The organism is Salinimicrobium flavum (genome assembly GCF_042684505.1).
In the GTDB taxonomy this organism is placed as follows: Bacteria; Bacteroidota; Bacteroidia; order Flavobacteriales; family Flavobacteriaceae; genus Salinimicrobium; species Salinimicrobium flavum.
In genome coordinates, this window is the sequence record NZ_JBHULT010000011.1 from 1 (window position 1) to 57,454 (window position 57,454).

The window sequence follows — 57,454 nt, forward strand, 5'->3', positions numbered from 1 at the left end:
GGTAGTTCCAAACGCACCTCCGTTGAAGCTGTAAGTCATTCCGTCTACAGCAGTGATGCTGAAAGATCCGGTAGCTACAGTACAAGTTGGCTGAGTTACTTCCCCAGCTAGTGCTGGAGCATCATGAGTTGCAGGCTGAGCATTGATAGTTACAGAAAGCGCTTCAGATACACATCCGTCAGTATTTCTTGCAGTTACAGTATAAGTATCGGCAGCAAGACCAGACCAGGAAGTGGTAGTTCCAAACTCACCACCATCAAAGCTGTATTCCATTCCGTTTACAGGAGTGATGCTGAAAGATCCGGTTGCAACGTCGCATGTTGGTTGAGTAACTTCCCCGGCTAGTGCTGGAGCAGCTGGAGTTTCAGGCTGCGCGTTGATAGTTACCGTAAGTGATTCAGAAACACATCCGTCAGCGTTTCTTGCAACTACAGTATAAGTATCGGCAGCAAGCTCAGACCAGGAAGTAGTAGTTCCAAAAGCACCTCCGTCAAAACTGTATTCCATTCCGGCTACAGCAGTAATGCTGAAAGATCCGGTTGCTACATCACATGTTGGTTGAGTAACACTTCCGTCTACTACAGGAGCAGCTGGAGTTTCAGGCTGAGCATTGATAGTTACAGAAAGTTCTGAAGAAACACATCCGTCAGCATTTTTAGCAACTACAGTATAAGTATCGGCAGCAAGATCAGACCAGGAAGTGGTAGTTCCAAACGCACCTCCGTTGAAGCTGTAAGTCATTCCGTCTACAGCAGTAATGCTGAAAGATCCGGTTGCTAACTCACATGTTGGCTGAGAAACTTCCCCGGCTACTACAGGAGCAGCAGGCGTTTCTGGTTGGTCGTTGATTGTTACAGAAAGTTCTGAAGAAACACATCCGTCAGCATTTTTAGCAACTACAGTATAAGTATTGGCAGCAAGCTCAGACCAGGAAGTAGTAGTTCCAAAAGCACCTCCGTCAAAACTGTATTCCATTCCGGCTACAGCAGTGATGCTGAAAGATCCGGTAGCTACATCACATGTTGGCTGGGTAACACTTCCGTCTACTACAGGAGTAGCAGGAGTTTGCAGTTCTCCAATTTCAACTGATAAACTTTTTTCACACCCAAAAGCATCAGTAACAGTCACTTCATATGTTCCTGCACTTAGACCGGAAAGATCTTCCTGGTTTGAAGAAAAGGTATCAGGTCCGATCCAGGAGAAACTGTATTCTGCAGTTCCTCCAGAGATGTTGAGGTCAATACTACCATTATTTTCTTCATTACAACCAACATCATATTTATCAGCCGATAATTCAATTTCTGCCGGATTATCAATATTAACAACGTAAGAGCTAGTAGTGCCTTGGGCATCAATTACCTCCAAAGTAGTAGAGAAATTTGCTGCAGAAGTAGTATTATATGTAGGGTTGTCAACATTGGAATCAACTATTCCATCACTGGTAAAATCCCAGTTAAGAGTAAAGGGGGCTTTTCCTCCATTCGTAGTTGAATCATATATAACGGTGGTAGTACCGTCAGAACGACAAATTGAATAATCAAATTGAACAGCTAAAGGAGCGGCAATAAAAGTATCGGTTCCAAATTCACACTGAGATTTTCCATAAGAAGAACAGTCATAGCTATTTTCGGAAATCTTAGAGTCGTAGGAAGGTTTCCAAACTACCAGGATATTTTCAAGTCTTAATTCTGTTCCACATATCCAGGTTATAGGACCGTGTATCTGACTGGTTTGAGAACCCTGGTTTGCTGGTTTTACTTCTCCAATATAAACATTTAAAGCCTGACTTTCACCTTCAATTACCAAATCGCCAAATACACGAGTTTGATATATCGGGCTGTTTGCGTTAGAGGTATAATTTAAATAAACAAAAGCTGTTTGCTCAACTCCAGAAGTACAACTTTTTTCGTCTATAACATTTCCATCCACATCTACAAGTGTAAGATATACATCATCTAAAGTGAAATTGTTCGATGGGCAGTTCCAGCGGGTCGTCCCATTTTGGTCCATACAGGTTCTTAAATCGGGAGTTTGCGCATTGATTCCTATTGCAAAAAATAAGGCTGCAATAAATGAGAGAGTAGTTTTCCAAATCATAGTCGTCATGTTTGAATTATTGACCTGGCAGAATTTTTCATAGTAGATAAAACTCCTTAAGGTTATATTCTGATAAATCTTCTGTTGTTTAGGTTAAGTTCCTTTTATCCGTAAGGGAGGATTAACGGAAATACATTATTTTTTTCTTACATGTTCCAGGGACTGATTTGGGGGAAATCTTCTGGATTATAAAAAAGCTTTTTAAACTTTCTTTGGTAAATCTAAGTGCATCTTTTTGTTAAAAAAAGGAATTTCATTTCTTTTAGATGTACTGTGGGGTTTTACGGACAAACGACACAGAAACAGTTTATTATAGGCCATATTTCGAGAACATTTTTTCTGTTCTGGATTTCAGAAGACGAATTTTCCGAATGGAAATTTATACGAAATAACTTACTTTCTCTTAATCAAATTTTAACCCTTTTCTGATGCCGTAGCGGCTGTTACTTATGGATTTTCTAATGAAAAAAATAAATTGGTTTTCCTACAATTTAGGGGAGATATAGAATTCTTTTTTTTCGGTCATTTGGGGTAAAACCCGTAAATTGGCTTTATGAAAAACAAGCTTCACGACTATAGGAAATTGTACCAAAAGCATCAGTTGCTGGAGGAAGAAATTCCATCAGATCCTTTTGAACTTTTTCATTACTGGATCAAAGAAACCGAAACAAATAAAGAGGTTGAGGAGATCAATACCATGACCCTCTCAACAATTGGTCTGGATGGTTATCCCAAATCCAGGGTCCTGCTTCTAAAAGAATATGACCGTGAAGGATTTGTATTCTATACCAATTATCTTTCTGAAAAAGGAAAATCCCTTAGCGCAAATCCAAAAGTCTGTTTGTCATTTTTCTGGCCTACTTCTGAGCGGCAGGTTATCGTGAAGGGGATAGCCCGAAAGACTTCCGAAGAAGAAGCTGAGGAATATTTCAGGTCCCGGCCTCGAGGGAGTCAGCTGGGAGCATGGGCTTCTGCCCAGAGTTCAGTGATTCCTTCCCGCGAGTTTCTTAAGAAGAGACTGGAACAGCTGGAAGCAGAGTATGAAGGGAAAGAGATACCCAAGCCGCCCTATTGGGGAGGTTATAAAGTATTCCCCTCAGAATTTGAATTCTGGCAAGGCAGGCCTAATCGTCTCCATGACCGCATCTACTTTAGTAAGGAAAATGAACTTTGGAAAATAGACCGACTGGCACCATAATCTTAAACAACTGAATTATGAAACAACTTGTTCTGGTAAGACATGGGAAATCTTCCTGGGAAAAAGATCTTCCCGACGAGGAGCGCCCCTTGAAAAAAAGAGCTTATAAAGACGCCCGCCTGGTGACAAAGGCTTTCCAAAACTTCAGTGATGTGCCTTGGAAAATCTGGAGCAGTTATGCTAACCGTGCTCTTACCACTGCCCGTTTGTTTCAGAAAGAACTGGAAGTGGCCGAGGATGATTTCTTTATTAAAGATACACTTTATACTTTTAGTGCAGGTGACCTTTTGAGGACTATCAACTCGTGTGACGACTCTATAGACCATCTAATGGTCTTCGGGCATAATCCAGCTATGACCGGAGTGGTCAATTCTTTAGGTGACCGCAGCTTCGATAACATTCCCACCACCGGGTTAAGCCTTATACAATTTGAAACCGATTCCTGGACAAACCTCAAAGACGGAAAAACAATCTTATATTTATTTCCGAAGAATTTAAGGTGATCTATGGAGAATAATAAATATATAAACCGGGAGTTAAGCTGGTTACAATTTAATGCACGGGTATTGCAGGAAGCAGCAGATAAGACGGTGCCCCTTATTGAGCGTCTTAGGTTCCTGGGAATATTTTCAAATAATCTGGATGAATTCTTTAAAGTAAGGTATGCCACCATCAAACGTATTGACCTGGCCGGGAAAGGTGGAAAAAGTGTTTTAGGCGGAATAAAAGCCAATAGGCTGCTGGAGGAGATCACCCAGATCGTGATCGACCAGCAAAGTGAAAGCCTCAACATCCTGGACTCCATTCAGAATAAATTAAAGGATTATAATATTTTTATTATAAATGAGAAGCAGGTTTCCAAATCACAGCAATCCTTCCTGAAGAACTTCTTTTTTCAAAAGGTGAGCCCGGCCCTGGTAACCATCATTCTCAACGACCTGCCTGAAATTCCCCGTTTAAAGGACAGCGCTGCTTATCTCGCTGTGAAAATGGTCATGAAGGAGCCTGCTGCAAAAAAGACCAACGGAAATTCCCCGGTGGTAAGCAGGCAGTTGAAAGAAAAAAAATATGTGCTTATTGAGATCCCCAGGAGTATTGAGCGTTTTGTAGTGCTTCCTAAAGAGGGGGAGAAACAATTCGTGATCCTGCTGGATGATCTTATAAGGTATCATCTCCATTCCATATTCAACATTTTTGAATATGAGAGCATCACGGCCCATATGATCAAAATAACCAGAGATGCTGAATTGGATATTGACAGTGACCTTAGTAAGTCTTTTATAGAAAAGATTTCAGCCAGCGTGAAAGATCGTATAGAAGGGGAACCGGTGAGGTTTGTCTACGACATGAACATAGAGCAGGACACCCTGCAATACCTCATGAGCAAAATGGGAATTGATGCCACAGACAGTATTATTCCCGGGGGTCGTTATCATAACAGAAGGGATTACATGAACTTCCCCAGCCTGGGAAGTGAAGAGTTGCAATACAGACCTTATGAACCTTTAGCCATGCCGGGATTAGTGCTGCAGGGGAGCTTGTTCAAGGGAATAGCCGAAAAGGATTATCTTTTGCACACTCCTTATCAAACCTTTTCCTATACTATCAAATTCTTAAGGGAAGCTGCGCTTGATCCAGCTGTGAAGAGTATCAAGATCACCATTTATCGCCTGGCCAAGATCTCACACATCGCGAGTTCTTTGATCAACGCAGTAAAGAACGGAAAGAAGGTCACCGTGCAGATCGAACTGAGGGCAAGGTTTGATGAGGTAGCCAATATTAAGTACGCCGAGCAGATGCAGCAGGAAGGGGTGAACCTTATTTTTGGGGTTAAAGGACTCAAAGTACATTCCAAAGCTTGTGTGGTGGAACGAATGGAACAAGGCAAGATCAGGAGGTACGGTTTTATTAGTACCGGTAATTTTAATGAATCTACTGCAAGGGTCTATACAGACCTGACACTTTTCACCAGTCACCAGGATATCCTGAAAGAAGTGAATAAGGTTTTCGATTTTTTTGAGGTGAATTACAAGGTGAGCAGGTATAAGCATTTGATTGTCTCCCCGCATTATACCCGTAGTTCACTGATGAAACTTATCAATACCGAAATTGAAAATGCCGGTGCCGGTAAACCTGCAGGGATCCGCCTTAAGCTCAACAGTCTTTCAGATTACCATTTGATCGATAAGCTTTACGAAGCCAGCAGGGCTGGAGTAAAGATGCGATTGATAGTAAGGGGTATCTGTTGCCTTATTCCGGGGGTGAAAGACATGAGCGAGAATATTGAGGTAATAAGTATTGTAGATAAATATCTGGAACATCCCCGGATCTGCATTTTTGAAAATGACAAAAAACCCAGGGTTTTTATTTCTTCGGCAGACTGGATGACCCGAAACCTGGATTACCGTGTGGAGATCACTTGTCCCATTTACGACCATTCCATACAACAGGAGTTGATCGACACCTTTGAGATCTGCTGGAGTGATAATGTCAAAGCCAGGATCTTATCGGCAAAACAGGACAACGCCTACCGTAAGAATAATAAAGCGCCTCTGCGTTCACAGTTTGCCCTCTATGACTATTATTTAAAGAAACTTGAAAAGGAAAAATGATCGTTCAGAAGAAATATGCCGCAATAGATATTGGATCAAATGCCGTGAGGTTGCTCATCTCTACCGTAACCGAGCAGGAGGGAAGGGATCCCCTCTTTAAGAAGACTTCCCTGGTGAGGGTACCCATAAGACTGGGAGCAGATGTATTTATCTCCAAAAATATTTCTGCTGAAAACACCGAACGCATGATCGATACCATGCAGGCCTTTAAGCTGTTGATGAGAGCTCATAAAATTGAAAAATATAAAGCTTGTGCCACCTCGGCCATGCGGGAATCTGAAAATGGGGAAGAGGTCGCCCGAAAGATAGAAGAGGAAACCGGGATCGACATCAACATTATTGACGGAAATGATGAAGCGGCTATTATTGCTGCCACAGACCTGCATGCCCTAATTCAGACAGATAAAACATACCTATACGTAGATGTTGGGGGAGGTAGTACGGAATTTACCCTTTACTCCAATGGAAAAACAGTTGCTTCCCGATCGTTTAAACTGGGAACTGTAAGACTTCTGAATGACATGGTAACTGAGACTGTTTGGAAGGAAGTAGAGGAGTGGATCAAGCAAACTACAAAAGAATATACAAAGATTGACCTGATAGGATCTGGGGGGAACATCAACAATATATTCAAAAGTAGCGGAAAGGCAAACGGGAAACCCCTTAGTTTCCTTTACCTGAGTTCCTATTATCAATTACTGCAGTCTTTCACCTATGAAGAAAGGATCACCCAGCTCAACCTGAACCAGGACAGGGCAGATGTGATCGTGCCGGCAGCTAAAATATACCTCTCAGCGATGAAGTGGACGAGGGCGAGACGTATCTATGTTCCTAAAATAGGTTTATCAGATGGGATAATTAAATCGCTTTACCAGGAAACGCTCAACGCGTCTACCCATGCATAGTTTCAGATTTTCCCAGGTCTTTCATAATCTCAGCTTCAAAATTTAGCAGGTCCTGCCACTTTTGGTCCACCTGCTTCCTGTCTCCGTATTGCCGGGCAAAATTGAGAAACATGGTATAGTGATTAGCTTCACTCACCATTAAACTGCGATAAAAATCTGCGAGTTCCCGGTCCTCAAGCTCTTCAGAAAGTAATCTGAACCGCTCGCAACTTCGGGCTTCGATAAGGGCTGCATACAAAAGACGATGAACCAGATTGGTAACCCGGCTTCCTCCTTTAGGAAAGAAGGTCATCAATTTTACCACATATTCATCTTTTCTATCCCTTCCAAGGGTTAATCCACGGGCCAGGATCCTGTCGTGAACCATTTTAAAATGGCTCATTTCTTCCTTGGCAAGGGCCGTCATGGCTGTAACCAGATCAGAATACTCCGGATGGGTGACTATGAGGGAAATAGCCGTAGAGGCTGCTTTTTGCTCACAGTAAGCATGATCTGTAAGGATCTCCTCAATATTCTTTTCGACAATATTGACCCAGCGTGGGTCTGTAGGTAATTTTAATCCTAGCATAATTTAAACATCCAGGTCAAAAGTGGAACGTAGCTTCTCTAAAAGAGGATTTTTCTCTTTAAGTTTTTCAAATTTTTCGATAGGAGTGAAGGCGAATTTCTTCTCGGCCTTTTCGTTAACCGTGATCTTTAACTGGAGATGGGTGTTCTGTAGCTTTTCCTTTAAAAAGCCCATCAAATAATACTGTACCCTTTCCAGTTCGAGTTTCATCGTATCATTGGGAAGTTCCATACAGATATCTTTTCCCTTAAGGACAGGAATATCTGTCTGTAAAATGGAAGCCAGTATTTTTTCCCCTTTCTCGTTCTGTTCCTGGGTGTATTCTTTCCAGGCTTCCCGCATTTCCTCTTCAGTGAACTCGGTATTCTTTTCTATGACCTCTTCCTCCTTTGCTTCCCGCTTTTGTGCTTCCAGTTCTTTTTTCTTCTGAATGCTCTTCAGGGAGAGTCCGGAGACTTTTCTTTCAGGCTTTTCGGTTTCAGCAGGTGGGGTCACTTGTTCTTCTTCTGCGGAAGCTGAACCGCTTACCTGAACTTCCTGTTGCTGATCCAATTCTGCGGGTTCATTTGCAGGAGAAGATTGCAGGTCATTCTGAGATTCTTCGTTGACAGGATTCTGTGGGTCACAGGTGCCTTCAGCCGGAGTAGGTAATTGTGCCTCTTTTGGAGGGGCAGAATCCCCCTGCGAATATTCATTTTTGGAGATCACTTCTTTCTCCTTAGGCGTCAATTTATAGGCGGGAGTGGGAACCGGTGGCTGGGTAAAATGAGAAGCCGGAATTATGAACGAGCTATCGTTTTTTTTTTCACCGCTAAAGGTGAGAGAAGCCAGTTGCATAAGGCACAGTTCGACCAGTAAACGCTGGTTTCGGCTGCTCTTGTATTTTAGATCACATTCATTGGCCAGCTCGATCCCCTTCAACAGGAATTGGGCCGGTGCTTTTTGAGCCTGTTTAAAATAGAGAGCTTTGGTGTTCTCTCCCACTTCAAGCAGATTGATGGTCTTGGGATTCTGACAAACCAGCAGATCCCTGAAATGTGATGCCAAACCGGCAATAAAATGATGGCCGTCAAAACCATGGGAAAGGATCTCATTGTACTGTACCAGCAGTTGTGGTATATCGTTCTCAAGGATAAGATCTGTGGTGGTAATATAAGTGTCGTAATCCAGTACGTTCAGGTTCTCTGTCACTGCCTGGCGGGTAAGTTCTTTTCCGCTGAAACTAACCACCCTGTCATAAATGGAAAGGGCGTCCCTCATGGCACCATCTGCCTTTTGGGCGATAATGTGCAGGGCATCGTCTTCCGCAGCTACTCCTTCCTGTTCGGCGATATAACCCAGGTAATCCTTCGCGTCCTTTACCGTGATCCTTTTAAAGTCAAAGATCTGACAACGGGAAAGTATAGTGGGAATTATCTTGTGTTTTTCTGTAGTTGCCAAAATGAAGATGGCGTGCCTTGGTGGCTCCTCCAGGGTCTTCAGGAAAGCATTGAAAGCCGCCTGAGATAACATGTGCACCTCATCTATTATGTACACCTTGTAAGTGCCTACCTGAGGCGGGATGCGTACCTGGTCGATAAGGTTCCTTATGTCATCCACCGAGTTATTGGAAGCGGCATCCAGTTCAAAGATATTAAAGGCAAAATCTTCATTTGGATCCTGGTTGTCATCCTGGTTGATCTTCTTGGCGAGGATACGGGCGCAGGTGGTTTTGCCCACTCCCCGGGGACCCGTAAACAAAAGGGCCTGCGCAAGGTGATCATGTTCAATGGCATTGAGTAAGGTATTGGTAATAGCTTGCTGCCCTACCACATCCTTAAAGGATTGGGGACGGTACTTTCTTGCCGATACTACAAAATGTTCCATTGATAATATTTAGAAGACAAATATAAAAATACAAAACCGAAAGCCGGGTTTATCCCTGTCTTTTTATCCACAATTGGCTGTTCAAAGGTGGCATAATTTTTATTCCAATAAAGATAGGAAATGAGGAGCTTAGGTTATTACCTTTGTAGTAAGCAGACCGCCTTATCGCTCCGACTTTGTCGGGGAGGAAAGTCCGGACACCACAGGGCAGCGTAGTGGGTAACACCCACCGGCCCCGTCCCGAAAGGGATCGGGGTCAGGACCAGTGCAACAGAAAGGATGTACAGGTAATGCTGTAGTGAAATCAGGTAAACTCTATGCGGTGCAATGCCATGTATACCGGCTCTTAAGGATTGCCCGTCCGTTGCCGGAGGGTAGGCAGCTAAAGGTCTTTGGCAACAAAGATCTCAGATAAATGATAAGGGCTTCAGTTCCGGTTAATTCGGGATTGGGGTACAGAATCCGGCTTACAGGTCTGCTTTTTTTATTTTCCCAGCCTTTTTTTTGCCCATTCCATTGCGTCTTCAAGTTCCAGAAAGACCTCATAGGGAACTTTCGAAAAATTTTTCTCAAAATGGGCCATGTTCAGGGAGGAGGCTTTTTGGCTTACTACGGCTATGCCTTTAAGAAATTTTGCCTGCTCCAGCTTAAAGTAAATGGTAGGGTTCACATTGTAGTTGTACTCCCTTTTGGAGATATAAACAAATTCCTTTTTCCCGTAATGGTTGGTGCAAACTTCCACCAGTTCTGCCACCTGCGGCACGTCAAAAACAATATCTTCTTTTAGCCGTGAGATCACATAGTCTTCAAAAAACTGCAGAGTGGTGAAATCAAGATCAACAATGTTTGAAGGATTAGCCATCAATGGTCTTATTCAAAAAAGCTGAATACTGAATTTCCATATTTACGGGCTACCGTAAAATGCTCCAGGGATGAGAGGTCCATTTTTTTTGAATGTTCAATAATAAGAGTTCCATTCTCATTCAGAAGGTTCCTGGAAAACGTGGTTTCTACAATTGAGCTTAGAGCCTCCAAATCGAAATTGTAAGGTGGATCGGCAAAAATAATATCAGCGGTTTCCCCGGTGGCCGTTAGGTATTTGAAAACATCGCTTTTTACTGTTCTCACCGGCATGTCCAGTTCTTCAGTGATCCTGTTGATGAATTTTACACATTCAAAATGAGCGTCAACAGCAATGATCTCTCTGGCTCCCCTCGAGGCAAATTCATAGGTTATGTTTCCCGTACCGCTAAAAAGATCTATGACCTTCAATGCTGAAAAATGATAGTTATTGTTCAAAATATTGAACAAGGCTTCTTTGGCAAAATCTGTGGTAGGACGTACCGGAAGTTTTTTAGGGGCTGTGATCTTCTTTCCTTTATGGGTTCCTGAAACTATCCTCATGATAATGCTTTAAATAAGGTGAAATGCATATATCCTTTGGGAGGTTCCTCCTTGAACGGAAAGCTATAGCCGAAGCTGGTTTCCAGAAACGAGATATTCCTTATATAAGTATAAGCCATTTGATAATAATCTGAATTGGCGGTGATCTTTCCCAGCAGGATAAGTTTAAATTCAGAAGGGTCCAGTTCCAGCTGTTCTGCAGTAAACAGAAGGTAATAGATAAAATCTTCACTGGTGTGGCACTTGAAAGAATTCGCCAGAAGCAGTTTCCCGTTTCGAATCACCACCAGGTCATAACCACGCGTATAGCAGTTGAGATAGACCCTGGGAACCCCTTCCTGCTTCCTGTTCTGTTCAAGAAAATGTTCTACCAGGACACTCTGGCAATGGCGGTATTCAAATTCCCCGTATTGCTCGAAGAAGAAATTATTGATATTGGTGAAAGGGATGAAGACGTTGACGATACCGGCATCCTCAAGATGATCCTCAGTAATGTAGTCAGTCTCAAGGATCCGGGTATTGAACTTCAAATAATCTGATGCATTTTCTTCAGAGAAAAGACTTTTAGGAACAAGGCTGTAAAGTTCATTCGAATAAAGAACGAGCACCTCCGGTTTTTCATTTTTAAGAAATTCCTCCTGCTCATATAATTTTTCTATTTGCTGAAGGACTTCAAGCGGATTCAATTTCCTGGTGAAGTTTACCTCTTTAAAAAAAAGGATCTTTTTTTCCTTTTTGGAAAGGGCACAAAAAGAAAGTCCATTCAGGCTAACCAGAATGGACAACTTTATATTTGGTATATTTTTTTCCTTATTCGGCGTCACCATACCTAAGAGGCCAATTTCCGCTGGTATTGACTTCTTCCATTGAACCAACCGAAATGTACGGTCCGGGTACTTCATCAACGCCTACTATTTCTTTTTCCTGATTTATAAGATCTTTGTCCTGACCTTTTAAAACAATATCCTTGGCAATCCTGGCTTCAAAAACAGGGATTCTTGTTTCATTTTTTGCAACAGTACCTGCCTGCAATTCAAATTTAGCATCTACTCCTTTAATAGGAACGATCATCATTCTCTTGTAGCGGTCTGAACCTCCAAAAAGTGAATCTTTGACTGATCTTTTTCCGAGGGTATCGATTACCACAATTTCCTTTAACTGGTCAACGCCAAACGTTTTCCTGTACTCCTCATCCATAACTGTAGTATCACGTCTTTGTGTAAGTGTGAACTGTGCAGTGTCCAGAAAACGTACCAGTTTATCCCAGTCACCTTCAAACCTGCCGGTTACCGTGCGGTGTGCCATTTCAGCCTGCCTGATATCTTTAAGATTCTCAATTACTTTGGCATATCTTGCCTCTTTAAGTTTATTGAATTTAATAGGTTCGTAGATCGAATTAAATACCAGGTATCCCAGGAAAAAAATCACGATCCAAAGAACTAACTGAATGACAAGTTTCATGCGTTGCAGCTTTAAGTTTAATAAGTGTTCCCCGCAAATCTACAATTTTTTTTTATTCGCAAAAGTTTCTTCCGAAAAAAACCTTAGTATCTTTGAGCTTTGAGGAAATACTGCTTATGGAGATAATGAATGTTTCGGCTTTTTACAACCTGTTACTGGAAGACCTGAAATTTGAGGCGAAGCTTAAACAGGATATTGTACTTCAACAATTATCCTCATTTATAATAGAAGAGAAAAAAGATTCTGTTTTTCTTCTGAAGGGTTACGCCGGGACAGGTAAGACGACCATCATCAGCTCCCTGGTAAAGAATCTCTGGAAAGTAAAAAAGAGCGGTGTCTTAATGGCACCTACAGGAAGGGCCGCCAAGGTCATCTCCAACTATTCGGGAAGGGAAGCGTTTACCATTCATAAGAAGATTTACTTTCCGAAGAAAAAGTCTGGTGCAGGAGTGAGTTTTGTTCTTCAGCCTAACAAACACCGAAATTGTATTTTTATAGTAGATGAGGCATCTATGATCCCAGATGTGAATAATGATGCCAAAATGTTTGAGAATGGATCTTTGCTTGACGATCTCATGCAGTATGTTTACTCGGGCCATAAATGCCAGCTTATCCTCATTGGCGATACTGCGCAGCTACCCCCGGTGAAACTGGATGTTAGCCCGGCCCTGGAAGCACAAACATTACAGAATACCTATCTTAAAGAGGTAATACATATCGAGCTTGACGAGGTAGTGCGGCAAAGCGAGGAAAGCGATATCCTGCTAAATGCTACACTTATTAGGGAAGCGCTTCGGGAAGAATTCTATGAATCCTTCAAATTTAAGCTTACACAAAAGAAAGATGTTATAAGACTGGTGGACGGGTACGAGATTATGGAAGCTATTGAGAATTCCTACCGGGAGCTGGGGCATGAGGATACCACCATTATTGTAAGATCAAATAAAAGGGCAAACCTATACAACCAGCAAATACGTTCCCGAATCCTTTTTCAGGAGGAAGAGATCTCTGCGGGGGATTATCTAATGGTGGTTAAGAACAATTATTTCTGGGTTAAGCCCACCAGCGAGGCCGGTTTCATTGCTAACGGTGATATCATTAAGGTACTTGAAATTTTCGCGATCAAAGAGTTGTATGGCTTCCGTTTCGCCGAAATAAAAGCCCAAATGGTTGATTATCCCAATATGCAGCCCATTGAAACGGTAGTGCTGTTAGATACCCTTGAAAGCAACAACCCTTCGCTCACTTATGATGAATCCAATAAACTCTACCAGGAAGTGATGAAGGATTATGAGGATGAACGTACCAAATATAAAAAGTTCCTTAAGGTGAAGAACAATAAGTTTTTCAATGCCTTACAAATTAAATTCTCATATGCCATGACCTGCCATAAATCACAGGGAGGTCAATGGAATACCGTTTTTGTAGAACAACCTTACCTGCCCAATGGGATCGATAAGGATTACCTTCGCTGGCTTTATACCGCAGTAACCCGGGCAAAGGAAAAACTTTATCTTATAGGGTTCAAAGATGATTTTTTTGCTGAATAAAATTAATTTCCCCGAATTTCTAAAAAAACAGCCATGGCAACACAAAGACCTCTTCGAATAATAGCTATGATCCCTGCCAGGTATGCGGCCACCCGTTTTCCCGGAAAGCTGATGCAGGACCTGCACGGCAAGACCGTCATTAGAAGGACCTATGAAGCTGCCAAAAAAACTGAACTTTTTGACGAGGTGTACGTCGTGACCGATAGCGAGATTATTTTCAACGAAATTGTGGGTAATGGGGGGAATGCCATCAGGAGTAAAAAGGAGCATGAGTGTGGTAGTGACCGTATAGCTGAAGCTGTGGAGGATATGGACGTTGATATCGTAGTGAATGTCCAGGGGGATGAACCTCTTATAGATACTGAAAGCCTGCAGAAATTACTGGAGGTCTTTTATGAGAAAGATGCAGAGATGATCGACCTTGCTTCGTTGAAAACTTCGTTGATCAATAAAAAAGATATTGAGAATCCTAATAATGTCAAGGTGATCACTGATAAAGATAATCTTGCACTTTACTTTTCAAGGTCTCCCATTCCCTTTCCCCGCGATGAAACCACCGGGGTCACATGGTTTAAACATATTGGGATTTATGCTTTCCGGAAGCAGGCTTTACTAGATTTTTACCGCCTGCCTATGCTTGTGCTGGAGGCTACCGAAAAGATCGAATGCCTCAGGTATCTGGAATACGGCAAAAACATCAAAATGGTAGAGACCACAGTAAAAGGCGTGGGGATAGACACTCCTGAAGATCTGGAAGAGGCGAGAAAACTGCTGGAGGAGTAGACGGGAAATTCTCTATATTTGGGAAAACGAACTAAACTAACACCATGAAAAAAATTTATTTAATCTTATTTGCCGCACTTTTCACCTTTTCAGTTTCAGGTCAGGTGCAGGCACCGCAACCCAGTCCTGCAGCCAAGATCGAGCAGAAAGTTGGACTAACTGATGTTACCGTGAATTATTCCCGCCCGGGGATGAGAGGTCGTACCATTTTCGGGGAACTCGTTCCCTTCAATGAAAAATGGAGAACGGGAGCTAATATGAATACCACCATATCCTTTAGTCATGATGTGACCATTGAAGGGAAAGACCTTCCAAAAGGAACTTACGCCATCTTCACCGTTCCGCAGGAAAAGGAATGGAAAGTGATCTTTTACAAAGACAGTAACAATTGGGGAGTCCCGCAGGAATGGGATGAGAGTAAGGTAGCCCTTGAGGCGACAGCAAAAGTACAGGAGATGCCCATGGAAATGGAATCCTTTACCATTCTTATCGACGATTTAAAGAACGATTCTGCAGACCTTAATTTTATTTGGGACAATACCCTCGCCAGCCTTGAGTTCAAGGTTCCTACAGATTCGCTGACTATGGCCAGCATAGAAAAAGTAATGAACGGTCCAACCGCAGGAGATTATGTTGCTGCAGCTACTTATTTCCACGATGAAAAAAAGGATCTTCAGAAAGCTTATGAATGGATCAATAAAGCGGTAGAAATGCAGGAACCGGCTCCATACTGGGTGTTGCGCAGAAAATCGCTTATTGAAGCCGATCTTGGTAAAAAAGAGGAGGCCATTGCAACCGCTAAAAAATCACTTGCCGCGGCAGAAAAGGCAGGGAATCAGGATTATATCAAAATGAATAAGGATTCCCTGAAAGAATGGGGTGCCAAGCAATAATTATTCTGTTAAGAATTAATAAAAAGAGCGGCTCCGGCCGCTTTTTTTATTATCCCTTGATCAGGGGTTGACAGTGTTATTTCCACTTGTATTGAACCATGACTGTAACATGAAAGCGAGGGTAATTACCAGAAGGCATCCGGTAACATTTAGCCATAAATAGGGCATAATTTCCATAAAATAAATTGTGATAATCATGGCCTGCGTAATAAGGGCTGCAATGAACACCGCGTTGCCTTTAACATATTTGAAGAAAAATGCCAGCAGAAAAATGCCCAGTACATTACCATAGAATATAGAGCCAATGATGTTCACCAGCTGTATAAGATTGTCAAAGAGCTCAGCAAAACTTGCAACCATGATGGCAATGATCCCCCAGCCCAGAGTGAACCATTTGGAGGCTTTCACGAAATGTTTTTCTGATCTCGCACCTACCAGATTTCTTTTATAAAGATCGATAACCGTTGTTGATGCCAGGGCATTAAGCTCAGATGCCGTCGAAGACATGGCCGCTGAAAGGATTACCGCCAGTAAAAGACCTATCAGACCCCTTGGCAGGTTATTCAGGATAAAATGTATAAATACATAATCCTTGTCATTGGTCTCTACGGTTGAATTGGCCCTTGAGATAAGGTCTGCAGCTTCAGCCCTTGTCTGTACTTCAGCCTCATTGAGTTGCAGCATTTCTTCTCTGAAAAGATCCCGTTGCTGAGATGAAAAATCTTCTGCCCCGGCATAGAAAAGGGTTTTTTGCTGTTTTTCATCCTGGATCTGTTCCAGTTCCTTTTCTAGTTCCCGGTATTCGGGAGCGAGCTGGGAGGCATGAACCGCACTGGTCGCCGCAGGATTGAAATTAAGAGGGGAATTATTAAATTGATAGAACACGAAAACCATCACCCCCACCAGCAGGATAAAGAACTGCATTGGTACTTTTAAGAGTCCGTTGAAGATCAATCCCAGCTGACTTTGCTGAACAGATTTTCCTGAAAGATACCGTTGTACCTGGCTCTGGTCTGTTCCAAAATAGGATAGGGCCAGAAAGGTCCCTCCAATTATGCCGCTCCAAAAAGTGTATCTGTTGTCAAAATCCAGGGAGAAATCCAGAATGTCCAGTTTTCCGCTGCTTCCGGCGACCTCCAGGGCCTTGGTAAAAGTGATCTCTTCCGGCAGGTATTGAATGATAAGTAGGAAAGCAGTGATCATTCCGAAGAATATTACCGCCATTTGCTGCTTTTGAGTGACATTAACTGCCTTTGTTCCTCCTGACACGGTATAAATGATCACTAAAACCCCAATAAGGATGTTCAGGGTAGTGAGATCCCACCCAAGGACGGCGGAGAGAATAATGGCCGGGGCAAAAATCGTAATTCCAGCAGCGAGACCACGCTGGGTTAGGAAGAGTAGTGCTGTCAGGGTGCGGGTCTTGAGGTCAAAACGCGACTCCAGGTATTCATAGGCCGTATAAACTTCCAGCCGGTAGTAAATAGGTATAAAGACCATGCAAATAATGACCATGGCAATAGGCAATCCAAAGTAGAACTGTACGAAGCCCATTCCGCTGTGGAATGCCTGGCCGGGGGTGGACAGGAAGGTAATGGCACTGGCCTGAGTGGCCATGACAGAAAGGCCCACCGTCCACCATTTTGCCTCATTCCCACCGCGAATATAATCCTGAACATTTTTACTGCCCCGGGTCTTATAGGCCCCGTAAGTAACTATAAAAACAAGGGTGCCAATAAGTACGATCCAGTCCAGTAACAGCATATCAGGAAAAAAAGGTCATTAACAGGTAAAACAATACGATATATACCGCATTCGCAACAAGTACTATGGTATACGCCTTTTTCCAATGATATTTCTTTGGAGGTTTCATTATTGCGGTTTATTGCTTGAAGTAGTTGTGGTGGCTTCCGGTTTCCCCAGGGAGATCATATTGGCGAACAGTCTGAAAGCACCGGGAACGCCTTCAGGGAATTCCCTGAAGAAACTCAGGCCCGTATAAATATAATATCCTTTTCCATAAGGTGCCACTAACAGGCTGCCGTCTTTGGGAGTTTCCGCCGGGTCGTTCATGGAAAGCAAAGGAGTGAATTGCGGTGCCCATTTATCTGGAAAATAGAGGCCGCGTTCCTGCACCCATCCCTCAAAATCTGCTGCGGTTATTTTATTCGGAAAATTTAAAACCGGATGATCTTTTGCCAAAAATCTTACTTCGGCATTTTCATCTGTAACCCGGTCTCGGGAAAGCTGAAGCGGGTAGGGGGCCAGGTCATTGGTTACAAGTCCGCGGCTGGTGTTATACTGTACGATAAGGTTTCCTCCATCTTTCACATATTTCATCAGTTCAGATTGTTTATGCTGCAGCTCATTGACAACATTGTAAGCCCTTATTCCCATAACAACAGCGTCATACTGTTTAAGGTTTGCTGCGGAAATATCCTGCGGAAGGATCTTTATTACCGTATAACCTATTTGTTCCAGTGCCTGCGGTACAAGATCACCGGCACCTTCGATATAACCGATGAGTTTTCCACTTTTCCTGATGTCAAGTTTTACCAGCTTGGTTTCTGCCTGAAGCAGAACTGTTTGCAACGGAATATGGTCGTAATCCAGCTGATACACTTCCCTGGAATATTTTTTTCCGTCAACAGTTGCTTCGGGATTAAAAATGCTTTGATCCTGAGCTTCGGGGGCGGTTACAGAAAATAAAAAGGTATTTTGTTCCCCTTTTGAGAGTGGACCGAATTCATGTTTTTCCGGAGAAAATTTCCAGTGTTTAAGATCCGGAGGGGTAAGTGTTCCTACTACTGAATCCCGCATGGCGGTTACAGTGACAGGAAGGGTTTTTGGTGCATGATTGGCAAAAATGAGCACATCATCTGGAACAGAGACTGATACCGGCGGAACGATCTCGAACGGGCGATAAGTTTCCCCCTTTACGGGATCATTCCGTTTAAAGACGATCTCCCGGCTGAAGGTTAACTCTTCGCCTTCTATAGTCACTGTGAAAATTGCCTTGAATTCCCTCGGGGTTTCTGGAAGCCCGATGAGATTGGGATCGTCTACTTTATACATTCCCAGGCTCCCTTTTTCCTTTAACCAGTAGGGACTGGTATAGGGAGTATCTTCAGGCACCAACAGGGGCACAGCTTCCTTCCAGGATTCATTATCTTTAAGTTCTTGCTGTGGTTCAATAATACTGCCCGTGGGCTCCATTTTTATCTTAAGCACTTCAACTTTTAAAGGGCTGCGGTTGATGGCTTCGAGTTCCAGTTCAATAACCTCCCCCGGAGTGGAAAGGGGGGTATTGGCTACTGCTTCCAGGTAAAGCCCTGCACTTGCAGCGATGACCTTTTTGATCTCTGCTGTTTTTATCTTTTTCCAGTGTTCATCATCCAGGTCCTGAATGAGCTTATAGGCTTCTATCAAAGCCGGGATACTCGCTGAAGGCTCCTGGAAATCATAATTTTTCTCTACACTTTCAAGGATCTTTCCAATCTCTTCCCCGCCTTTGACCCTGCTCCAGGAAGTATTGATACCATGAAAAAGGTCATTGTTGTTGGCAGGATGATCTCCTGCAATTAGTTCCAGATATTCAAGGGCTTTACCCCTGGAACCGGTACTTCCGAAGCCCTGGGATTGGTGCTGACTCCTGCTTAAGGAGGCAATTTCAGTATTAGACATCCCAATCAGCGGATAATAGACCCCGGTGTCGAATTGCAGGAAATGTGATTTATCTGCGGCCTCAAAAGCTTCATTTGATTCATAAAACCAGGGAGACGTGTTAAAGAGAAGTTTTTTCGGCTGCCAGGTTCCTTCTTCAGAGGCAGATTCACTGAAGGAAGATGCTTTTCCTGCCAGCTCAAATCCCCTGGCGCTCAAAATTGCTGAGGAAGTATGATGACCATGAGTTTCCCCGGCAGATTCGATCTTGAAACGGTTGATAATGACATCGGGTCTGAAGGTCCTGATTGTACGTACTACATCCTTCAGGATTTCCTCTTCTTGCCAAATGCTAAGGGTTTCCCCGGGATGTTTGGAATACCCAAAGTCATTGGCACGGGTAAAGTATTGTTCCCCCCCGTCAATTCTTCTTGCCGCCAGCAGCTCCTGGGTGCGAATAAGCCCCAGTAGCTCCCTTAGTTCAGGGCCTATAAGATTTTGCCCACCGTCACCCCGGGTGAGGGAGAGATAGGCAGTACGGGCATTAAGTTCTTTGCTTAAATAGGATATCAGGCGGGTGTTTTCGTCATCGGGATGTGCGGCTACGTACAGTACAGAGCCCAGAAAATTCAGTTTTTGGATCTCCTTAAAGATTTCAGAAGAGTTTAGTTTTTCAGGCTGTTGTGCCCGGAGTGCTGATATACTAAGAATAAAAAGAAAGAAAAATATCTTTCGCATGGATCTGTTCTTTGAAACTTTTCAAATATAAAAAGATTCCGCTCTAAGGTCGCTCTTTTATATTTATTTGTTACAACGCGTCCTTGCCTTCATCTGCGTGGTACTCTTTTTCAACTAACGATACGGCCTTTTGAAGAAGAAGGTTGTTGGGGTAGGTGATCAATTCCCCATCCAAAGTCCTTAAATGCAAATGAAAAGCCTTAATGTCTTCAATGATGGCTTCTATAGGTAGATCTTTATCATGGATCTTTATCCTGCTACCAATTTTATAGGGAAAAGAAAAGAACAGAATGATACCGGCGGTGATGTTGCTGAGAATGGACCAGATTGCGAACATAGCTACTCCAATTATCGCAAAGATCGAGGAAAAGATCAGTGAAAGTTCCTGGGCATTATAACCCCAGGTAATGGAGAGCAGGAAAATGGCCAGAATAATGACCAGGATGTTGATATATTTGAACATCAGGCGGGTGCGGGTGATGTGAATTTCACTCTGCCGGCCAACCCGTTGGGCTGCTTTTTTTAAAATGAACTGAAAGATCCATAATACCAGGATAATTACAACGGTGTAAATAATTGACTGCTGGTTCGTATAAAAGTATTCTGTCATTCCCTGAAATGTTTTCGTAAAGATATTTAAAATGTAACTGTTCTTTCAATTTCCTTCAGAGGAGAAAGTAATTAGGCTGTGATCTCACTAAGGGTTTGATAGACCAGATGTGTGGGAAGACCTACTACATTGAAGTAGCTGCCTTCTATACGGTCAACCCCAATTAAACCTATCCACTCCTGGATCCCATAGGCTCCTGCTTTATCAAATGGCCTGAAGTTGTCAATGTAATATTGTATCTCATCCTCTTCCAACCGGCTGAAGGTAACTTTGGTTACTGCGTGTACGGTACGGGAATTTTCAGAAGTTGTGAAACAAACAGAAGTTATGACCTCATGTGTCCTGCCGCTCAATTCTTTTATCATTTCTATGGCATGTGCAGGATCTGTGGGTTTTTCCAGGGCTTTTCCTTCATGCCACACAATGGTGTCACTGGTGATAAGGATATCACCTGTTTTCAGTTCTCCTTCAAATGCAGCAGCTTTTAACTCTGCCAGGTAATTGGTGATCTCTGTTCTTTGGAGATCTGGAGAGTATACTTCTTTAACGGGTTTCAGCCTTATCTCGAAATCAATACCCAGTTCAGTCAGGAACTGCTGTCTTCTCGGAGATCCTGAGGCAAGGATGATATGATGGTCTTTTAGTTTATCTCGTAACATAATTTATAGCAATATGTACCGGTACATGCCAACAGACAATAATCCTGCAGCCAGGATAATTTTAAGAATCAGGCTGAGGTGGTGGTACTGTTTTTTTGATTCAGCTGCCGTGATCTTCACAAGGAAGTAAAGCAGGGGGCCAAAAACAAAAAGAAGTATGAATAAAACAGCATACTGATTTTCGTACAGGTATTCATAAATGTAATAAAGAATCCCGGCAACAGGCAAAAGTGTAACCAGAAAAATGACCGAATTCGTCCGTTTCCTACCCAGAATGACCGGTAGAGTGCGATATCCGGCGTTATAATCCCCTTTTATATCCTCCTGGTCCTTAACCATTTCCCGAAGAAAATTCAAAAGAAATGCGAAGATAGCATAATCTACCAGGATCAGAAAAATCACTTTTTGAGTAGGAAGATTTTTCGGAGTTATTGCGGGAACCAGATCAAAGATACCCACCATCACAATGATCATGGCTACCATCACACTCACCACCAGATTACCTACCAGCACAGTTCCTTTGATCTGGGTAGCATAAAAATACAGGAAGGCAGAGGGAATGATGAAAAGCGCTGAGAAAGCAGGCTTTCCTATCAGATTTGACAGGTAAAATCCTATTCCAACCCCAACTATGTTGAGGCCAATAAACCAGTTGTAAGCTGTCTTTTCTGAAAGATGAGACCCAATAACAAGTTTATGCGGTTTATTGATGGAGTCAGCCTTGACATCATTAAGGTCGTTGATGATATTCCCTGCGGCGGCAAGGGCCACCATAGAGATCACCAGTAAGGTGAAATCCCAAACCCCCAGGGTTGTGTCGATTTGAAATGGTTCGAACAGGAAATATTTGACCAGAACCTGAGTAAGGATGATCATTATAAGATTAGGTACCCTGATAAGTCTTAAAAAAGGAATCGCGGACATATATCTCACGCCGAAACGAATTTTAGGCCAATGATCGAGGCGATAAGGGTAAATAAAAAGAAAAGTCTCCAAAAGTGTACGGGTTCTTTAAAAAGAAAGATCCCTATAAGCACGGTCCCAAAAGCACCAATACCTGTCCAAACGGCATAAGCGGTCCCTATTGGCAGGGTTTGGGTGACCTTGTACAATAACGTCATACTTATGGCAAGGCAAACAAAGAAACCCACCATCCATAGGAGGGCGGTATTACCCGAGGTTTCTTTAGCCTTGCCCAGGCAGGTGGCAAAACCCACCTCAAAAAGTCCCGCGATGATGAGGAGGAACCAGTTCATATTAGTCTTTCAACCATTTTCCCTGTACTTTCATAACCTGTTCTATGACATCGCGAACACAGCCTTTGCCACCTTTGCGGTGTGAAACATACCGGGAGATCTCTTTGATCTCTGCCACGGCATCCTGCGGGCAGCACGGCAATCCCACCTTTTGCATTACGTAATAATCGGGGATGTCATCTCCCATGTACAGCACATTTTCGGGATTAATATTATAAATGTCCAGAAATTCTTCCATTTGCTCCACCTTGTCATGGCAGCCCAGGTAAATATCGGTAACCCCCAGACCTTTTAACCTGTGACGCACTCCCTCATTATTACCTCCTGAGATCACACACACCGTAAGCCCCTGCTGCATCGCGTGTTTCATTGCGAAACCGTCCTTTATGTTCATGGTGCGCAACAGCTCCCCTTCAGTACTTATCTGGAGCGTGCCATCTGTCAGCACCCCATCTACATCAAATATGAATGTGGTGATCTGGGAAAGATATTCTTTATAGTTTTTTTCCATGGAAAGTTTGGATTGCAGAGGTTAAGAGTTGATATATCTGTTTGTTTTCAGAAGATACCAGCAAATCAAGATGTGCATCAATGGTAGATTGGTCTCCTCTAATTGCCGGTCCCGTTTGCATCTCGCGCGGGGAGGCTGTTTTGATCTTTTCTGCGGTCTCCTTTATCAAAGGCTGCAGGATCTCAAAAGGAATTTTATTGTCACGGCAGATCTTTTCTCCAATGCTGTACATATGGTTAACGAAATTACAGACAAATACGGCAGAAAGGTGCAGTTTTTTTCGTTGTTGGGAAGAGATCTCATAGGCTTTGCCCGAAATATCCCGTGCAAGAGATTTAAGGAGATCAAGATCCTCTTCATCATTTGCTTCCAGGCAAAAAGGGATCTCAGAATAATTTACCTCCTTTTCTTTCGAAAAGGTCTGCAAAGGATAAAAAACCCCTCTCCTGCGATTGGGTAACAGACCGTTAAGAGCTACCGCTCCAGAGGTATGGACTACCAGGCCTTGTTTTTTACTAAGTTTTTCAGATACCTGCGGAATGACATCATCCTTTAAGGCAAGCAGGTAAATATCTGCTTCCATTATTTCAGAAAAAGAGGTAGTTACCGGAGTTTCTTTTTTGAAAGGTTGCAGACTTCCCGAAGCGTGATTGTAGACCTGTATCACCTTTACTCTTTGTGAAGCTGAAAGAGCCTTGTAAAGATGGGTAGCAACATTTCCGGAGCCTAAAAGCACAAGATTGATCATGCCGCTAAATTACCAAAAAAAAATCAGCACAATTTCTGCAGCCCTTTGTTTCGGTAAATTTGATTCTTAAAAAAAATCTAAATCCCTAATTTTCCTTACTTTTGCAGCGTTAAAAAAAGCAACTCTTCATGCAAAATAAAATAGCATCAATCCTTTTCTCCACACGTTTAACGGCTGTTCTTTTCGTTGTTTTTGCCTTATCGCTGGGGTTAGGAACATTTATCGAAAATTACTACAGTACAGCAACCGCCAAAGTTTGGATCTATAATGCCCTCTGGTTTGAGGTGATCATGGCCTTTTTTGTGATCAATTTCATAGGAAATATCAAGAGGTATCAACTCTATAAAAAGGAAAAATGGTCCTCACTTTTATTGCATCTCTCTTTTATTCTTATCCTGGTGGGAGCCTTCGTGACCCGCTACATTAGTTATGAAGGGATGATGCCAATTAGAGAGGGAAAGACTGAAAATACTTTCCTATCAGAAAAGACATTCCTTACTACCTTTATTGACGGGGAGATCAATGGGGAACCCCGTAGACGGGTAGTGGAGGAGGAAATTCTCCTGGCTCCCGGGGCATCAAATGAATTCAGCTTCAATACAGATTATAACGGGCAGCCGGTAAAACTGGAGATCCTGGAATATATTCACGGAGCAGAGGAAGGTCTTATAGAAGATCCTGCAGGTGAAAATTACCTTAAGATTGTTGAATCGGGCGGAGGAGAACGGCATGATCATTTCCTTAAAGAAGGGGAGGTCGCCAGCATTCACAACATTCTTTTTGCTCTGAACAAACCAACGGAAGGGGCTATTAATATTCTTCATGAAGACGGGGAATATCAGATCTATTCGCCATATGAAGGGACTTACATGACCATGGCTGACCAGCAGCAGGGAGAGGTGATCAAGGACAGCACTCAAACCCTTAACCTACGGGCACTTTATAATATTGCGGGTATGCAGTTCGTGCTTCCCGAACCTGTTGTAAAAGGAAGATATGACGTGGTAGCTACTGCCGAAAAGCTGGAGGGGCAACAGGATGCAGCTGTGGTAAGAGTGACCACTGCCGGTGAATCTGAAACGATTAGACTTTTGGGTGGCCAGGGTAGGATCAATGATCCAAAGAAACTGAATCTGGGTGGGCTGGAATTCTATCTGCAATATGGTTCAAAAGAGTATGAGCTGCCATTCTCTATCAAGCTTAATGATTTCATAGCGGCAAAATATCCCGGAACAGAAAAGAGTTATTCTTCCTTTAAAAGTAAGGTGACGGTGATAGATGGAGAAAAAGAATTTGATTACGATATCTACATGAACCATGTTCTTGACCACAAAGGATTCCGGTTTTTTCAGGCTTCTTTTGATCCTGATGAAAAAGGGACTGTACTTTCTGTAAATCACGATTTTTGGGGAACATGGATCACTTATATTGGTTATACGCTTCTTTATATCGGGCTCATCTGGATCCTTTTTGCCAGAGGTTCAAGATTTGGAGATCTTAGAAAAATGCTGGATAAAGTGAAAAAGAAAAAGAGTAAACTTTCTATAGTACTGTTGCTGTTCATGACTACGGCAGGATTCGCACAGGAAGAAGAGCACCAGCACGAAAATTCAATGGTGATCCCAAAGGCGAGGATAGACTCAATTATAAAAGCGAATGTAGTTTCAGAAGAGCATGCTGCGAGTTTTGGACAACTGGTGGTTCAGGATGCCGGCGGAAGGATGAAACCTGTAAATACATATTCTTCCGAATTGCTTCGGAAGCTGAGCAAGAGCACCGAATATGAAGGTCTTACCTCAGACCAGGTGATTATCTCCATGACAGAGAATCCCACCATGTGGTATAACGTGCCGGTGATCAATGTGAAAAAAGACAATGACAGTATTAGGCATATTGCCGGAATTCCGGAGGACCAGAAATACCTCCCGTTAACCAGCTTCTTTGACACTGAGGGGAACTATAAATTGAGCCCTTACCTCGAGCAGGCCTACCAGGCAGCGATCCCTAACCAGTTCCAGAAAGATTTCATTGAAACTGACAGGCGGGTGAATTTGCTGTATAATGCTTTACAGGGTGAGATCTTGCGCATCTTCCCAATTCCCGGTCATGAGAACAATAAGTGGGTGTCCTATCCTGAAGCAGCCGAAGCAGGTTTTAAAGGAATGGATTCTGTCTACACCAGGCAGATATTGCCCATGTACTTCAGTGCTTTGCGCACCGCTAAAGAAACCGGGGATTATGAGCAGGCAAACCAACTGCTTGAAAGTATAAAAGGCTTTCAGCGTAAATTTGGTGCAGAGGTAATTCCTTCACAAAGTAAAATTGAGACAGAGATCCTTTATAATAAGTATGATATTTTCAGGAACCTTTTCTGGATGTATATGCTTGCGGGAGTGTTAATGCTTGTTTTTGTTCTCCTCCAGATATTCAAAGATAACAAGTTCATTCGAGGCCTTATCACGGTGAGTAAAGTGGCTATTGCCGTATTCTTTATTCTTCACACCGCAGGGCTCATTGCGCGGTGGTACTTATCGGGTCACGCACCCTGGAGCGATGCCTACGAGTCTATGATCTATGTGGCCTGGGCAACCATGTTATTCGGGCTTATCTTCGGAAGGAAAAGTGATCTGGCACTTGCTTCAACCGCATTTGTTACTTCCATGATCCTTATGATCTCTCACTGGAACTGGATGGATCCTTCTATTGCTACTCTAACCCCTGTTCTGGATTCCTATTGGTTAATGATCCACGTTTCCATCATTGTAGGTAGCTATGGGCCATTTACCCTGGGTATGATCCTTGGAGCGGTAGCATTGATCCTTATGATCATGACCACCAAAAAGAACAAAAAGAAGATGGACCTAACCATTGCAGAGATCACGATCATCACTGAAATGGCTCTTACAGTTGGGCTTGTAATGCTAACCATTGGGAACTTTCTTGGAGGACAGTGGGCAAATGAAAGCTGGGGTCGCTACTGGGGCTGGGATCCAAAAGAGACCTGGGCCCTGGTAAGTATTATGGTTTATGCTTTTGTGATCCACATGAGACTGGTACCTGGAATGCGTAGCCGATGGTTGTTCAATTTCATGGCGGTAATTTCTTTTGCCAGTATTATGATGACCTACTTTGGAGTAAACTTCTACCTGTCAGGTCTTCATTCCTATGCGAGCGGAGATAAAGTAATTACGCCGAACTTCGTATACTACTCCATAGCAGTGATTAGTTTGCTGGGGCTGGTATCCTATCTAAGGTTCAATAAGTACTACAAGAAAGGAAAACGAAACAGGTTAACCGTAAAGTTCCTGAAGAAAAAAGACAAAAGAAAGAAAGATGATATTTAAAAGTAAAAGATCCTGCCAATTGGCAGGATCTTTTTTTTATAAGTGTTTTAAAGAGGTAACCTCTTAGGGTAACAAACCTAAGGGAGCTTAATGTAAGTTATTAATCGGTTCCCATTTTCCCCTGCTGGTAATCTTCATAAGCCTGGTTGATCTCTTCCATGGTATTCATCACGAAAGGACCTCGTGCCACTACCGGCTCATTAAAGGGTTCAGCATGGCCAAAGAGGATCGTCGTATTTGCCAGTGCTTCTATTCGCAATTCCTCCCCGTCATTATTGAATTCCACTAAATGCAAGGCCTGGATGATCTCCCCGTTTATACTTATTTCTCCTTTTATGATGTAGCACAATATGTTGTGGGTAAGGGGGACAGATGTTTTAAAAACCCCTCCCGATTCAAAAAAGAGAAGGCTGAGGTGAATATTGGTGAGCGTTTCAAAAGCTCCTTTTGTATCATTCAGTTCTCCGGAGATCACTTGCGCGGTCACTTTTGTATCCTCCAAGGAAACCTGAGGAATTTCCTCTTTTCCGAGGCCCTTGTAAAAAGGCTTTGTCATCTTCAGGCGGGCAGGTAAATTGACCCACAGTTGCAGGATCTCCAGGGCACCTCCTTCTTTTTTGAATTCTTCCGAAGAAACTTCAGAATGTATGAGTCCGCTGCCGGCTGTCATCCACTGTACCCCGCCACTTTTTATCACACTGTCATTTCCGTCTGAATCCTTATGAGCTATATCGCCGTCCAGGATAAAGGTGACCGTTTCCATCCCGCGATGCGGGTGGGGACCAAACGGGAGCCCGTTATTGCCGGGGCTATATCTCTGTGGACCATGATGGTTTAAAAAGAGGAATGGATCTATCATTCTAAGGTCCCTTGTTGGCATAGGGGAGTAGGTGATAAGATCAGCGATAGGTCGGTACTCTGCTTTAAAAACATTCTTTACAGTCCTCATATTCGATAAATATTATCTGTTAAAGGAGGGAACTACCGGTCGTCTTTACTTCTCACATAGATCAATTTGTACTTCCCTCTTTGATTCTCGCGTGATTCTATCTCAAACTTGTCAATAGAGTTGATCATGGGGGTTAATTTTTGAAACCCGTAGTTACGGGAATCGAAATTAGGTTGCTTCTTCTGAAGTAAACTCCCCACATCTCCTAAAAATGCCCATCCATCGTCATCTGCAAGATCAGAAATGGTAGAAGCGATGAGTTTGACTACTTTTGGAGTGATCTTATCATAGTCACTCTTCTTGGTTTCTTTCTCTTTACTGGTTTCCTTGGTCTGATTCTTAAGGATCTCGATATATATAAACCTGTCACAGGCAACAATGAAAGGATCTGGCGTCTTCTTTTCTCCAATCCCTATCACATTCATACCGGCCTCCCTAAGGCGGGTTGCGAGCCTTGTAAAATCACTGTCGCTGGAAACCAGGCAAAAGCCGTCAACTTTACCGGAGTAAAGGATATCCATGGCATCAATGATCATGGCAGAATCTGTTGCATTCTTTCCCTGAGTGTATCCATATTGTTGGATTGGGGTCACTGCATTTTCCAGGAGAACATTTTTCCATTTGGCGAGATGTGGTTTAGTCCAGTCGCCGTATATGCGTTTTATGGTGGGGTTTCCGTATTTGGCGATCTCTTCCATCATTTCCTTCACATAGGCAGAAGGGATGTTATCGCCGTCAATTAAGACTGCTAATTTTATATCCATTTATTAATTTCTTGTATAATCTATAAAGATAGGCAATTGGTAAAGACCCCGAAAAAGGCCAGGGGAGATTATAATTTTTTTAAGAAAGGAATCTAGAACTTCTCAGAATGTTCGATGTCATCTGGTTCTATGTGAATAAGGATATCGGCAATATCCGGGATCTCTTCCAGGAGCTTATTCTTAAGATCATGGGAGATCTCATGGCCTTCGTTGACACTTATCTCTCCATTTACCACCACATGCAGGTCAACATGATAAGTCATCCCCGTTTTTCTTACAAAGCATTTTTCGGTTTCAATGACTCCCGGTACTCTATGGGATATCTCCCGTATTTCTTCAACCAGATCATCATAAAGGTGTTCATCCATTATCTCACCCAATGCAGGCCGCAGAATGAGGTAGGCGTTGTAAAGTATGAACCCTGAAGCGAAAAGTGCGGCCCAGTCATCTGCCGTCTCGTAACCTTTTCCCATAAAAAGGGCAATAGAGATACCAATGAAAGCCATAAAGGAAGTGATCGCATCGCTCCTGTGATGCCATGCATCGGCTTTTAAAGAGGAACTTTTAGTCTCATCGCTCCGTTTTGAAATAAACCGGTAAAAGATCTCTTTGGTTATGATTATTGCAGCCAGCACAATTAAGGTGTAGGGTTTGGGCACCTTGTGAGGGGTCTGAATATTTTCGATGCTCTCAATTACGATAACAGTAGCTGAAACTATTAAGAACCCCACAACAGCAAAAGTTACAAGGGGTTCAACCCTGCCGTGGCCGTATGGATGGTTCTCATCTGGAGGTTTAACCGAATATTTAAGGCCCAGCAAAACCAGGAGGGATGAAAAAACATCCGTGGTTGATTCTATAGCATCGGCGATCAAAGCGTAAGAATTTCCGAAGACTCCGGTCACACCTTTTATGATAGCCAGCAGGGCATTGCCTACAATACTTATGTAAGAAGCATTGACCGCCTTACGATGTTTCAGGTTTTCCATACGCGAACAAAGTAAAAGGCCGGTTGTAAGACCGGCCGGGATTTTAATTTATTCTTCTTCAGATNTCTTCAGCCGATAATTTTTTTGTTACCTGCGGAATGCGCTCAAATCCTGAGGAAAGTATTTCAATATCGCGGCTTTCCAGTTCCTTTTGTAAAGCTCCAAAAGATTCAAAAGGAGCATAGATCAAAATTCCATCTTCATCTTCAAAGATCTCTTCAGCGCCAAAATCAATGAGTTCCAGTTCAAGTTCTTCGGTATCCACTCCTTCAGAAGGGATTCTAAAATTACAGGTGTGGTCAAACATGAATTCTACAGAGCCTGAAGTGCCCAGATTTCCGTCACATTTATTGAAATATGATCTAATGTTAGCTACGGTCCTGTTGTTATTATCTGTGGCTGTTTCTACCAACACAGCGATCCCATGAGGGGCATATCCTTCGAAAAGTACAATTTTGTAATCCCCCTGACTTTTATCTGACGCACGTTTAATAGCCCGCTCAATGTTGTCTTTGGGCATATTTACGCTCTTGGCGTTTTGAATTACAGCCCTTAACCGGGAATTGGTGTCGGGATCTGGGCCACCCTCTTTGACGGCCATTACAATATCTTTTCCAATGCGGGTAAAAGCTTTGGCCATAGCAGACCACCGCTTCATTTTACGCGCTTTTCTAAATTCAAATGCTCTTCCCATGGGTTGGTTTAATTGTGGCGTAAAAATAGGAAAAACATCTATTTTCTAAAGCAGGAAAAAATATTATTCTCCCGCATCAATTATTCCTTCAATGGTTTTGGCAAGGCTGAAGTCTTTTTCGGTGACTCCGCCTGCGTCATGGGTTGATAACGATATTTGAAGCTCGTTGTAGACATTGCTCCAATCTGGATGGTGATCCTGGGCTTCGGCTTCGAAGGCAATACGAACCATCACAGAAAAGGCTTCTTTGAAATTTTCAAACTGAAAGGAAGTATGAATGGCATCATCTTTAAATTCCCAACCCTGCAGGTCTTCCAGTTTTTTATAGATCTCTTCTTCGTTCATTTTTTTCATAACAAAAATTTTGGTTGCTCTTTAAAGTTAATCAACCTGGGGAAGAGAATTTGGGCCAAAAAGTAATTTAGTAGAAGATTAACATCAGGAAACCAGAGAACCGCTAATTACGTCCTGTACCGAGAGCTGCAGGTTTTTAGGTAAGAGATTATCCTTTGGGAGCACCGCCAGAAATCGGTCAAAATTGGAGTCATAGACATTTTTAAGCAGCGGTTCCTTAAACCCTAATGTCTCACAGATCTCCCGAACCAGGTCATTATGATGCACCAGGTCATTGCTTCCAAGGTGAAATACTCCCTGTTTGTTCCGGTTGATGATGTAATGGATCTGCTGGGTTAGTTTGGTGTCTGTGGTGGCATTGACCACAACATTAGAAAAGACCTCGATCGCCGTTTTTTCCTGTAGCTGCTTTTTAATTTCCACAAGTCTGGGAGAATTGGCCCCAAACACCATAGGCAGCCGTACAATCACATATTTTTCATTGGGGAGCCGTAGCAAGGCATTCTCGATCTTGATCTTGAACCTGCCATATATACTCATTGATAAGGTCTTATCATACTCGTAAGAAGGATAATTGGAAAAGGCATCAAACACATTGGCTGAAGAAAGGAAGATCAATTTTGTGTTTTTGTTCCGCAGCAGGTAATCAATGATCTCGAAATGGGCAATTACCTGAGCATCAAAATTTCCGCGCAGGGCAGAAATAATGATGTTCGGGCGCAGGTTTTCCAACAGTATTGAAATGCTTTCATTTTCTACATCAAAAAGATGGAACTTTTGGTTCCGGTCATAGAAAGCATCTGCTGTGTGGTAAGTACCATGGGTGTCAAAATAGGGGTAAAGCTCTCTATACAAGGCATTGCCGATAAAGCCGCTTGCTCCTAAAATCAATATTTTCTTCAAAAAACTATCCTTTATAAAACGGTAATTTTACCACCGTCGCAGGAAGAGCTTTTTTACGTACCTGAATATTTATCTTACTTCCCGGGGCGGCAACATCTGTAGGAACATATCCCATCCCGATTCCTTTTTCAAGAGAAGGAGACATGGTTCCTGAAGTTACCACGCCAATAACCTTGCCATTGTCATCTACAATATCGTAACCCTGGCGGGGTATTCCGCGTTCATCCAGCTCAAAGCCAACCAGTTTTCGTTTAGGTCCGTTTTCTTTTTCAGCCTTGAGAGCTTCAGAGTTGATGAAGTCTTTGGTGAATTTAGTGATCCATCCCAATCCCGCTTCTATTGGAGAAGTTGTGTCATCTATATCATTTCCGTAGAGACAGTAACCCATTTCAAGTCTAAGGGTATCCCTGGCGGCAAGGCCTATGGGTTTAATGCCATAATCTGCTCCTGCTTCAAAAACCCTGTCCCAGATCTTTTGGGCATCTTCATTTTTGCAATAGATCTCGAATCCACCGCTGCCGGTATAACCGGTGGCAGAAATGATCACATTTTCCACACCTGCGAAAGGAGCTACTTCAAAAGTGTAGAACTTTATAGCCGAAAGATCCACATCTGTTAAAGGTTGCATGGCTTCTGCGGCTTTTGGGCCCTGTATAGCCAGTAAGGAGTACTCCTCTGAGAGGTCTCTCATGGTAGCATCCATGGTGTTGTGCTGGGAGATCCAGTTCCAGTCTTTTTCTATGTTGGATGCATTAACCACCAGCAGGTATTTCTCTTCATTGAACCTGTAGATGATAAGGTCATCCACAATTCCACCTTCATTATTTGGCATACAGCTGTACTGGGCCTTTCCGTCAACCAGTTTGGAAGCATCATTGGAACTCACCTTCTGGATCAATTCAAGCGCTTTGTCGCCGGTGATCAAAAATTCCCCCATGTGCGAAACATCAAAGACCCCTACGCTTTTTCGTACGGTCTCATGTTCTGCATTTACTCCTTCATAGGAGACAGGCATGTTGTATCCTGCAAAAGGAACTATTTTGGCATTAAGGTCTTTATGGGTAGATGTAAGAGCTGTATTTTTCATTTCAAAAATAAATTTGAGCAAATTTATTAATTTCATTAAGTATATAGTGATTTATGCTTAATATTTAAATACAAATTACCTGAGGTGAAACAGACCGAAAAGGAAATTCTATATTTGTAATTCAATAATAGGTTTACGCCACATGAAGATCTTCACGGCTCAACAATTAAAAGAAGCAGACGCCATAACCCTGGAGAAACAAGGTATTACTTCCAATGAATTAATGGAAAGGGCTGCAGGACTGGTTTTCGAGGAGATCCATACGCGGCTTCAAAATGCTGAGATCCCTGTAAAGATCTTCTGCGGGATCGGGAATAATGGCGGAGATGGTTTGGTGGTGGGCAGGTTACTGCTGGAAAAAGGTTATGATGTTACCATTTATGTGGTCAATTACAGTGATCAAAGGTCAAAGGATTTCCTGGTCAATTATGACCGGGTAAAGAACATGACCCGGCAATGGCCGATCCTTTTAAAGTCGGAGGAAGACTTTCCCGAAATTAACACCGGTGATTTCATAATTGACGCAATTTTTGGTGTTGGCTTGAATCGACCGCTGGTTGACTGGGTTGCTAATCTTGTGCGACTTATTAATAAATCTGGAGCCTTTGTCTTGGCAATAGATGTCCCTTCAGGGCTTATGGCAGATATGCCTGTAGAACAGCAGGATGCGATAATCAGGGCCAATTATACCTTAAGTTTTCAATCGGCTAAACTTTCTTTTTTCATGCCAGATACTGCTGCTTTCACAGGGGAACTGCAGATACTGGACATAGGTTTGGATAGGGATTACCTCAAGGATGAGCATGCCGTTGCGCAGACCATTGGAAAGCCGGAGGCCAGGGTGATTTACCGCCCCCGCAATAAATTTTCCCATAAAGGTACTTTTGGCCACGCTTTAATGGTTGGAGGAAGTTACGGAAAGATGGGTAGCATTTGCCTGGCTACTAATGCCGCCTTACGGGCAGGTGCGGGAATGGCTACTGCTTTTGTCCCTGCCTGCGGATATGATATTTTCCAAACCGCAGTGCCCGAAGCTATGGTGCTTACAGATGTTAATAATAAGATACTGTCACATATAGATTATGACATTGAACCCACCGCGATAGGGTTTGGAGTAGGAGTAGGAACCGGAGAAGAAACCGTAAAGGCCTTTGAAAACATGCTCAAAAAGAATTCAAAACCAATGGTGATCGATGCCGATGGTTTAAATATCTTATCAAAAAATAAAGATCTGCTAAAACTTCTGCCGGAGGGGAGTATATTGACCCCACATCCTAAAGAACTGGAACGCTTAATTGGCTCCTGGAAAAATGATTTTGAAAAACTGGAAAAAGCAAGGGATCTTGCAACCGAACATAAGATCATCCTGGTGATAAAAGGTGCTTATACTTTCACCGTGACTTCAGATGAAACCTACATAAATACTTCAGGAAACCCGGGAATGGCTACTGCAGGGAGTGGCGATGTACTTACCGGGATACTAACTGCCCTCATCTGCCAGGGATACCCCACTTTGACCGCTGCAGTTCTCGGAGTTTACCTTCATGGACGCGCCGGAGATCTTGCTGCTGAAAAGCTGAGTTACGAAGGGATGATAGCCGGCGATATCGCCGCCCATACCGGAGCAGCCATTCTGGACCTTTTTGAAGCTGAAATGAAACCAACTCAATAATATACATATTACCCATAAATGAGAGATTGTCACTATATAAGTTCTTCTGTACTGGACCTTGAAGAGATCCAGGAGATCCTTGAAAAGAAGAAAACACTTTCCTTAAGCGATGAAGCTGTCCTGAATATTGAAAAGGCCAGAAAGTACCTGGATGATAAAATGAAGGAGAACAAAAACCCCATTTATGGTATAAATACAGGTTTTGGGTCTCTTTGTAATGTAAAGATATCGACAGAAAACCTTACCAAATTACAGGAAAACCTCGTAATGTCCCATGCTTGCGGTACGGGGGAAAAGATATCCCTGCGCATCGTACGGTTGATGCTGTTGCTTAAGATACAATCCCTCAGTTACGGCCACTCCGGGGTTTCCCTTGAAACCGTGAACAGGCTAATTGATTTTTATAATGAAGATGTTCTCCCGGTAGTTTATGCCCAGGGGTCTTTAGGAGCTTCAGGAGATCTTGCGCCATTAGCACATCTTTCCCTTCCTTTAATAGGCAAGGGAGAGATGTACCATGAGGACAAGATTGTGCCTTCTGAAGATATTTTGAAAAAATTCAACTGGTCCCCAATAAAATTGCAGTCCAAAGAAGGTCTCGCCCTTTTAAACGGTACACAATTCATGAGCGCCCACGGTATAGATTCTTTACTTAAAGCATACAAACTTTCATTATGGGCCGATGTGATAGGAGCGTTGTCTGTAGATGCCTATGACTGCAATATGTCCCCTTTTGACGAAATAGTGCATTTGGTAAGGCCTCATCGCGGGCAGGTGAAGACTGCTGAGCGTATAAGGAAAATCCTTACCGGTAGTGAGATCGCTAAACAGAGCAAACAAAATGTCCAGGATCCTTACTCCTTCAGGTGTATTCCCCAGGTGCACGGAGCCACAAAAGATACTATTGGTTTTGTTCATAAGGTTTTTAAAACCGAGATAAATTCGGTCACAGATAACCCCAATATTTTTGTGGAAGCAGACAAGATCATTTCCGGAGGAAATTTTCACGGACAACCGCTTGCACTGGCACTTGATTATATGGCTATCGCCATGGCCGAGCTGGGGAATATTTCAGAAAGAAGGATCTATCAACTGGTTTCGGGGTTACGGGGTCCGGCATTCCTTGTAGATGCTCCGGGGTTAAACAGTGGTTTTATGATCCCGCAATATACGGCTGCCAGTATAGTAAGTCAGAACAAGCAGTTATCAACTCCTGCCAGTGTAGATTCGATCGTCTCTTCGAATGGGCAGGAAGATCATGTTAGTATGGGTGCCAACGCGGCCACCAAATTGACAAAAGTGCTTGAAAATGTTTCGACCGTCCTGGGGATTGAGCTCTTTAATGCTTCACAGGCCCTGTTTTACCGCAGTCCGCATAAGACCTCACCCATGCTTGAAAAGATGGTAAAAGAATTTAGAAAGGATGTTCCTCTTGTGAGAGAGGATGTGGTAATGGCTCCTTTTATTCAGAAATCAAAAGAATTTCTGGAAACTTACCAGCTTGAGGAGTCAACTTTTGATTGATCCATCACGGCTTCTTTGATCCAGGATTTTGCCTCTTCCAGGTCATTAAAGATCTGGAAAGGGTTTTTGTTGGTATAGAATTTCTGTTCCAGCTGCGCGGTTTTACGTGCCAATTCACTTGTGGAAACCACTGCTATGGCCTTTAACTGCGGATGCTCTGCAGATTCCCGATAGACCATGGGGTCTACAGCATAAGAGTTCACGCGGTTTGAAATATATCCAAAATCTTCATTGTTAAAGATCTCTCCGGCTAATTCGAGGACTTTGCGGTTCTTAGGAACGTCAAGAAGGACGCCTTCATTACATTCAGTTACAATTAATTTGTCGTAGATCCTTATCGTTGCGAAGTCCAGTTCTAATAGGTTGATCATGTGTTGTAAGGGAATAGGGCGTGAAAATAGAATAATTTGTTGGCATCACGAAAAGGTTTGAAATAAAATATCCCTCAAAAAATGACTTTTTGAAGGATATTTTATTTTTGACCGGAAAATAAGGCTATTTCAATCCCCCTACCATATCTCCAGGTCTTACCCACTCGTCAAAATCTTCGGCGGTAACATACCCCAAGTTTACTGCTTCCTCTTTTAAAGTGGTTCCGTTCTTATGAGCAGTATTGGCAATTTCTGCCGCTTTGTAATAACCAATTTTAGTATTTAGTGCTGTCACCAGCATCAAAGAATTGTTGAGTAATTCCTGTATCCTTGGATGGTTAGGTTCAATACCCGCAGCACAGTGCTCATCAAAAGATGCGCAAGCATCTCCCAGTAATTGAGCACTCTGGAGGATGTTTGCAGCCATAACCGGTTTGAAAACATTCAGTTCAAAGTGACCCTGCATGCCGCCTACATTAATAGTAACATCATTGCCTATCACCTGGGTGCATACCATAGTGAGTGCTTCCACCTGGGTTGGGTTCACTTTACCGGGCATAATAGATGATCCCGGTTCATTCGCAGGAATATTGATCTCCCCAATTCCGCTGCGAGGTCCAGATGCCAGCATTCTGATGTCATTTGCGATCTTATTTAAAGATACCGCCAATGTCTTTAGTGCTCCATGGGTTTCCACAAAAGCATCATGAGCGGCAAGAGCCTCAAATTTATTAGGAGCAGAGATGAAAGGCAGCTCCGTAAATTTAGCTATGAATTCTGCTACTCTTTTAGAGTATCCTTTTGGAGTATTTAATCCGGTACCTACCGCCGTTCCTCCCAAAGCCAGTTCAGAAAGGTGGGGCAGGGTATTTTCAAGTGCGATAAGCCCATGGTCCAGTTGGGAAACATAACCACTGAATTCCTGGCCAAGGGTGAGAGGAGTGGCATCCATAAAATGTGTACGTCCAATCTTTACCACATCCTTAAATTCTTCCGATTTTTTCTTCAAGGTGTTGCGGAGTTGCTTAACTCCGGGAATGGTCACTTCTACGATCTTTTTATAAACCGCAATGTGCATTCCTGTAGGAAAAGTATCATTTGAAGATTGTGACTTATTCACATCATCATTGGGAGCAAGTGTTTTTTCACCTTCGCCAATGGTCTTTCCTGAAAGTTGGTGGGCACGGTTGGCAATAACCTCATTTACATTCATGTTGCTTTGGGTACCGCTCCCTGTCTGCCATATCACCAACGGGAATTGATCATCATGTTTCCCCTGTAGGATCTCATCACAAACCCTGGCAATAAGGTCGCGTTTATCAACTGTTAATGCTCCGAGTTCACAGTTGGTGAAAGCTGCTGCTTTCTTTAAGTAAGCAAAGCCATAAATGATTTCCAGGGGCATACTACCGGGAGCACCAATTTTGAAGTTATTCCTGGAACGTTCGGTTTGGGCACCCCAAAGTTTATCTGCAGGGACCTTAACATCCCCCATAGTATCTTTTTCTATTCTGTAGTCCATAATGGTTAATGATTTGTACAAATTTACATTTTCGGAAAAATTAAATGATCATAAATCCCACAAATTTAACGGCAGAAAAAGCTTAATCAGTAATTTTTCACGAATAAAGCGGGTGTTTAAAAATAAAATAAAAACTATTGTAAATACTTCACAGAGTTTCTATCTTTGGCAAAGATTCAAAAATCACGAAAATCATGTTTGAATTTGATCAATATCTGGGGTTCTTAGCCTTCATCATTATATTACTTATCGGGTTTTGGGTAATGTTGTTCTTAACTGCCATTATTCCTTATTGGATAGGAGGAGCGGTCAAAGAAATGATGGATGAACGTAAGGAAAAGAAACGCCTGGAGAAAGAAAAAGCATAAAAAGGAGGACTTGAAAAAGTCCTTTTTTTGTGCCTTTTCATAACGGGAATAAACGAAAAAGCCGTCTTTAAGACGGCTTTTTCAAGCTAACCAACAAACACTACCAATTAAAATTCTCCTTCCCCATCCATTTCCTCGTTTCCGTTCTCCTGACCTCTTTTCTTTTCTCTTTCATTTCTCTTTTGGTTGAAACGGTAAGTAAATGATAAGGTGATGCTTCTTTGTCTCCACTGAAACTCGCTGTCTCTAATAAATCTTTCGGTCACTGTGTAAGAATCTCTTTTGCGGGAATTTAGCAAATCTCTAACATTAAGGGTTAGAGAAGCTTTTTCATCGAATAATTCCTTGCTAAGTGCCATGTCAAGCATAAACAAACCTTGCGTTTCGGTTTGTGCTCCTTCTGAAGCTCCCCTATAAAAAGCATTTGTCTGCCAGTCGATCTTGGCCGGAAGTGTAACTTTTGAACTGAACCTTCCATACCAACTTGTATTTTTCGCACTGTAATCAACTCCGTTATAGTCTCCTTCGGTGTCAAATTGATAGAAGTTTACGCTTCCGTTCAATCGAAGCCACTTTGCGGGATTGTACAATACTCCGGCTTCTGCTCCAATACGGGTATTGGTTGCTAAATTGATCGGGATGGTCCTGATGACCTGAGTGTTGTCTTGAGCTGTGGAAATTTGTTCAACCCGTTCGAAAGAATCTGTTTCATATTGATAATAAACAGAGGATGTAAGGGTGAGTTTCTTCCATCTCCTCAAATAGCCAAGATCAAAGGCATCTGAATAGGCAGGTAGCAGATTGGGATTACCCTGGAAAATATTGGTTCTGCTGGCTCTTGAGGGAAATGGGTTGATGAACCAGCCACGTGGCCTGTTGATCCTCCTGTTGTAACCAAGGGTAATATTTTCCTGTTCCCCCAGTTCGTAAATAAGGTTTACGGTAGGGAACAAGCCAAGGTAATTATTGTCGAAATCTGTGTCAATAGGTATTTTAAATTCCTCCTGTAATTCTTCTTCGGTAAGATCTGAATCTATCTTGCCCTTCAACTGCGTGTTTTCAAGTCTTAATCCCAGTAGGAAGGAGAAGTCACCAAATTTATTTCCATATTGGGAATAAAGGGAATTCACATTTTCGGTATACGTGAAAATGTTAGATAGTGGATTTGTTTCAAGCTTGCCAGTAGACTCATTTTCAAGCAGGAGTTGATAGTCTGTGACTTCTTCTTCAAAATTGCCTCGATATCCTGCTTCAAACTGTGCATTTTCTCCAATAGGTCTTACATAATCTGCCTGGATAAGAAATTCGTTTTGGGATTCTTCCGTGAATGTTTGTTCCCGGGGGTAAAAAGGATCTTTATTGGTGTTATTTGAAACTACGACCTCATTAATATTCCCAATTTGTGTTTCCTCGTCTCTCTCATATTGAATATCGGCTGTCAATTGATGTCCGCTTTTGTTGAATTTATTGATGTAATTCAACGCAAACTGGTAACTGTTGTCATCTTCTATCTCGTTTTCTTTCCGAAGTGTTTCCAGTAATCCATCTTCCATATATTCACTGCTGCGATTGGTGGTAAGATCTTCATCTTCTCCATACCTGTAGAAACCGGTGGCAGTAACAGAAGACATATCTGTGATATAATATTCCACTCCCAGGCTGGTGTAGAAGTTCCGGTTAAGACGATCAATACTTCGGTCCTCAATAAGTCTTTCAGAAGTGGGATCTACCAGTTCCCCTGCCTCATTAGTGTACTCCAGATACCTTGTGTCTGAAAAAGCATTTCCGGGAGCGTCAAAATATCTGAATCCGGTGGTGTTGAATATGTTGAATTTATCGGTTCTAAGGTTGACATTAGCTGAAAGCCCAACCTGGTCTGGATGTCCTGCCCGTGCAGAAACAGATCCATTAAAGCCAAGGGTCTTTTCTTTCTTGAGTATGATGTTCAGAATACCTGCGGTACCTTCGGCGTCATATCTCGCGGAAGGAGAGGTGATAACTTCCACGCGCTCAATGGCATCTGCAGGAAGCTGGGAAAGTACATCGGTATTCCCAAAACCGGCCATGGCTGAAGGTTTTCCGTTGATAAGAATACGAACGTTTTCATTGCCGCGAAGGCTGATGCCTCCTTCAATATCTACAGAGACCGAGGGCACATTATTTAGCGCATCTGCGACCGTTCCCCCGGCAGTAGTGAGATCTTTTCCAATATTATAGATCTTCTTATCCAGTCTTACTTCTACCTGCGTTGTTTCTGCCGTCACTACAACCTCATCCAGTTCGCCTGCAGCCATTCCCAGTACAATGGTACCCATGTTCAGATCTGAATTTATCTGGCGGTCAGGGAAATTCCTGGGTTGAAAAGAAATGAATTCTATGTTGATGTTATAAATGCCTTGAGGCACTTCTATTTCAAAATTCCCCTGGGGGTCTGTGATCCCTCCTGTAAGTTTATCAGGATTGCGTGTGCTTTGAAAGGAAATGGTCGCGTATTCAAGCGGAATACCGCTTTCATCGGTAACCTTACCTGTGACGATGTGCTGTGCTTGTTCACGTTGGCCTTGTGCAAAGGTAGTGAGGGAGAGAAGAAATAAAAAAATAAAGGCACTGCTTATCAGATGCCATGGTTTTCTGGTGATCATACCTGGTTTTTGATCTTGGACACCAAAACCACCAAATGGTTTAAAAAATGATCAGCAAATTTTCACAAAAATCCTCAGTGCTTTCTGTTTTGTTTTCGGATACGTTCCTTAGAAAGGGCAATATAACGGTCATATTGAGGTTTGGTCAGGATATCCCTCATGTCTTTATATTCCAGTTCCTGGAGTCTGCGAAGACGCTCTGTTTTTGCCTCTTCCCGCATTTTAGACTGGATAAGGCGATCTTTTTTAATGGCGAATTCAATAATCTTCTTTTCCATTAGATCTGCCTGCTTATCAGAAAGGGCAAGTTCTTTCTGCCACATATTGGCGGTCTCACGCGCAGCCTCCTTTAAGTCCTTGTTTGGAGTTTGCTGTGTCATAGTCTGGGATATTGCAATGGCAGTCGTAAAAAAAGCTATTGAAAAAACAAGTATTAACTGATAGTTCTTGCTAAGGTTCATTTTAATGGTATTAAATTTATACCAAAGTAAAGAACAAAGCCTTTTCAGAGGGTTAATGCGGGGTTAAATCTGAAGGTCAGGATGTTAATTCAATAATGATGTGATCCTGGAAACAGGTCTTCCTACAACTGCAGTCTGACCTTTTACTACTATGGGACGTTGAATTAGCCGGGGATGCTCTATCATTACCTGTACCAGTTCTTCATCACTAAGGTCCCGGTTTTTATAATTTTCTTTCCATACTTTCTCATCGGTACGTACCAATTCAATTGGAGCCATGCTCAGTTTTTCAAGAAGATCTGTAAGTTCTTCTTCAGAAAGAGGTTCCTTTAAATATTCACGGACTTTAAAATCTTCGCCCGTTCCTTTTAAAAGTTCCAATCCTTCACGGGATTTGCTACAGCGTGGGTTGTGGTAAATGGTGATCATGGTTTTCTGGAGTTTGTTCTATGTTGTTTTTGGTTTTTATTCCCTCCGGCTTTTTTTGTTGTTGACCGTTCAGCCTATTTAAGATTCCTGTAAACGATTACTCTTCGACCTTTTGACCCATCATCATCAGAAAGGATTTCAGGAAACGGTCAATATCCCCATTCATCACAGCTTCGACATTTCCGGTCTCTTCTCCTGTTCTCACATCTTTGACCAGCTTATAGGGGTGCATCACGTAGTTCCTGATCTGGGAGCCCCATTCGATCTTCATTTTAGAATCTTCGATCTCTCTGCGCTGCGCCTGTTGCTTCTGTAATTCAATCTCGTATAACTGACTCTTAAGTAATTGCATAGCCTTTGTCTTGTTTTCCAGCTGGGAACGGGTTTCAGAATTTTCAATCACAATTCCGGAAGGTGCGTGTCTTAAACGAACTGCAGTTTCCACCTTGTTCACATTTTGTCCTCCTGCACCTGAAGATCGCATTGTTTCCCAGGAAATCTCTGAAGGATTTATTTCGATCTCAATAGTGTCATCTGCAAGAGGATAAACGTAAACAGAGGCAAAGGAGGTGTGCCTTTTTGCATTACTGTCAAAAGGTGAAATACGAACAAGTCTGTGAACCCCGTTTTCTCCTTTTAGCCAGCCAAAGGCATAATCTCCTTCAATTTCAAGGGTAACGGTTTTAATTCCCGCGACTTCCCCCGCCTGGTAGTTAAGTTCTTTTATTCTGAAGCCCGATTTTTCTGCCCACATCAAATACATGCGCATGAGCATCTCTGCCCAGTCACAACTTTCTGTACCCCCGGCACCTGCTGTGATCTGTAATACAGCGCTAAGACTATCCCCTTCTTCAGAAAGCATGTTCCTGAACTCCAGTTGCTCAATAAGATCAACAGATGATTTGTGGCGTTCCTCAACATCTTCGGCAGTGGCTTCCCCTTCTTTATAGAAGTCAAAGATCACCTCGAGGTCTTCCACGAGTGTGACAGCCTTCTCAAAATCATCTACCCATTTTTTTTCGGCATTGAGATTTTTAACAAGGACTTCGGCTTTTTTAGGGTCGTTCCAGAAATCAGGAGCAAGGGTCTTCTCCTGCAGGTTGGTTATTTCAATTTTTTTGGCATCAACGTCAAAGATACCTCCTTAACGCAACCAGGCGATCTTTGAGATCTTTTATAGTGTCTGTAGTGATCATTCTATGATTTTAGACAAAAATAGAATTAAAGCGCTTTCCTGAAAACTATTTTACCAATATTTTATAGTTTTAAGGTTCCTTAGAAAAGGTATTTCCGGTGGGTCCCTTAACTACTCCTTCCGCGGAAGAATTTAATATTATAAATATGAAAGAAATAGATCTTAGAAGTGATACGGTCACCAAACCAACTACTGGAATGTTGCAGGCGATCATGAGTGCAGAAGTAGGGGATGATGTGTATAAAGAAGACCCCTCTGTTAACCGGCTGGAAGAGAAACTTGCGAAAATGTTCGGAATGGACGAAGCCCTGTTCTTTCCCACCGGTAGTATGGCCAACCAGGCAGCCATTAAATTGCACACCCAGCCAGCAGAGCAGCTTATTTGCGATAAATGGGCACATGTGTACAACTATGAAGGAGGTGGCGCTTCGTTTAATAGTGGTGTTTCCTGTAAACTAATAGACGGGAACAGAGGGATGATCACTGCTGCGCAGGTTGAGGAGAATATTAATCCGCCCGACTTTTACCATAGTCCGTTGACTACCCTGGTATGTCTTGAAAACACTACCAACAAAGGGGGCGGTGCCTGTTATGACATGGAGGAGATAAAAAGGATCAGGAAAGTGTGCCAGAAACATAACCTGGGATTCCATCTGGATGGGGCTCGGCTGTTCAATGCTCTGGTGGCAAAGAATGAAGATCCCCGGGAATATGGAAAGTTGTTTGATACTATCTCAATCTGCCTCTCTAAAGGTTTGGGGACCCCCATGGGATCTGTCCTTATTGGGAATAAAAAGATCATGAAGAACGCCATGCGCGTGAGGAAGGTACTGGGCGGCGGAATGCGCCAGGTGGGCTATATGGCCGCTGCCGGGATCTATGCCCTTGATCACCAGGTAGAGCGACTTGCTGAAGATCATAGGAGGGCTTCGGAAATTGCTTCAGTTCTTCAGGGAATGGCTTATGTAGGAGAAGTGGAACCGGTGGAGACCAATATTGTAATCTTTTATCTGCAGGATCCTTCAGCTGAAGAAAAGTTTATGAAGCAGCTTCAAAAGAACAATATCAGGATAAGTAATATGGGACAAGGGAAGTTAAGGATCGTAACCCATTTGGATTATTCCGGAGAAATGCATCAAAAATTCCTGGAGGTCCTAAAAAATATAGGGAGTTAATAAAAATAAATACCCTTCAAAAATGTTTTTTTTGGAGGGTATTTATTCTTAAAACTTCAGGAAGTTGACGGTAAAAAGAGATGAGGTTATTTAATAAACCCAGATCGCAAATTTCAAATTTACCCGTTCAACATATCGTTCATCCCGGGAATGTCGGGCATTCCTTCCTTGGCAACAGCGGCCAGTTCGGCTTCATTGACCTCAGTAGCTTTTTTGATCGCCTTGTTCAGGGTCAACACCAGATAGTCTTCCAATTGCTCCTTATCTTCCAGGAGTTCATCGGCAATATTGATATTCTTTATCTCCCTGTCGGCAGTAATGGTAACCTTTAGCAGACCGTCGCTTGATTCTTCATCTATAAGTACGGTTTTAAGACGCTCCTTTGTCTCTTCAACTTTTTTCTGGGTCTCTTTGATCTTATTCATCATACCCATCATATCTCCAAACATATTTTCAATTTTTGATTGTTCTTACAAAACTACCAAAATTAGGTTTTATAATAGAAGTTGCCCCCCTAGTTTTAAGTTTTCTTTATTAGAAATCTTACCTTTGCGGAAGGTCCTTAATATGAAAAAATGAAAGTTGCCGATAAAGGAATTATTGCCCCTCAGGTAAAGAAATTACCGGTGGAACTTAAGATGCACGACGATGTTCGTATTGATAATTATTTCTGGTTACGGGAAAGGGATAACCCTGAAGTGGTAGATTATCTCACACGTGAAAATCTATATAATGATCAAATGACCGCTCACACCAAAGAGCTCCAGGAAAACCTTTTTCAGGAAATGAAAAGCCGCATTAAGGAAGATGATTCCTCTGTTCCTTATAAACTTCACGGCTATTGGTATATTACCAGGTATAAAAAAGGGAAAGATTATCCAATCTACTCACGAAAAAAAGAAACTTTAGACGCCCCCGAGGAAATCCTTTTCGATGTGAACGAAATGGCCAAAGGTTTTGATTATTATCAGCTTGGCGGATTAAATGTTAGTCCAGACAACAAACTGATCGCTTTTGCTGTTGACACGGTGAGCCGAAGGAAATACACCATCCAGATAAAAAATATTGAAACCGGGGAGATCCTTCCCCTTAAGATCGAGAATACTTCCGGTGGCTCCACCTGGGCAAATGACAATAAAACCCTTTTCTATGCCCGCAAGGATGAAGAAACCCTTAGGAGTGATAAGATCTATAAACATTGTTTAGGAACAGATCCTGAAGATGATGAACTGGTTTTCTATGAAGAGGACGAAACTTTTCATACCTACGTATATAAATCAAAGTCTGACAAATATGTGATCATAGGATCAAGTAGTACACTTACCTCTGAATACCGTTTTTTGGATGCAGATCATCCTGAAGGGGAGTTCAGAATTGTGCAACCCAGGATTAGGGGTATGGAATACAGTATCTCGCATTACGAAGACTTTTTCTATATACTTACCAATAAAGATGGTGCTACCAATTTTCGGCTTATGCTGGCTCCGGTGGAAGATCCGGGAGAAGATAACTGGGTAGATGTTTTACCTCATCGCAAGGAGGTACTGCTGGAAGATATTGATCTCTTCAAGGATTTTCTGGTGGTGAGTGAACGCCGGGATGGCCTGAACAAGATCAAGGTTATGAGATGGGATGGAACTGAATCCTACTACATTCCTTTTGATAATGAGACCTATACGGCCTTCACAGGCACCAACCCTGATTTTGATACAGAGATCCTTCGCTACACATACAATTCCCTTTCTACTCCTACACAGGTGGTAGATTTTAATATGAAGACACGGGAAAAAGATGTGAAGAAGGAACAACAAGTACTGGGCGATTTTAATAAAGAGAACTATATTTCAGACCGGATATGGGCAACTGCCCGGGACGGCTCAAAGATACCCATGACTTTGGTCCATAGAAAAGGCCTGAAAAGAGATGGCTCTAATCCTGTTCTGCAATATGCATACGGATCTTATGGGTCAACTATTGATCCTTATTTTTCGACAGTAAGGTTAAGCCTGCTCGACCGCGGATTTATATTTGTCATTGCTCACATAAGGGGTGGGGAATACCTGGGTAGAAAATGGTATGAGGATGGTAAACTACTTAAAAAGCTGAATACGTTCACAGATTTTGTGGATTGTTCCCAGCACCTTATCAACGAAAACTATACCTCTCCACAGCATCTTTATGCCAGCGGGGGGAGTGCCGGCGGACTATTAATGGGGGTGGTGGCAAATATTGCCCCGCACCTGTACAATGGGATCATCGCAACTGTGCCTTTCGTAGACGTGGTGACCACTATGCTTGATGAGAGCATTCCTCTTACGACCGGGGAATATGATGAATGGGGAAATCCAAACCTGAAGGAATTTTATCACTACATGAAATCCTATTCTCCATACGATAATGTGGTGGCGCAGGATTATCCTAATATTTTAGTTACTACGGGCTTACATGATTCACAGGTTCAATACTGGGAGCCTGCCAAATGGGTCGCAAAACTCAGAGAGTTGAAGACAGATAAGAACAAGCTGCTGTTCCACACCAACATGGAAGCTGGTCACGGAGGAGCTTCAGGTCGTTTTGAGGCGCTTAGAGAAGTGGCAGAAGAGTATGCATTTCTACTGGATTTAGAGGGAATTACCCGATAATTAAAATATTTGACTTAAATTTGTCTCGTTTTGTAGTCCTGTTTTTATACTTTCTAAAAGCCAGGATTACTGTAGATAACTTCAATTTATGAGAGAAGATTTACAGGTTTTTGATAACGTATTACAGCTAATCGGTAATACCCCCCTAATTCAGTTAAACCGGATCACCCAGGAATACCAAGGAGAATTTTTCGCGAAAGTAGAAGCATTCAATCCCGGCCATTCGACCAAAGACAGGATTGCCCTGTACATTATAGAAGAGGCCGAGAAAAAAGGTATTTTAAAACCGGGAGATACAATAATCGAAACTACATCGGGCAACACCGGCTTTAGTATAGCTATGGTGAGCATTATAAAAGGTTATGAATGTATCCTTGCCGTAAGTTCGAAGTCTTCAAAAGACAAGATCGATATGCTGCGTTCCATGGGTGCCAAGGTATATGTTTGCCCTGCTAACGTTACTGCAGATGACCCGCGCTCCTATTACCAGGTGGCAAAAAGAATGCATGACGAAATCAAAGGTTCTGTCTACATTAATCAGTATTTCAACGAGCTTAATATCGAAGCTCATTATAAGACCACGGGCCCTGAGATCTGGAAGCAGACTGAAGGAAAGATAACTCATCTTGTTGCCTGCAGCGGAACAGGAGGCACCATTTCGGGAACCGCAAAATATCTTAAAGAGCAGAATCCTTCCATTCGTGTCATTGGAATTGACGCCTATGGTTCGGTGCTTAAAAAATATCATGAAACCAAAGAATTCGATGCTGCGGAAATCTACCCTTACCGTATTGAAGGACTTGGAAAAAACCTTATTCCCACTGCAACAGATTTTGACATTATTGACCAGTTCGTAAAGGTTACAGATGAAGAGAGTGCCCATACCGCCCGTCAGCTTGCCAAAACCGAAGGTCTTTTTGTTGGTTACACCAGTGGTGCCGCTGTTCAGGGAGTCAAGCAACTCGCTGAAGAAGGGGAATTTGATAAGAACAGTAAGGTGGTAGTGATCTTCCCAGATCACGGTTCCCGCTATATGAGCAAGGTCTTTAGTGATGACTGGATGACTGAGCAGGGCTTCTTCGACAGCAAACACGAAAAAACCAGTAACAGGATTGAATTTATTAAATAAGATCGGGCAGCGATCCTGATCTTTCCGGTGCCACCTCTCAGTGGTTTTCCGAAAAGGAGATTTTTCTTAATATTTTATATTCCAGCAAGTTATCCTGAAACCTCCAAGCAGAGGGAGGAAGTGTTAAATATTCACGAACCATATGTTTTTCAGGGTTGTATGGGACAAGAAAATTATGCAGTTGCTATTAATTTCTTACTTTTGCTGTAAGTTAAAAAAACTATAAAATGGCAGATTTATTTGACAAAATATACAGGGATAAGGGACCGTTGGGAAAATGGGCAGAGCAGGCAGAAGGATACTTTGTATTCCCTAAGCTTGAAGGACCTATCTCTAACCGTATGAAGTTCCAGGGACAGGATGTGATCACCTGGAGTATTAATGACTACCTGGGGCTTGCCAATCACCCGGAAGTACGAAAAGTTGATGCCGAGGCAGCCGCAGAATACGGTTCTGCGTACCCTATGGGAGCAAGAATGATGAGTGGTCATACAGATATGCATGAAAAACTGCAGGATGAACTTGCTTCTTTTGTTAGTAAAGAAGCTGCCTATTTGCTTAATTTTGGTTATCAGGGAATGGTTTCCACCATTGACGCCCTGGTTTCTAAAAAAGATGTGATCGTATATGATGTGGATGCTCACGCCTGTATAATTGACGGGGTACGCTTGCACCTGGGTCAACGTTTTACCTTTAAGCACAATGATCTTGAGAGTATAGAAAAGAACCTGCAACGTGCTGAAAAGATAGTAGAGCAGACCGGAGGAGGGATCCTTGTGATCTCTGAAGGTGTTTTTGGAATGCGCGGAGAGCAGGGAAAACTGAAAGAAATAGTTGCCCTTAAAGAAAAATACGATTTCAGGTTATTTGTAGATGACGCTCATGGATTCGGAACTCTTGGAGCAACCGGTGCAGGAGCCGGTGAAGAACAAGGCGTACAGGACGGTATTGACGTATACTTCGCAACTTTTGCAAAATCACTGGCAAGCACGGGTGCGTTTATTGCAGCCGACCAGGAGATCATAGATTATCTAAAATATAATCTGCGCTCTCAAATGTTCGCCAAATCTCTTCAAATGCAACTCGTGATAGGAGCACTTAAGAGACTGGAGATGCTGAGGACTATGCCTGAACTTAAAGAAAAGCTTTGGGAGAATGTAAATGCACTTCAAAACGGTCTGAAAGAAAGAGGATTTGATATTGGTACTACCCAGAGTTGTGTGACCCCGGTTTATCTTAAAGGAAGTATACCGGAAGCTATGGCTCTTGTGAAAGACCTGAGGGAGAACCATGGGATATTCTGTTCTATTGTGGTCTATCCGGTAATTCCAAAAGGGTTGATCCTGCTTAGGCTTATTCCTACGGCTACACATACTCTTGAGGATGTAGAAGAGAGCCTTGCTGCCTTCTCTGCTATTAGGGAGCGCCTCGAAAATGGAACCTACAGAAGACTTTCTGCTGCAGTTGCTGCTGCTATGGAAAAATAATAAATCTTAATATATAATTTTAAAAATCCCCTGAAAAGGGGATTTTTTTATGTTCTGTTTTTTTAAACTGTAAGAAGTTTATAAAAAGTTTAATATAAAAAGAGAATCAGAATTGTAATTTATATAGATGAATATAAGTAGGTTAATTAAAATTTCAACAAATGAAAGACATAAAAGTGGCTGTGATCTATTATAGTTCCACAGGAACAAACTATCAAATGGCCCGGTGGGCACATGAAGCTGCAAAAGCAGCAGGGGTAAAGGAAGTTAGATTGAGAAAGGTCCGGGAACTGGCTCCACAGGAAGCCATCGCTGAAAACAAAGAATGGCAGAAGCATGTGGAGCATACAAAGGATGTTGAAGTAGCTTCCATGGATGATCTTGAGTGGGCCGATGCTTATATCTTTAGTGCCCCGACCCGCTATGGGAACCTTCCTTCCCAATTCCAGAGTTTTCTCGACATGACAGGTGGTTTGTGGTCAAGCGGTAAACTCGCCAATAAGGTAGTGAGCGGAATGACCAGTGCAAGTAATGATCATGGAGGCCAGGAATCCACCTTATTAACCCTTTACAAAACCATGCTCCACTGGGGTGCCATTGTTGCTGCTCCGGGATATACTCATGACACCATTTTTGGCGCCGGAGGTAACCCCTATGGAATAAGTGTTACTGCAGGTAAGGGGAGTTTGGGAAATGAAGTGAAAGAAGGCATTTTTCACCAGGTAAAAAGGACCATTGAAATTGCCGGATGGCTCAAAACCGGAAAAAACCTTTAACTAAACTTTAGAATAATAATTTTTAAGATTAAAATTTTATCTATACATTTGTACATACAATTAAAGTATATACATCAATGTCTTCAGAAATTCAATCTCTAAGCTTAGACCAGAAAATCCGAACCGGGGTCATAGAACTTATGGTTACCGGTAACTGGGTGCAGGAGCAGCTTTCTGAAGCTTTGAAACCGCATAATCTTTCTATTGCTCAATTTAATGTATTAAGGATCCTAAGAGGGCAGAAGGGGAAACCCGCTTCACTCTCATATGTAAGTGACAGGATGATCCATAAGATGAGCAATACCACCAGGCTGGTCGATAAGTTGCTTGAAAAGGGTTTAGTTGAAAGAATTGTTTGTCCCGAAAATAGAAGGAAAGTGGAGATCACTATTACTCAGGACGGATTGGACCTTTTAAAAATTGTTGACAAAGTGATTGATGAAGCACAAAATAACTTGTTGTCAAATCTGAACCAGGAAGAGATCGACCAATTGATCCTCCTTTTAAAGAAACTAAAAGAATAAAATTTTTGCGCTAATTGTTGTGCATACAAATGAAGTAGTTACAATTATTAATTTAAAACAATGAAAAAATGAAAAACAGAATTTTAACAGCAGCAGCACCGGTATTGATCTTAACCACTCTTTCCTTTACCAGCATCAAGAAAGAGGTAGACATTAAGGCAAGCACGGTTGAATGGACAGGTAAAAAGATAACTGGAGCTTCCCATACAGGAAATATACAGCTAAAGGAAGCTTACCTGAATCTTTCTGAGGAAGGAGAACTTATAGGTGGAGAATTCGTAATGAACATGAATTCAATTGTGGTGACAGACCTTACAGGGGAGTATAAAACCAAACTGGAAAACCATTTGAATGACGACGATTTCTTTGGCGTAAGCAAGTACCCTACGTCAAAACTTGTAATTACAGATGTTGAGCCTAAAGGCAATAACCTTTACGAAGTAACCGGAAACCTTACGATCAAAGGAAAAACCGAACCGGTCACTTTTGAAATGAAAGTAGAGGAGGGAAGTGCGACCGCTACAGTAAGTATTGACAGGACCAAGTATGGTATTCGTTATGGTTCAGGCAGCTTCTTTTCCAACCTTGGAGATAATACCATAAACAATAAATTTATGCTTGACGTGAACCTCAGGTTCTAGAAGACACCCGTTAGAAAGAGAGGTTGAAATTTTTTTCAGCCTCTTTTTTTTTATTCTTATAAGACCAGGTCTTCAAAAAGTCGCTGCAGTGTTTTATCCAGTTCGCCGCAAAGCCCGGGATGCGGACGGGAAGTCTGAATTACCGAACTTCTTACTGCTGTAAGCCACCTGAACCTCGAAGCGATATCCATTTGTGCAATGGGACCACCTTCTTTATCTCCCCGACAGATCTTCTCAAAGGATTCCAGGTTTTTTTCGAGTTGCTCAATGTCCAGTTCCTCAGAAAGTATCGCAAGTTTTGTTTTATCAAGTCGATAAAGAACCTTCAAATAATTTTCTTTTTTACAAAACAGCACAATCCCCACATTAAGGAATTCTTCTCTTTCCACCCGCGGCACTACACGAATTACTGAATATTCATATAAGCTTTTGTCTTGCATCCTGTGCTTCTTTTATAAAAATTTCTGAATGAGCCAATCTCGTGAGCAGGAATTCTATGTAAGCCTCTTTGATCTCCTCAGGGGTTTCATCTGTTTCCCGCCAATACAGCCAGTCTTCGGGAATAGCGTTTACAATTTGTCTTAATTTTTCTTCGGAAAGTATCTTCCTGAATTCATCATCCATCTGTTGGAGTCTGCCCGCCTGCGGAAGTAAAACGTGATCTTTGATGAGACTGAAAGGGCTTTTTGCATGCTTCTCCCGATTGCTCCAGGAATGGTGGAAATAAAAAGCTGCGCCATGGTCTATGAGCCACAGTTCCCTGTTCCAAATGAGCATATTGGTGTTCCTGAAGGTTCGGTCAACGTTGGTGATATACGCATCCAGCCACACGATCTTCGATGCTGAATCTTCATCTACTACAGTTACGGCAGGATCAAAAGTTATAGCACCCGATAAAAAATGGAGCCCTAAATTTAGCCCCTGGCTTCCCTGCAACAAATCCTGGATCTCTTCATCGGCCTCGGTTCTTCCAAAAGCCTCATCGAGATTGGCAAAAACCAGTTCAGGTACTTTTAAACCAAGTAATCTGGCGATCTCACCTCCCAGGAATTCTGCAATTAAAGCTTTTACTCCATGTCCGGCTCCCCTAAATTTCAGAACATACTTAAAATCATCGTCGGCTTCAGCCAGGGCGGGTAAAGAGCCACCCTCCCGCAACGGGGTGATGTATCGGGTAACGGTGACAGTCCTTAACTCGGGAAAATTACTCATTAGCAGGGTGTTCCTTTATGGTCAAAAGATTCTCAGGCAAAATTATAATTAATTTTATTACCGAAACCTATCATATTTCGATGGCTTTAAGCTTCGCTTCATAAGGAAAAGCAAAATCCTCTATACTTCTTCCTTCCAGCCACCCCCGGTGATCACTGCTTTTTAACATCACCGGCATTCTTTTCTTATTATTGTGGATTCGGCTCATCAATTCATTGGCTTCTGTAGTAAGTATGCTATATGAGGTGAGAGGTTCCCCCGATTGCGGATCCTTCCAGGTAGAATATATTCCGGCAAAAGCAAAAATATCAGATTCTGCCGAGGTTATGAGAAATTTCTGTTTTCGCTTCCCCTTCTCATCCAGCCACTGCCATTCATAATATCCATCAGCAATGACCAGGCATCGATTGTTAACAGCATCCCGGAAAGCGGGTTTTTCAGTCAGGGTTTCAATCTTGGCATTAAGTGTACTCTTTTTGATATGATCATTCTTTGCCCAAAAAGGAATGAGACCCCAATGCAAGAAAAGGATCTCCCCCGGGGAGTGATCGGCAATAACAGGGGTTCCCGAAAAATCGAAGCCATTGATCTCCTCCTGGGGGACATAAAGCTCAGGTTCTGTGAAACTGGCCTCAAAGGTCTTTTCAATATCTTCTATCCTGGAATTGAGTTTGGTGCGGTAACACATGTTTCAATTTTTATCTCAAATTAATGCTTTTACATAAACTTTGAAGATTCCGGGTTAATATAAAAAACAATTCCCGAAGGTTTGCTCCGGGAATTTATTTATTGGGCATGCTGGATCAACAACAACCTGAACCCGGGGCACAGCTATTTGCCTGCGGCTTCTCCAGGATTTCAAGAGGTTTCTCAGATGTACTTCCGGGTTTCTGAGCAAATACCGTAACACTGAAAATTCCGGTCTTGCCCGATTTAAATTCGGTGATCTCTTCCGTAGAAAGATATTTTTCAAGGATATTATCGGGGATTACGATAGGCTTCTCTTTTTGAAGGGAGATATTTTTAAAACCTGCCGTATTGATCGCATTAAGATATTCTTCTTTTTGGATCGCTCCTGAAACACACCCGGCATACATTTCTGCATCTTCCTGCAAGGCTTTTGGTAATTGCCCTAACAGTACAATATCTGAAATACTGAAATGTCCACCCGGCTTCAGTACCCTGAAGATCTCTTTGATCACCTGCGGTTTATCGGGGACCAGGTTCAGTACACAGTTGCTCACTACTACATCTGCAACATTATCTCCTACCGGCATGTCATCTATATCTCCTTCCCTGAATTCAACATTGTTGAATCCCAGCTTATCTGCATTCATCCTGGCTTTTTTGACCATGGCAGGAGTGAAGTCGATCCCTATTACCTTACCGGTTTCTCCTGTTTCATGACGGGCAATGAAACAGTCATTTCCGGCCCCCGAACCCAGGTCGATCACGGTGTCACCTTTCTTTATTTTAGCAAATTGGGTGGGAAGACCACAACCCAGGCCAAGATCAGCCTCTTGTGCATACCCCTGAAGGTTGGAATAATCGTCAATCATCATATTATACACTTTGGAAGAAGCATCGCCTGTACCACAACAGGAAGACTGGCCAGGGGCCTTATCCTGCAATGCGATCTCACTATATTTCTCCCTCACCAGAGCTTTAAGTTTTTCTGAATTTTTCATAATTATATTTTATTTAGATTCTCCAGCTTTCGTAAGTATGCTTTATTAATTTCTTCTTACTAACTATATTGCAATATTACGATGTTTAATTGATTTCCGGAAAATTTTATAATGAAAAAACATATCAGGATTAAAAAAAAACCTGCATACCATAAAGATATGCAGGTAACTAAAACTCTCTGTGTGCTATGAAGAATTCTAGGTTAGATTTTTGTCAGGTTAGTAAGCGTTTCTGCTTTTGCTGTTTCAGTGCTTGTGTCACAGCTGAAAACATATCTTTTTTCAATTTTTTATAGGTCTTGAGATAGTTATTAACGGCTTTCATAATGTCTTTATGCTCCCCGCGGTAAATACGACCTTCCTTAGGTTCGTCAACGTTATCGATCAAACGTTCAAGTCTGTTGGAATGGGATTTCACCTGCTGCTGCAAATTATTTAATTCCTCTCTGGAGTCTGAAAGTTCTTCAATTAGTTCTTTAATACGGGTGAACAGATGAGATTCGATAATGGGTATAGTGTATTCTCTGAGCATATCTTCAAAAAAACGTTGTTCATCCTGAACAAAATTCAATTCTGAATTCCATTGCTGGGATGAAAAATGCATCTCATCCGGGGTTTTCCACTCGATATATCTAAAAGTGGGTGTTTTTGCTTTCATTGTACATGATCTTTAAAGTTCAATATTCTTTGCTGGTCTTTCTCAAAAGTCCCGATGTGTTTGAGAACACTTTTAGTTTAAAAGTTTTAAATCTATCTATGAAATCAAGCACCCGCCGTTCAAGCTTAAAATGCTCATCGTGGTAAAAGATCTCACAGCTAATATCCTCACACTCCAGCATACCTTCAATATCATAATGATGATTGTGCACCTCCAGAGAAAGGTCCTGGTAATCTGACCTTAGGTTTTCAAGTTCTGAAGAATAGAGCTGTAGTTTTTCATACATGTTGAGGGAATTCTTTTGAAAGATATCTGCACTAAGGTACTGGTCGATAAAATGGGCTTCTTCAGCAGCATATGATAACAGGTCCTTCCAGGAATCATTCTGCTTTAAAAGCTCATCAATTTCCTTTTCATTTCCGGTAAACCTCCTTGTGACCGACCTTGGCATAACATGCTGTTTTTGATTGTATTAAGATAAGAAATTTTCAGGTTGAAAGGAAATGATATATGTCAAATTAATGAAATTAATTCAATTAATATTCTTCAGGAATTAACATAATTTCCAATCTGAAAAATAATTTTTCATCACTTGTTTTTTGAATATTAAAATAGCATACATTTGGCGCCTCAAACAATTAATAATTGACTAAAATGAAAAAATCATTTTTGACTTTTGCTGTTATCGCATTAGTACTAAGTTTCACTTCTTGTAAAGAAACTCCTGCTGAATCTACCGAAGAAACTTCTGTAGAGGTAATGGAGACTCCTGCTGAAACTACAATTGAAGAAGTTGAAACTCCTGCTGAAGAAATGGTAGATACCACGAACAACGGCGGTACAGTAGTAGAAGAAAACATCAATACTACTTCTGTAGAATAATTAAAAAATCTGCAGTTAGGGTACTGTGTACCTTTTTGGAAAGTCCGTAGCTTCGTCTACGGATTTTTTTTACCCGTCTCCCAGGGGTATCTCATAAGTTTCACCCAGCCATGGCAGATGAACAGGGTAATTAAAGACATCTTTGATCTTTAACCTTAGCACGTCCCGGGCCATATTTTCTCCATGTATCAGGAATACTTTCTCCGGAATGTTTTTGATCCCGCTCATCCAATCCAGCAAACCTTTTTGATCTGCATGGGCAGAAAGGCTATTCAGGATCATGATATTTGCCTTAACTTCGCAGTATTTCCCGAAGATCTTGATCTCGTTAGCGCCTTCCAGTAATAGTCTTCCCCGGGTTCCTTCAGCCTGATAACCGGCCAGAAGAACTGTCGTTTCCGGTTTGTCCAGATAATACCTCAGGTAGGTAAGAACCCTGCCACCAGTGACCATTCCGCTACCGGCGATAACCGCCTTGGGCCTGTTGTCATCAACGGTTTTCCAGGTATCCTTGTAGGAGGTTATTATATTAAAGAATTGTTGCATTGCCCTCAGTTCAGTAGGTGGTATCCTGTGCCAGCCTGGGAACTGTTCAAAAACCCCAAATACTTCATTACCCATAGGACTATCTATAAAGACGGGTAAAGGCGGTATTTTATTATGTTCGTAAAGTCTCCATATTCTGTACATGAGCGTCTGCAATCTTTCCACAGCAAAAGAGGGAATTATAAGAGTACCTTTTTTCTGAAGGGTCTCCATAATGGTATTGGCAAGAATGCTATCTGCATCTTCGTCGGGATGAAGCCGGTCACCGTAAGTGCTTTCCAGAAACAGGTAATCTGCCCATTCGGGAGTTTGAGGAGGTTCAAGAAGCAAATCTTCCTTCCTTCCTATATCTCCTGAGAAGACCAGGATCTTTCCGAAGATATCAAGTTCGATAAAAGTTGCACCCAAAATATGACCATTCTTCCGGAACCTGTACCTGATGTTTTTAGAAAGTTCATACCATTGGTCCACATCTGCCGGTCTTAACATTTCCATGGTTCTTTCTACATCTTCGACTGTATATAAGGGCTCTGCAGGTTCATGAATAGTGAATTCTTCTTTATTGGCTCTTTCCGCGTCTTCTTCCTGGATTTTGGCACTATCTCTCATGATGATTCCTGCAATGGCAAGGGTAGGAGATGTACCTGTTATAGTGCCTTTGAAGCCATGGGCTACCAGGCGTGGTAAATAGCCTGAATGGTCGAGGTGGCCGTGTGTGAGCAAAACCATATCAATATCAGTAGGTGGGAAACCGAATTTTTCCCAATTCAGAACGCGCAATTCCTTAAGTCCCTGAAAAAGTCCGCAGTCTACCAGGATGTTCATTTCCGGGGTTTCCAGCAGGAATTTAGATCCGGTAACGCTGCCCGCAGCACCCAGGAAATGTACTTTGATCGTTTTCATACCTACTCTTTAAGATTTACAAAGTTTTTCCATTTCAGTAAGGATCTTTTTCTTCCGGATATCTGAAACTCCCAGATGATCAAGATAGAATTTATCATTGATCAATTCCCGGCACAGCACCACATCCCGACTTAACAGGAACTGTTTTTCCCGCGCACTCAACAAGGTAGAAACTGTAATAGGGTATAACCCGGTCCTGTCTATCCTTTCCTTAAGGCTGTTACCTTTTGGAGAATCCCAGCTTAGCAGGTGGAGGTTTACACACTTTCCATACTTCGTTGCATCTGCCGTAAAACGTGTGTTGGTGACTACCCAGCCTTCGTTAAAGAATTCTTCAGGGTCCTTCTTTGCTTTAAAATAATTTTCAATATCCCTAAAACGGGAATGAATATATAATGGGA

General features: G+C 42.3%; 55 protein-coding genes, 1 other RNA gene and 1 pseudogene (1 of these 57 cut by a window edge). 20 read left to right on the plus strand and 37 right to left on the minus strand.

What is annotated here, in order from left to right; genetic code table 11:
- On the minus strand, window positions 1–2,106 hold a 2,106-nt coding region (locus ACFSTG_RS13165; protein ID WP_380753789.1), incomplete at its 3' end, for a SprB repeat-containing protein.
- Window positions 2,107–2,650: 544 nt separating this feature from the next.
- On the opposite strand from ACFSTG_RS13165, the gene pdxH reads away from it, so the two are divergent.
- The 4 genes from pdxH to ACFSTG_RS13185 are packed head-to-tail and all read left to right on the plus strand — an operon-like array spanning window position 2,651 to window position 6,812.
- Window positions 2,651–3,295, plus strand: coding sequence for a pyridoxamine 5'-phosphate oxidase (gene pdxH / locus ACFSTG_RS13170; RefSeq protein WP_380753792.1), 645 nt, complete (start codon window positions 2,651–2,653; stop codon window positions 3,293–3,295).
- A 17-nt stretch (window positions 3,296–3,312) separates the two neighbouring features.
- A complete protein-coding gene (locus tag ACFSTG_RS13175) occupies window positions 3,313–3,798 on the plus strand; it encodes a SixA phosphatase family protein (RefSeq protein ID WP_380753795.1) in 486 nt (161 codons plus the stop codon).
- Window positions 3,799–3,801: 3 nt separating this feature from the next.
- Window positions 3,802–5,907: a polyphosphate kinase 1 gene (ppk1, locus tag ACFSTG_RS13180; protein WP_380753798.1), complete on the plus strand. Its 2,106-nt coding sequence runs from the start codon at window positions 3,802–3,804 to the stop codon at window positions 5,905–5,907.
- The gene (locus ACFSTG_RS13185; protein ID WP_380753801.1) at window positions 5,904–6,812 is read left to right on the plus strand and encodes a Ppx/GppA phosphatase family protein; all 909 of its coding nucleotides are present in this window, start codon (window positions 5,904–5,906) and stop codon (window positions 6,810–6,812) included. Before ppk1 ends, ACFSTG_RS13185 begins: the two co-directional genes overlap by 4 nt.
- Here the strand turns inward: ACFSTG_RS13185 and miaE are convergent.
- Together miaE and ACFSTG_RS13195 are read right to left on the minus strand one after the other, a co-directional pair.
- A complete protein-coding gene (gene miaE, locus ACFSTG_RS13190; RefSeq protein ID WP_380753804.1) occupies window positions 6,799–7,380 on the minus strand; it encodes a tRNA-(ms[2]io[6]A)-hydroxylase in 582 nt (193 codons plus the stop codon). The two genes, ACFSTG_RS13185 and miaE, sit on opposite strands and share 14 nt — an antisense overlap.
- Window positions 7,381–7,383: 3 nt before the next feature.
- Complete coding sequence (locus ACFSTG_RS13195; RefSeq protein WP_380753807.1) at window positions 7,384–9,246, minus strand: DNA polymerase III subunit gamma/tau; 1,863 nt, start codon at window positions 9,244–9,246, stop codon at window positions 7,384–7,386.
- A gap of 149 nt (window positions 9,247–9,395) precedes the next feature.
- Between ACFSTG_RS13195 and rnpB the strand changes: the two genes are divergently transcribed.
- Window positions 9,396–9,732: RNase P RNA component class A (gene rnpB, locus ACFSTG_RS13200), an RNA gene on the plus strand.
- Here the strand turns inward: rnpB and ACFSTG_RS13205 are convergent.
- From ACFSTG_RS13205 to ACFSTG_RS13220, 4 genes are read right to left on the minus strand one after another with little or no spacing between them, the layout of a single operon-like run.
- On the minus strand, window positions 9,731–10,108 hold the full coding sequence (locus tag ACFSTG_RS13205) for a hypothetical protein (protein ID WP_380753810.1): 378 nt from the start codon (window positions 10,106–10,108) through the stop codon (window positions 9,731–9,733). The two genes, rnpB and ACFSTG_RS13205, sit on opposite strands and share 2 nt — an antisense overlap.
- An 8-nt stretch (window positions 10,109–10,116) precedes the next feature.
- On the minus strand, window positions 10,117–10,650 hold the full coding sequence (locus tag ACFSTG_RS13210; protein WP_380753813.1) for an RsmD family RNA methyltransferase: 534 nt from the start codon (window positions 10,648–10,650) through the stop codon (window positions 10,117–10,119).
- Complete coding sequence (locus ACFSTG_RS13215) at window positions 10,647–11,552, minus strand: DUF3822 family protein (protein WP_380753816.1); 906 nt, start codon at window positions 11,550–11,552, stop codon at window positions 10,647–10,649. The genes ACFSTG_RS13210 and ACFSTG_RS13215 overlap by 4 nt, the downstream gene beginning before the upstream one ends.
- A complete protein-coding gene (locus ACFSTG_RS13220) occupies window positions 11,461–12,111 on the minus strand; it encodes a hypothetical protein (protein ID WP_380753819.1) in 651 nt (216 codons plus the stop codon). The genes ACFSTG_RS13215 and ACFSTG_RS13220 overlap by 92 nt, the downstream gene beginning before the upstream one ends.
- A 125-nt stretch (window positions 12,112–12,236) precedes the next feature.
- Between ACFSTG_RS13220 and ACFSTG_RS13225 the strand changes: the two genes are divergently transcribed.
- The 3 genes from ACFSTG_RS13225 to ACFSTG_RS13235 are packed head-to-tail and all read left to right on the plus strand — an operon-like array spanning window position 12,237 to window position 15,337.
- Window positions 12,237–13,661 (plus strand): ATP-dependent DNA helicase, encoded by a 1,425-nt coding sequence (locus tag ACFSTG_RS13225; RefSeq protein ID WP_380754116.1) that lies wholly within the window; start codon window positions 12,237–12,239, stop codon window positions 13,659–13,661.
- 33 nt (window positions 13,662–13,694) lie between these two features.
- Window positions 13,695–14,444 (plus strand): 3-deoxy-manno-octulosonate cytidylyltransferase, encoded by a 750-nt coding sequence (gene kdsB, locus ACFSTG_RS13230; RefSeq protein ID WP_380753822.1) that lies wholly within the window; start codon window positions 13,695–13,697, stop codon window positions 14,442–14,444.
- A gap of 44 nt (window positions 14,445–14,488) precedes the next feature.
- On the plus strand, window positions 14,489–15,337 hold the full coding sequence (locus tag ACFSTG_RS13235) for a DUF2911 domain-containing protein (protein ID WP_380753825.1): 849 nt from the start codon (window positions 14,489–14,491) through the stop codon (window positions 15,335–15,337).
- Between the two features lie 60 nt (window positions 15,338–15,397).
- Here the strand turns inward: ACFSTG_RS13235 and ACFSTG_RS13240 are convergent, their stop codons facing one another.
- From ACFSTG_RS13240 to ACFSTG_RS13275, 8 genes are all read right to left on the minus strand, one after another.
- Complete coding sequence (locus tag ACFSTG_RS13240; RefSeq protein WP_380753828.1) at window positions 15,398–17,101, minus strand: sodium:solute symporter; 1,704 nt, start codon at window positions 17,099–17,101, stop codon at window positions 15,398–15,400.
- A 108-nt stretch (window positions 17,102–17,209) separates the two neighbouring features.
- Window positions 17,210–19,738: a PIG-L family deacetylase gene (locus tag ACFSTG_RS13245; RefSeq protein WP_380753830.1), complete on the minus strand. Its 2,529-nt coding sequence runs from the start codon at window positions 19,736–19,738 to the stop codon at window positions 17,210–17,212.
- A gap of 70 nt (window positions 19,739–19,808) precedes the next feature.
- On the minus strand, window positions 19,809–20,348 hold the full coding sequence (locus ACFSTG_RS13250) for a mechanosensitive ion channel domain-containing protein (protein ID WP_380753835.1): 540 nt from the start codon (window positions 20,346–20,348) through the stop codon (window positions 19,809–19,811).
- 71 nt (window positions 20,349–20,419) lie between these two features.
- Window positions 20,420–21,007, minus strand: coding sequence for a Maf-like protein (locus ACFSTG_RS13255; protein ID WP_380753840.1), 588 nt, complete (start codon window positions 21,005–21,007; stop codon window positions 20,420–20,422).
- Between the two features lie 3 nt (window positions 21,008–21,010).
- Window positions 21,011–21,931 carry a geranylgeranylglycerol-phosphate geranylgeranyltransferase gene (locus tag ACFSTG_RS13260; RefSeq protein ID WP_380754119.1) on the minus strand — a complete coding sequence of 307 codons (921 nt, stop codon included), beginning with the start codon at window positions 21,929–21,931 and terminating at the stop codon, window positions 21,011–21,013.
- A gap of 5 nt (window positions 21,932–21,936) precedes the next feature.
- Window positions 21,937–22,263 (minus strand): DMT family transporter, encoded by a 327-nt coding sequence (locus ACFSTG_RS13265; RefSeq protein ID WP_380753845.1) that lies wholly within the window; start codon window positions 22,261–22,263, stop codon window positions 21,937–21,939.
- 1 nt (window position 22,264) lies between these two features.
- Window positions 22,265–22,774 carry a KdsC family phosphatase gene (locus ACFSTG_RS13270; protein ID WP_380753850.1) on the minus strand — a complete coding sequence of 170 codons (510 nt, stop codon included), beginning with the start codon at window positions 22,772–22,774 and terminating at the stop codon, window positions 22,265–22,267.
- Window positions 22,758–23,522 (minus strand): Rossmann-like and DUF2520 domain-containing protein, encoded by a 765-nt coding sequence (locus tag ACFSTG_RS13275; protein WP_380753856.1) that lies wholly within the window; start codon window positions 23,520–23,522, stop codon window positions 22,758–22,760. The genes ACFSTG_RS13270 and ACFSTG_RS13275 overlap by 17 nt, the downstream gene beginning before the upstream one ends.
- Window positions 23,523–23,650: 128 nt before the next feature.
- On the opposite strand from ACFSTG_RS13275, the gene ccsA reads away from it, so the two are divergent.
- Entirely contained in the window at window positions 23,651–26,866 is a 3,216-nt protein-coding gene (ccsA, locus tag ACFSTG_RS13280; protein ID WP_380753861.1) for a cytochrome c biogenesis protein, read from the plus strand.
- A 100-nt stretch (window positions 26,867–26,966) separates the two neighbouring features.
- Here ccsA and ACFSTG_RS13285 read toward each other — a convergent pair whose 3' ends face one another.
- From ACFSTG_RS13285 to gcvT, 7 genes and pseudogenes are all read right to left on the minus strand, one after another.
- Window positions 26,967–27,815 (minus strand): pirin family protein, encoded by an 849-nt coding sequence (locus ACFSTG_RS13285; RefSeq protein ID WP_380753865.1) that lies wholly within the window; start codon window positions 27,813–27,815, stop codon window positions 26,967–26,969.
- A 32-nt stretch (window positions 27,816–27,847) separates the two neighbouring features.
- Window positions 27,848–28,579, minus strand: a complete 732-nt coding sequence (locus ACFSTG_RS13290) for an NYN domain-containing protein (RefSeq protein ID WP_380753868.1) — start codon at window positions 28,577–28,579, stop codon at window positions 27,848–27,850.
- Between the two features lie 92 nt (window positions 28,580–28,671).
- Window positions 28,672–29,568, minus strand: a complete 897-nt coding sequence (locus tag ACFSTG_RS13295; protein ID WP_380753871.1) for a cation diffusion facilitator family transporter — start codon at window positions 29,566–29,568, stop codon at window positions 28,672–28,674.
- Between the two features lie 67 nt (window positions 29,569–29,635).
- Window positions 29,636–30,262 (minus strand): annotated as a pseudogene (locus ACFSTG_RS13300) (YebC/PmpR family DNA-binding transcriptional regulator); the annotation flags it as partial.
- A 63-nt stretch (window positions 30,263–30,325) separates the two neighbouring features.
- Complete coding sequence (locus ACFSTG_RS13305) at window positions 30,326–30,616, minus strand: 4a-hydroxytetrahydrobiopterin dehydratase (RefSeq protein WP_380753877.1); 291 nt, start codon at window positions 30,614–30,616, stop codon at window positions 30,326–30,328.
- An 84-nt stretch (window positions 30,617–30,700) separates the two neighbouring features.
- Entirely contained in the window at window positions 30,701–31,519 is an 819-nt protein-coding gene (locus ACFSTG_RS13310) for a sugar nucleotide-binding protein (RefSeq protein WP_380753880.1), read from the minus strand.
- Window positions 31,520–31,523: 4 nt separating this feature from the next.
- The gene (gcvT, locus tag ACFSTG_RS13315; protein WP_380753883.1) at window positions 31,524–32,606 is read right to left on the minus strand and encodes a glycine cleavage system aminomethyltransferase GcvT; all 1,083 of its coding nucleotides are present in this window, start codon (window positions 32,604–32,606) and stop codon (window positions 31,524–31,526) included.
- A 142-nt stretch (window positions 32,607–32,748) separates the two neighbouring features.
- Between gcvT and ACFSTG_RS13320 the strand changes: the two genes are divergently transcribed.
- Window positions 32,749–34,278, plus strand: coding sequence for an NAD(P)H-hydrate dehydratase (locus ACFSTG_RS13320; RefSeq protein ID WP_380753886.1), 1,530 nt, complete (start codon window positions 32,749–32,751; stop codon window positions 34,276–34,278).
- Window positions 34,279–34,296: 18 nt separating this feature from the next.
- The gene (hutH, locus tag ACFSTG_RS13325) at window positions 34,297–35,802 is read left to right on the plus strand and encodes a histidine ammonia-lyase (RefSeq protein ID WP_380753889.1); all 1,506 of its coding nucleotides are present in this window, start codon (window positions 34,297–34,299) and stop codon (window positions 35,800–35,802) included.
- Here hutH and ACFSTG_RS13330 read toward each other — a convergent pair.
- The gene (locus ACFSTG_RS13330; RefSeq protein ID WP_380753892.1) at window positions 35,772–36,173 is read right to left on the minus strand and encodes an STAS/SEC14 domain-containing protein; all 402 of its coding nucleotides are present in this window, start codon (window positions 36,171–36,173) and stop codon (window positions 35,772–35,774) included. The genes hutH and ACFSTG_RS13330 overlap by 31 nt on opposite strands.
- A gap of 124 nt (window positions 36,174–36,297) precedes the next feature.
- Window positions 36,298–37,695 carry a class II fumarate hydratase gene (fumC, locus tag ACFSTG_RS13335; protein WP_380753895.1) on the minus strand — a complete coding sequence of 466 codons (1,398 nt, stop codon included), beginning with the start codon at window positions 37,693–37,695 and terminating at the stop codon, window positions 36,298–36,300.
- 194 nt (window positions 37,696–37,889) lie between these two features.
- Between fumC and ACFSTG_RS13340 the strand changes: the two genes are divergently transcribed.
- Window positions 37,890–38,063, plus strand: coding sequence for a hypothetical protein (locus tag ACFSTG_RS13340; RefSeq protein WP_380753898.1), 174 nt, complete (start codon window positions 37,890–37,892; stop codon window positions 38,061–38,063).
- A gap of 107 nt (window positions 38,064–38,170) precedes the next feature.
- On the opposite strand, the gene ACFSTG_RS13345 is transcribed toward ACFSTG_RS13340, so the two are convergent.
- The 4 genes from ACFSTG_RS13345 to prfB all read right to left on the minus strand — a co-directional run bounded on the left by ACFSTG_RS13345 (window position 38,171) and on the right by prfB (window position 42,791).
- A complete protein-coding gene (locus tag ACFSTG_RS13345; protein WP_380753901.1) occupies window positions 38,171–40,705 on the minus strand; it encodes an outer membrane beta-barrel protein in 2,535 nt (844 codons plus the stop codon).
- Window positions 40,706–40,779: 74 nt separating this feature from the next.
- A complete protein-coding gene (locus ACFSTG_RS13350; protein ID WP_380753904.1) occupies window positions 40,780–41,166 on the minus strand; it encodes a hypothetical protein in 387 nt (128 codons plus the stop codon).
- A gap of 84 nt (window positions 41,167–41,250) precedes the next feature.
- Window positions 41,251–41,595, minus strand: a complete 345-nt coding sequence (gene arsC, locus ACFSTG_RS13355; protein WP_380753907.1) for an arsenate reductase (glutaredoxin) — start codon at window positions 41,593–41,595, stop codon at window positions 41,251–41,253.
- A gap of 97 nt (window positions 41,596–41,692) precedes the next feature.
- Window positions 41,693–42,791 (minus strand): peptide chain release factor 2 gene (gene prfB / locus ACFSTG_RS13360; RefSeq protein ID WP_380753910.1). Its coding sequence is split into 2 segments (ribosomal slippage): window positions 41,693–42,727 and window positions 42,729–42,791, totalling 1,098 coding nucleotides; the frame shifts between segments, so codons are not numbered across the junction.
- 145 nt (window positions 42,792–42,936) lie between these two features.
- On the opposite strand from prfB, the gene ACFSTG_RS13365 reads away from it, so the two are divergent.
- A complete protein-coding gene (locus tag ACFSTG_RS13365; RefSeq protein WP_380753913.1) occupies window positions 42,937–43,965 on the plus strand; it encodes a threonine aldolase family protein in 1,029 nt (342 codons plus the stop codon).
- A gap of 119 nt (window positions 43,966–44,084) precedes the next feature.
- Here the strand turns inward: ACFSTG_RS13365 and ACFSTG_RS13370 are convergent, their stop codons facing one another.
- Window positions 44,085–44,414, minus strand: a complete 330-nt coding sequence (locus ACFSTG_RS13370; protein ID WP_380753916.1) for a YbaB/EbfC family nucleoid-associated protein — start codon at window positions 44,412–44,414, stop codon at window positions 44,085–44,087.
- Between the two features lie 126 nt (window positions 44,415–44,540).
- Between ACFSTG_RS13370 and ACFSTG_RS13375 the strand changes: the two genes are divergently transcribed.
- The 6 genes from ACFSTG_RS13375 to ACFSTG_RS13400 all read left to right on the plus strand — a co-directional run bounded on the left by ACFSTG_RS13375 (window position 44,541) and on the right by ACFSTG_RS13400 (window position 51,164).
- Window positions 44,541–46,607: a S9 family peptidase gene (locus ACFSTG_RS13375; protein ID WP_380753919.1), complete on the plus strand. Its 2,067-nt coding sequence runs from the start codon at window positions 44,541–44,543 to the stop codon at window positions 46,605–46,607.
- An 88-nt stretch (window positions 46,608–46,695) separates the two neighbouring features.
- Window positions 46,696–47,736 carry a PLP-dependent cysteine synthase family protein gene (locus ACFSTG_RS13380; protein ID WP_380753922.1) on the plus strand — a complete coding sequence of 347 codons (1,041 nt, stop codon included), beginning with the start codon at window positions 46,696–46,698 and terminating at the stop codon, window positions 47,734–47,736.
- Between the two features lie 227 nt (window positions 47,737–47,963).
- On the plus strand, window positions 47,964–49,223 hold the full coding sequence (locus tag ACFSTG_RS13385; protein ID WP_380753925.1) for an aminotransferase class I/II-fold pyridoxal phosphate-dependent enzyme: 1,260 nt from the start codon (window positions 47,964–47,966) through the stop codon (window positions 49,221–49,223).
- 161 nt (window positions 49,224–49,384) lie between these two features.
- Window positions 49,385–49,999, plus strand: a complete 615-nt coding sequence (wrbA, locus tag ACFSTG_RS13390) for an NAD(P)H:quinone oxidoreductase (RefSeq protein WP_380753928.1) — start codon at window positions 49,385–49,387, stop codon at window positions 49,997–49,999.
- A gap of 77 nt (window positions 50,000–50,076) precedes the next feature.
- Window positions 50,077–50,523, plus strand: coding sequence for a MarR family winged helix-turn-helix transcriptional regulator (locus tag ACFSTG_RS13395; RefSeq protein ID WP_380753931.1), 447 nt, complete (start codon window positions 50,077–50,079; stop codon window positions 50,521–50,523).
- 68 nt (window positions 50,524–50,591) lie between these two features.
- A complete protein-coding gene (locus tag ACFSTG_RS13400) occupies window positions 50,592–51,164 on the plus strand; it encodes a YceI family protein (RefSeq protein ID WP_380753934.1) in 573 nt (190 codons plus the stop codon).
- A gap of 56 nt (window positions 51,165–51,220) precedes the next feature.
- Here ACFSTG_RS13400 and ACFSTG_RS13405 read toward each other — a convergent pair whose 3' ends face one another.
- From ACFSTG_RS13405 to ACFSTG_RS13430, 6 genes are all read right to left on the minus strand, one after another.
- A complete protein-coding gene (locus tag ACFSTG_RS13405) occupies window positions 51,221–51,604 on the minus strand; it encodes a DUF3037 domain-containing protein (protein WP_380753937.1) in 384 nt (127 codons plus the stop codon).
- Window positions 51,582–52,376 (minus strand): HipA family kinase, encoded by a 795-nt coding sequence (locus ACFSTG_RS13410; RefSeq protein WP_380753940.1) that lies wholly within the window; start codon window positions 52,374–52,376, stop codon window positions 51,582–51,584. The genes ACFSTG_RS13405 and ACFSTG_RS13410 overlap by 23 nt, the downstream gene beginning before the upstream one ends.
- 70 nt (window positions 52,377–52,446) lie before the next feature.
- On the minus strand, window positions 52,447–53,064 hold the full coding sequence (locus ACFSTG_RS13415) for an SOS response-associated peptidase (RefSeq protein ID WP_380753943.1): 618 nt from the start codon (window positions 53,062–53,064) through the stop codon (window positions 52,447–52,449).
- Between the two features lie 115 nt (window positions 53,065–53,179).
- Window positions 53,180–54,064 carry an arsenite methyltransferase gene (locus ACFSTG_RS13420; RefSeq protein ID WP_380753946.1) on the minus strand — a complete coding sequence of 295 codons (885 nt, stop codon included), beginning with the start codon at window positions 54,062–54,064 and terminating at the stop codon, window positions 53,180–53,182.
- A gap of 214 nt (window positions 54,065–54,278) precedes the next feature.
- Window positions 54,279–54,722 (minus strand): hypothetical protein, encoded by a 444-nt coding sequence (locus ACFSTG_RS13425; RefSeq protein WP_380753949.1) that lies wholly within the window; start codon window positions 54,720–54,722, stop codon window positions 54,279–54,281.
- 19 nt (window positions 54,723–54,741) lie between these two features.
- Entirely contained in the window at window positions 54,742–55,173 is a 432-nt protein-coding gene (locus ACFSTG_RS13430; protein WP_380753952.1) for a hypothetical protein, read from the minus strand.
- 203 nt (window positions 55,174–55,376) lie between these two features.
- Between ACFSTG_RS13430 and ACFSTG_RS13435 the strand changes: the two genes are divergently transcribed.
- Window positions 55,377–55,604, plus strand: a complete 228-nt coding sequence (locus tag ACFSTG_RS13435; RefSeq protein ID WP_380753955.1) for a hypothetical protein — start codon at window positions 55,377–55,379, stop codon at window positions 55,602–55,604.
- A 69-nt stretch (window positions 55,605–55,673) separates the two neighbouring features.
- On the opposite strand, the gene ACFSTG_RS13440 is transcribed toward ACFSTG_RS13435, so the two are convergent.
- Window positions 55,674–57,053, minus strand: coding sequence for an MBL fold metallo-hydrolase RNA specificity domain-containing protein (locus ACFSTG_RS13440; protein ID WP_380753960.1), 1,380 nt, complete (start codon window positions 57,051–57,053; stop codon window positions 55,674–55,676).
- Window positions 57,054–57,062: 9 nt separating this feature from the next.
- Window positions 57,063–57,454, minus strand: partial view of a restriction endonuclease gene (locus tag ACFSTG_RS13445; protein ID WP_380753964.1) — the 3' end only. 451 nt of this gene lie beyond the right edge of the window; 392 of the gene's 843 nt are visible here — the last part of the coding sequence; its start codon lies beyond the right edge, outside the window; the stop codon is at window positions 57,063–57,065.

Bases quoted from the DNA above. Each gene is read 5' to 3' on its own strand.
- pdxH (WP_380753792.1), top strand. From the start codon at position 2,651: ATGAAAAACAAGCTTCACGACTATAGGAAATTGTACCAAAAGCATCAG.
- ACFSTG_RS13175 (WP_380753795.1), top strand. From the start codon at position 3,313: ATGAAACAACTTGTTCTGGTAAGACATGGGAAATCTTCCTGGGAAAAA.
- ppk1 (WP_380753798.1), top strand. From the start codon at position 3,802: ATGGAGAATAATAAATATATAAACCGGGAGTTAAGCTGGTTACAATTT.
- ACFSTG_RS13185 (WP_380753801.1), top strand. From the start codon at position 5,904: ATGATCGTTCAGAAGAAATATGCCGCAATAGATATTGGATCAAATGCC.
- miaE (WP_380753804.1), bottom strand. From the start codon at position 7,380: ATGCTAGGATTAAAATTACCTACAGACCCACGCTGGGTCAATATTGTC.
- ACFSTG_RS13195 (WP_380753807.1), bottom strand. From the start codon at position 9,246: ATGGAACATTTTGTAGTATCGGCAAGAAAGTACCGTCCCCAATCCTTT.
- ACFSTG_RS13205 (WP_380753810.1), bottom strand. From the start codon at position 10,108: ATGGCTAATCCTTCAAACATTGTTGATCTTGATTTCACCACTCTGCAG.
- ACFSTG_RS13210 (WP_380753813.1), bottom strand. From the start codon at position 10,650: ATGAGGATAGTTTCAGGAACCCATAAAGGAAAGAAGATCACAGCCCCT.
- ACFSTG_RS13215 (WP_380753816.1), bottom strand. From the start codon at position 11,552: ATGAAGTACCCGGACCGTACATTTCGGTTGGTTCAATGGAAGAAGTCA.
- ACFSTG_RS13220 (WP_380753819.1), bottom strand. From the start codon at position 12,111: ATGAAACTTGTCATTCAGTTAGTTCTTTGGATCGTGATTTTTTTCCTG.
- ACFSTG_RS13225 (WP_380754116.1), top strand. From the start codon at position 12,237: ATGAATGTTTCGGCTTTTTACAACCTGTTACTGGAAGACCTGAAATTT.
- kdsB (WP_380753822.1), top strand. From the start codon at position 13,695: ATGGCAACACAAAGACCTCTTCGAATAATAGCTATGATCCCTGCCAGG.
- ACFSTG_RS13235 (WP_380753825.1), top strand. From the start codon at position 14,489: ATGAAAAAAATTTATTTAATCTTATTTGCCGCACTTTTCACCTTTTCA.
- ACFSTG_RS13240 (WP_380753828.1), bottom strand. From the start codon at position 17,101: ATGCTGTTACTGGACTGGATCGTACTTATTGGCACCCTTGTTTTTATA.
- ACFSTG_RS13245 (WP_380753830.1), bottom strand. From the start codon at position 19,738: ATGCGAAAGATATTTTTCTTTCTTTTTATTCTTAGTATATCAGCACTC.
- ACFSTG_RS13250 (WP_380753835.1), bottom strand. From the start codon at position 20,348: ATGACAGAATACTTTTATACGAACCAGCAGTCAATTATTTACACCGTT.
- ACFSTG_RS13255 (WP_380753840.1), bottom strand. From the start codon at position 21,007: ATGTTACGAGATAAACTAAAAGACCATCATATCATCCTTGCCTCAGGA.
- ACFSTG_RS13260 (WP_380754119.1), bottom strand. From the start codon at position 21,931: ATGTCCGCGATTCCTTTTTTAAGACTTATCAGGGTACCTAATCTTATA.
- ACFSTG_RS13265 (WP_380753845.1), bottom strand. From the start codon at position 22,263: ATGAACTGGTTCCTCCTCATCATCGCGGGACTTTTTGAGGTGGGTTTT.
- ACFSTG_RS13270 (WP_380753850.1), bottom strand. From the start codon at position 22,774: ATGGAAAAAAACTATAAAGAATATCTTTCCCAGATCACCACATTCATA.
- ACFSTG_RS13275 (WP_380753856.1), bottom strand. From the start codon at position 23,522: ATGATCAATCTTGTGCTTTTAGGCTCCGGAAATGTTGCTACCCATCTT.
- ccsA (WP_380753861.1), top strand. From the start codon at position 23,651: ATGCAAAATAAAATAGCATCAATCCTTTTCTCCACACGTTTAACGGCT.
- ACFSTG_RS13285 (WP_380753865.1), bottom strand. From the start codon at position 27,815: ATGAGGACTGTAAAGAATGTTTTTAAAGCAGAGTACCGACCTATCGCT.
- ACFSTG_RS13290 (WP_380753868.1), bottom strand. From the start codon at position 28,579: ATGGATATAAAATTAGCAGTCTTAATTGACGGCGATAACATCCCTTCT.
- ACFSTG_RS13295 (WP_380753871.1), bottom strand. From the start codon at position 29,568: ATGGAAAACCTGAAACATCGTAAGGCGGTCAATGCTTCTTACATAAGT.
- ACFSTG_RS13305 (WP_380753877.1), bottom strand. From the start codon at position 30,616: ATGAAAAAAATGAACGAAGAAGAGATCTATAAAAAACTGGAAGACCTG.
- gcvT (WP_380753883.1), bottom strand. From the start codon at position 32,606: ATGAAAAATACAGCTCTTACATCTACCCATAAAGACCTTAATGCCAAA.
- ACFSTG_RS13320 (WP_380753886.1), top strand. From the start codon at position 32,749: ATGAAGATCTTCACGGCTCAACAATTAAAAGAAGCAGACGCCATAACC.
- hutH (WP_380753889.1), top strand. From the start codon at position 34,297: ATGAGAGATTGTCACTATATAAGTTCTTCTGTACTGGACCTTGAAGAG.
- ACFSTG_RS13330 (WP_380753892.1), bottom strand. From the start codon at position 36,173: ATGATCAACCTATTAGAACTGGACTTCGCAACGATAAGGATCTACGAC.
- fumC (WP_380753895.1), bottom strand. From the start codon at position 37,695: ATGGACTACAGAATAGAAAAAGATACTATGGGGGATGTTAAGGTCCCT.
- ACFSTG_RS13340 (WP_380753898.1), top strand. From the start codon at position 37,890: ATGTTTGAATTTGATCAATATCTGGGGTTCTTAGCCTTCATCATTATA.
- ACFSTG_RS13345 (WP_380753901.1), bottom strand. From the start codon at position 40,705: ATGATCACCAGAAAACCATGGCATCTGATAAGCAGTGCCTTTATTTTT.
- ACFSTG_RS13350 (WP_380753904.1), bottom strand. From the start codon at position 41,166: ATGAACCTTAGCAAGAACTATCAGTTAATACTTGTTTTTTCAATAGCT.
- arsC (WP_380753907.1), bottom strand. From the start codon at position 41,595: ATGATCACCATTTACCACAACCCACGCTGTAGCAAATCCCGTGAAGGA.
- ACFSTG_RS13365 (WP_380753913.1), top strand. From the start codon at position 42,937: ATGAAAGAAATAGATCTTAGAAGTGATACGGTCACCAAACCAACTACT.
- ACFSTG_RS13370 (WP_380753916.1), bottom strand. From the start codon at position 44,414: ATGTTTGGAGATATGATGGGTATGATGAATAAGATCAAAGAGACCCAG.
- ACFSTG_RS13375 (WP_380753919.1), top strand. From the start codon at position 44,541: ATGAAAGTTGCCGATAAAGGAATTATTGCCCCTCAGGTAAAGAAATTA.
- ACFSTG_RS13380 (WP_380753922.1), top strand. From the start codon at position 46,696: ATGAGAGAAGATTTACAGGTTTTTGATAACGTATTACAGCTAATCGGT.
- ACFSTG_RS13385 (WP_380753925.1), top strand. From the start codon at position 47,964: ATGGCAGATTTATTTGACAAAATATACAGGGATAAGGGACCGTTGGGA.
- wrbA (WP_380753928.1), top strand. From the start codon at position 49,385: ATGAAAGACATAAAAGTGGCTGTGATCTATTATAGTTCCACAGGAACA.
- ACFSTG_RS13395 (WP_380753931.1), top strand. From the start codon at position 50,077: ATGTCTTCAGAAATTCAATCTCTAAGCTTAGACCAGAAAATCCGAACC.
- ACFSTG_RS13400 (WP_380753934.1), top strand. From the start codon at position 50,592: ATGAAAAACAGAATTTTAACAGCAGCAGCACCGGTATTGATCTTAACC.
- ACFSTG_RS13405 (WP_380753937.1), bottom strand. From the start codon at position 51,604: ATGCAAGACAAAAGCTTATATGAATATTCAGTAATTCGTGTAGTGCCG.
- ACFSTG_RS13410 (WP_380753940.1), bottom strand. From the start codon at position 52,376: ATGAGTAATTTTCCCGAGTTAAGGACTGTCACCGTTACCCGATACATC.
- ACFSTG_RS13415 (WP_380753943.1), bottom strand. From the start codon at position 53,064: ATGTGTTACCGCACCAAACTCAATTCCAGGATAGAAGATATTGAAAAG.
- ACFSTG_RS13420 (WP_380753946.1), bottom strand. From the start codon at position 54,064: ATGAAAAATTCAGAAAAACTTAAAGCTCTGGTGAGGGAGAAATATAGT.
- ACFSTG_RS13425 (WP_380753949.1), bottom strand. From the start codon at position 54,722: ATGAAAGCAAAAACACCCACTTTTAGATATATCGAGTGGAAAACCCCG.
- ACFSTG_RS13430 (WP_380753952.1), bottom strand. From the start codon at position 55,173: ATGCCAAGGTCGGTCACAAGGAGGTTTACCGGAAATGAAAAGGAAATT.
- ACFSTG_RS13435 (WP_380753955.1), top strand. From the start codon at position 55,377: ATGAAAAAATCATTTTTGACTTTTGCTGTTATCGCATTAGTACTAAGT.
- ACFSTG_RS13440 (WP_380753960.1), bottom strand. From the start codon at position 57,053: ATGAAAACGATCAAAGTACATTTCCTGGGTGCTGCGGGCAGCGTTACC.